Raw genomic sequence first — 42,553 nt, 5'->3', positions numbered from 1 at the left:
TGCCGCGTTCGTAGCCCAGGCTGCCCCAGGTGGAGCGGATGCCGCCCCAGGTGGCCTTGGCGCCGGTGGCCGGGGACCAGTGGATGGTGCCGCCCTGGAATGACTGGTAGCAGCCGCCATTGAGCAGTCCGCAGACTTCCCTGCCGGACGGGTAGCCGAGTTTGCCGCGTTCGTAGCCCAAGCTGCCCCAAGTGGAGCGGATGCCGCCCCAGGTGGCGTAGGCGCCGGTAGCCGGAGACCAGTGAATGTCGCCACCCTGGAACTGCTGGTAGCAGCCGCCGTTTGGCAGACCGCAGGTTTCATTGCCCCGGGGGTAGCCGAGCTTGCCGCGCTCGGCGCCCAGCGAGGTCCAGGTGGACCGGATGCCTCCCCAGGTGGCGCGGGCGCCGGTGCCGGGGGACCAATGGATGGTGCCGCCCTGGAACCTCTGGGAGCAGCCGCCGCTAGCCAGTCCGCAGACCTCGTTGGCTACGGGGTAGCCGAGCTTGCCCCGCGCGGAGCCCAAGCCGGCCCAGGCGGTGCCGATTGGCCCCATGGTGGCAATAGCCCCCGATGAAGCGGTCCAGTGGATGGCGCCGCCCTGGAAGTTCTGGTCACAACTGTCCGTTTGCGCACAGACGACGTTGCTGGTGGGGTAGCGGAGCTTCCCGGTTTCGTACCCGCGGGCGCCCCAGGCGGCCCGGATCGGCCCCCAGGTGCCGAAGGCCCCGACCCCGGGGGCGTAGTGGATCGCGCCGCCCTGGAACTTTTGCGAGCAGCCGCCATTGACCAGTCCGCACGTTTCGTTCGCGGTGGGGTAGCCGAGTTTTCCGTTTTCGTAGCCAAGCTTTCCCCAGCTGCTGCGGATGGCGCCCAAGGTGGCGACGGCGCCCGTGCCCGACGTCCAGTGGATGGTGCCGCCTTGGAAGGACTGGTAGCAGCCGCCGCCGGCCAGTCCGCAGGTTTCCTTGCCTGCCGGGTAGCCCAGTTTGCCCCGTTCATAGCCCAGTGCCGCCCAGGTGGCGCGGATGGCGCCCCAGGTGGGGACGGCTCCGGTGGCCTGCGACCAGTGAATGGTGCCGCCCTGGAATTTCTGGTAGCAGCCGCCATTGATCAGGCCGCAGGTTTCGTTACTCAGGGGGTAGCCGAGCTTGCCGTTTTCGTAACCCGTGCCTCCCCAGGCGGTGCGGATGCCGCCCAGGAGTGCGAAGGCCCCGGTGCGGCTGGTCCAGTAGATGGCGCCGTTTTGGAAGGACTGGGTGCAGCCGCTGCCGGCCAGCCCGCAGCGCTGGACGCCGGTCGGGTAGCCAAGCTTGCCCCGCTCGTAGCCCAGCGCGCCCCAGGCTGCCTTGATGGCACCGAGGGTTGCGACCGCGCCGGTGCGGGGGCTCCAGTGCACGGAGCCGCCCTGGAAGTTCCGGTAGCAGCCGCCGCCGGTGAGGCCGCAGCCGACGGCGGTCGTCGGGTTCCCGAGGGCAGGCGTGGCTGCCGCCGCTGCGGCGATGGCCTTGCCGACAATCGAGGCCAGTGACTCGACGGTGACGGAGGCGGAGGTAGAGCCGATTCCGTCGATCCGCACGCGCGTGCCGGCGTGGGTGGTGAACGTCTGACCGGCCTGCCAGGCCTGGCGGGAGTTGTAGTAGCCGTCGAAGGGCCGGGAGTCGGGCAGCAGGATCAGCGAGCCCGCCCCGAGCTGCTGGACAATCTTGACGCCGCTGTTGAGGTAGACGGCCTTGGCGGTGTCGTAGCTGACCGGCAGCCGCAGTTCGAGGTAATACACTTCGCCGCTGACGGCATCCCGGAACTTCACGGCCCGCCTTGCGGCGGTGCCGGCCCAGGCCGTCAGGGAAATCTTCTTCACGTCGGTAACGGTCCCGGCGTCGATGATTTCATCGCCGCGGCCGAAGCCGCCGTAGGCCCACAGGGTGGAGCTGATCGTGGGCTGGGATGTCTGGGAGACGCCCATCAGGTCCAGGCTGTCTCCGTATTCACGGATGTAGCAGCTGCCGTCAGCGAACGTTCCGTCCGCGTTCGTCGCGACGTCCTGGGCGCCGCTGCCGCACTGCAGGGCGTTGGCGTGCATCAGGCCGAGCACGTGGCCGAATTCGTGCGTCAGGACGCTGTTGGTCAGTGACGCCGGGAGCGGCATGATGACCCGGCCGCTGGTGCCCTGGTAGCTCCAGCCGGCACCGTACGCGCCGTCCGAGAGCGTGGGGCTGGAGACGAAGACGACGAGGGCCGTGTAGGGGTTGGGCGTCCAGCCGAGCTCATTGGAGATCGTGTTCATCATGTCCGGGTAGCTCTGGCCGGAGGTGGCCTTGCTGTTGCGGTTCTCAACCTTGGTCACGGTCATCGACAACCGGCCGTTGGACATGGTCTTCCAGTAGTTGCTGCTGGTGCTGATGGCGGCTTTAGCCGCGTCCAGCGGGATGGTCGCCTTACGGTCCGCCAGCTGGACCAGGACCAGGCGTACCTTGATGTCGCCGGAGCGGGCCAGCGAGTACGACTCCGTGCTGAGCCGGGCGGCCCCGGCGGGTGCACCCTTCTTGCCGGTCGGGGGCGGGTTTTCGAACGTGTGCGCGATGATCGGCTCCTCGCCGCCCTGCACCGGGAGTGACTCAATCGTCGTCAGCGGCGACCCGGCCGTGGCGGAGGGACTGGGGCTCGGCTGGACCGTGGCCGGCTGGACCGTCGTCGGCTGGACCGTCGTCGCGGCGGGAGCCGGGGCGGCAGTGGTGGGGGCCGGCGTTGGAGTTGCCGCCGGAGCCACTGGCGCGGTGGTGGCTGTGCCCGTCGCGGCCGGCGTCGGCGCCAGCTCGGCGAAGGCGGGCGCCGTTCCGACAGCCGGGACCGAGGCCAAGGCAAGGACAAGCGCGGCAAGCAACGCAGTCTTCATCCGTAAAGAGTTCACGTTTTAGCTTTCATGAGACCGCCGCCCGGCCGACGGGTCAGCTGGGCGGCCGCAAGTGACCAGAGTGACGCCAGTCTACGGATGGGATAGCGCAATATCACTAAACCTGCGGGAAACTTTCGAGTTGGGTAGTCAATCGTTGCCGAATCTTGAGCTACTCCTCGTGGGTAAAACGGCGCCCCGCGGACGGGTCAGCCGGCCAGTTCCAGTTCCAGCGCGTTGGCTTCGACGAAATCCAGGGCGTGCCGGATGGCGCCGACCGTCACAATCCGGTCGCCCAGCGGCGAGACGGTCACCCGCGGGGGAGTGGCGGTGAAACGCGGCAGCGCGGCGCTGATGCCGGGCAGCAGCGCCGCGGCCGAATCTGCGACGGCGCCGCCGATCACCACCTGCTCGGGGTTGATCAGGCTGGCAATCGCGGCGATCACACGGGCCATCCGCTCCGAGAGTCGCTCCAGGATGTCGAGGGCGGCGGGATCCCCGGCCGCAGCATCCTCGAACACACGCCGGGCGCTGGCTGCGCCGCCGGCCGCCGGTCCGCCGGCCGCGGCCTGCCATTGCCGGGCCAGGCTGGCGATGCCGTCGCTGGAGCCAACGCCCTCCACCATGTCCAGGAAGCCCATCTCGCCGGCGCCGCCGCCGCCGTGCAGTAGCCGGCCGGACTCCAGCATGCCCGCGCCGAGGCGCTCGCCGGCCAGGAGCACCACGAGGTCGTCCACGCCGGCGCCGGATCCGCGCCAGCGTTCGCCGAGCGCGGCCAGGTTGGCGTCGTTCTCCAGCAGCACGGTCCAGCCGTGCAGGTCCAGCAGTGCCGAGCGGAGCCCGACGTCGAACAGGCTCCAGAAGTGCTGGGCGGAGAGCACGTTGCCGCGGCGGTCCACCGGCGCGGCAATCCCCGCTCCGACGGCCAGGACCTTGTCCGGGGTTTCGCCGGCTGCCTCCAGCGCCTGCCGGCAGGCCCGGTCCACCACGCTGATCCGCTCCGCGGCGGGGATGTCCGCGGTGCGGAAGCTGCCGCTGGCGCGGCCCAGGACCGTGCCCCGCAGGTCGGCGACGGCCGCGGTGGTGGTCGCGGCGCCGATGTCGAGGCCAAGGACGACGCCGGCCCGCGCCCGGAGTTCGAACCGCCGCGCGGGCCGGCCCTTCTGCGGGCTGCCGGTGGCGGGTGCGTCCTTCCGGGGGGCGTCCAGTTCGCGGATCCAGCCGCGCCGGATCAGGTCCTCGCAGACGGCAATTACCGACGCCCGGGTGAGGCCGGTCCATGCCATCAGGTCCGTGCCGGTGGCCACCTCGGTGCCGCGGACGGCGGCCAGCACGGCCTGGGCGTTGACCCGGCGCAGCAGCTGGGGCGTGGCGGCGGCTTGCGGCTTCGGAATCTTGACCTCCCCGTGAAGACGGACCCATAATTGAACCGGCAATAGATTTAGCTTGTATCTAAAGTATCAGACGCGGGGTTTCCAAGCACCGCGTCCCTCAGACACCGCACCCCAGCCCCGAAGGATTCACCTTGTCGAACACCGCCACGCTGGCCACCCTGTCCGGTTCCGACCTCGCCGCCGACCCCAACTGGTGGCGCCAGGCATCCGTGTACCAGATCTACCCGCGCAGCTTCGCCGACTCGAACGGCGACGGCCTCGGCGACATCAAGGGCATCACCGCCAAGGTCCCGTACCTGAAGGAACTCGGCATCGACGCCGTCTGGCTCTCCCCGTTCTACCCCTCCGCCCTCGCCGACGGCGGCTACGACGTCGACGACTACCGCGACGTCGACCCCAAGCTCGGCACGCTGGAGGACTTCGACGAGATGTCCGCCGCCCTGCACGCCGCCGGCATCAAGCTGATCGCGGACATCGTCCCGAACCACTCCTCCAACCGCCACGTGTGGTTCCAGGAAGCCCTCGCCTCCCCCCGCGGTTCGGCTGCCCGTGATCGCTACATCTTCCGCGACGGCAAGGGGGACAACGGCGAGATCCCGCCGTCGGACTGGGAATCCGTCTTCGGTGGCCCGGCCTGGGAGCGCATCACCGAGCCGGACGGCACCCCCGGCCAGTGGTACATGCACATCTTCGCCAAGGAGCAGCCGGACCTGAACTGGTCCAACCGCGAGATCCGCGACGACTTCCTCAAGACCCTGCGCTTCTGGTCCGACCGCGGCGTGGACGGTTTCCGCGTCGACGTTGCCCACGCCCTGACCAAGGACCTCACCGAGCCGCTGCTGTCCAGGGTTGAGCTGAGCGAGGCGGGAACCGGTGCTGACGGGCACATCGACGGCTCGCACCCGTTCTGGGACCGCGATGAGGTGCACGAGATCTACGTCGAATGGCGCGAGGTCTTCAACGAGTACAACCCGCCGCGCACCGCCGTCGCCGAGGCCTGGGTGCACGCATCCCGCCGCGCCCGTTACGCCAGCCCGGAGGGGCTGGGCCAGGCGTTCAACTTCGACCTGCTGCAGGCTGACTTCGACGCCGACGAGTTCCGCGAAATCATCACCCGCAACCTCGCCGAGGCCACCGAGTCCGGGGCCTCCTCCACCTGGGTCTTCTCCAACCACGACGTCGTCCGGCACGCCACCCGCTACGGCCTGCCCAAGGGCGGCGGTCGGCACGCCAAGGGCCAGGACGGCAAGGGCTGGCTGCTGGCCGGCGCCCCTGCCGAGGAGCTCGACGTCGAACTGGGCCTGCGCCGCGCCCGCGCCGCGACCCTGCTGATGCTCGCGCTGCCCGGCTCTGCCTACCTGTACCAGGGCGAGGAACTGGGCCTGCAGGAGGTCGCCGAGATTCCCGACGCCGAACGCCAGGACCCCACCTTCTTCCGCAACAAGGGCGTCGAGATCGGCCGCGACGGCTGCCGGGTGCCGCTGCCCTGGGCCCCGGAAGGTTCCTCCTTCGGCTTCGGCGACGGCGGCGCACACCTGCCGCAGCCGGCCTGGTTCAGCCGCTACGCCGTTGCCGCCCAGGACGGGGTGGAGGGCTCCACCCTGGAGTTCTACCGCCAGGCCCTGAAGCTGCGCCGCGAGCTGCAGACCTCGGAGGAGCTGGAATGGCTGGAGACCGGCCACGCTGATGTGCTGCACTTCCGCCGCCACGGCGGCTGGCAGTCTGTGACCAACTTCGGGGACGACGCCGTTGAGCTCCCGGCCGGTGAGGTGCTGGTCAGCAGCGGCCCGCTGGACGGGCAGATGCTCCCGGGCAACACCACCGTCTGGCTGCGGTGACCACCCCCTCCGCCGGGACCCTCTCGGCCGGGCCCGCCGGCCTGCCGGGGGACCCGGAGCCGGCCGGGCAGGAGCCGAACGCAACCCAGGAGCCGAACGCGACCCAGGAGCTGATCCCCACCCAGGAGCTGATTTATGGCTGCATGGGCCTGGGCGGCAGCTGGTCGGCGGAGCCGTACTCGTCCGCGCACGTGGACGAGGCGGCCGCTGCCGTCCAGGCCGCCCTGGACGCCGGCATCACCCTGTTCGACCACGCCGACATTTACCGCAGCGGCAAGGCCGAGGCGGTGTTCGGCGAGGTCCTGGCGCGGACGCCCGGCCTGCGGGAGCGGATCCGGCTGCAGACCAAGTGCGGCATCCGCCTCGGCGAGCAGGGCCTTGAGGCGTTCTACGACCTGAGCCGGGACGGCATCCTGGACCGGGTCAACGAGAGCCTGGCCCGGCTGCGGACGGACTACCTGGACGTGCTGATGCTGCACCGCCCGGACCCGCTGCTGGACCCGGCCGAGGTGGCCTCCGCCGTCGGGCAGCTCATGGCCGAAGGCAAGGTCCGCGCAGTGGGCGTCTCCAACATGTCGGCGCCGCAGATCGAACTGCTGCAGGACCGGCTCGAGGTGCCCGTGGTGGCCAACCAGCTGGAAATGAGCCTGTCCGCGCGGGCATGGCTGGAGAGCACCGTGCTGGTCAACCACGCCGAGGGCACGGACTACAGCTTCCCGCACGGCACCGTGGAGCACTGCGTCCGGCGCGGCATCACGCTGCAGGCCTACGGGGCGCTGGCCCGCGGCCTGTACACGGGCGCGCCGGCGGCGGACCCGAGTGCCGCGGAGACGGCCACCGCGGCACTCGTGGCCGAAATGGCGGCGGCGAAGGGCACCACGGGCGAGGCCGTAGTCCTGGGCTGGCTGATGAAGCACCCGGCCGGCATCGCCCCCGTGATCGGAACCGCAAAGCCGGAACGGATCCGGGCCTGCGCCGGCGCTGCCGAGGTCGCCGCGGCGATGACCCGGGCCGAGTGGTACCGGCTCTGGATCACCGCCCGGGGCAGTAACATCCCCTAAGCCGGACGCGCCCGCACGCCTCCATCTCACTGGCCCGCAGTTCTTGTCATTTCAGACAACTACTGCGGGCCAGTCGGGTCCGGGGATGATTTTGGTCGTATTGGTCGGCCCAAACAGGGGTCTTACTTGGCGGCGGGCGGCCCCGGGCGGTTAGCGTAGAGACATGACCTCTACCACCACCGCCGGGATTGTCCGGCCCCAGCGCAACGTTCCGGCCGAAATCGCCCGCTCCTGGCTGCTGGTCAACGCCATGAAGCCGGAACTCTTCGGACCGTCCGCGGAGTCCCGCGCGGACGCCATCATCCTGGACATCGAAGACGCGGTGGACCCGTCGCAGAAGGACGCAGCCCGCGAGCACGTTGTGGACTGGCTGACCGCCGGCGGCAACGCCTGGGTCCGGATCAACGACGCCACCAGCCCGTTCTGGGCCGATGACCTGGCAGGCCTGCGCGGCACCCCGGGGCTGCTGGGCGTGATGCTCGCCAAGACCGAGTCCGCGGACCAGGTCACCGAGAGCTACCACCGCATGGATGGCAAGACCCCGGTCATCCCGCTGGTCGAGTCCGCCGTCGGCATCGAGGAAGCCAACCACATCGCCAAGGCCCAGGGCGCGTTCCGGTTGGCCTTCGGTTCCGGTGACTTCCGCCGCGACACCGGCATGGCGGCCACCCCGGAAGCGATGGCCTACCCGCGGGCCAAGCTCGTCGTCGCCAGCCGCGTCGGCAACCTGCCCGGCCCCATTGACGGCCCCACGGTGGGCACCAACCACCCGATCCTGCGCGAGCAGACCGGCATCACGGTGATGATGGGCATGACCGGCAAGCTCTGCCTCGCGACCGACCAGACCAGCGTCATCAACGAGGTCATCAGCCCCACGCCGTCCGACGTTGCCTGGGCCACCGACTTCATGGCCGACTTCGAGGCCAGCGGCCGCGTCATCCGCGACGGCTCCGACCTGCCCCGCCTGGGCCGTGCCGAGAAGATCATGAAGCTCGCGGTAGCCTTTGGGGTGCAGCCGGCCCTGTAGCCGGCCCCGGCCAGCAAGGAGACCCCGTGACCGATACCCGTTATCTGGTCCACGGGGTCTTTTGGCATGGTCCGGCGCCGGCTGATCCGGTTGTTGGTCAGCCCGGTGCCGGCGGCGCGGCGCTGCGCCTGCAGGACAGTTCGGGCGCCTTTACCGAGCTGGCGCTCGACGCCGGGACGCGGCTTGGCTTCCGGCTCACCGCCCGGGATAAGCGGTGCCTGGGCCACCACAAGGTGCACGGCCCCACGGACCGCGACTACGTCAGCTGCCCGGACCGGGCCCAGGCGGCGCGGGGAAACCAGTGCGGACCGTGCTTCGCCGTGGACGATTCACGACTGATCCATGACTTCCACCGCGGCGGCTACGTCCCGCCGGGGCTCCGCAGTTACCTGATGCAGCCGCATTGGCTCTACGTCGCCACGTTCGCCAACGGCGCCAGCAAGGTGGGCACCGCGGCGAACCTGCGGAAATGGCACCGGCTCGCGGAGCAGGGAGCCGTGGCCGCCCGCTACGTCGCCCGCGCCGACGACGGGCGGGTGGTCAGGATCCTGGAGGACCTCGTCACGCGTGACGCCGGGCTGCCGCAGCAGGTCCGCTCGGCAGCGAAGGCCGCCGGGCTCACGGCCCCGCGGCCCGCCGCCGCCCTGGACGAGCTGAACAGCCGGCTCGCGGCCGGGGTGCGGGTGCTGCTGCGCGGAGCCGGCCTGGAGGGTTTCGAGGTCGTGGACGAACGGTGGCTGCGGCCCGGGCTGGCCGACGCAGCCTGCACGCCCGCTGCCCGGCACGCCTATCCGCATGACCTGGGCTCGGCGGAACATGGCTTCCGGATCGCGGCGCTGAGCGGCGGCGTGGCACTGGCCCGCCTCGACGGCTCCGACCTTGACTTCATCGTCAACCTCGGCGAGCTGAAGGCGCGGACCATCGAGCTGGGAGACCACCGCTCCGAGATCCCCGCCGTCCAGGAAGCCCTGTTCTGATCCCCGTAGACTGGCCTGGTGCTGAACGAATTCTGGGCCACCGCGTCAACCACCTACAAGGTGCTCGTTTTCAGCGCCATGGGACTGATCGCCGTCGGCATCGTGCTCAACCTGGTCGGCAACACCACCGGCAACCAGGGCCTGGCCTTCGGCTCGCTGGCCGTCATCGGCGTGGGCCTCATCCTGCACATCGCCGGCATCGTGGTCCGCGGCCAGACCATCCGGAAAAACCTCAGGCGCTAGCGGCGGCGTTCCGCAGTACATGGCTGCGGGCGTGCTCCACGGCCTCGGGCAGGCTGGCGAACAAATGTTTGTGGTGCCGCAGGGACCGGATCACGCCCACATTGGTCACCAGGTCCAGGTGCTGCGGCTGGATGCCCTTGAGCAGCACCGTGACGCCGCGCAACTCCAGCGCCGAGACGACGTCCACCAGCGTGTGGGCGCCGGTCGCGTCGAGCATCCGCACCTGCGAGAGCCGGATAATCGCCACCTGGATGTCCTTGACCTGGCTGATTTCCTGCAGCACCCGCTCCGCGGCGCCGAAGAACATGGCCCCGTCCAGCCGGAGAATGGCGATGTGCCTGTCCCCGGGCGCGGGCGGGCCCGGGATCTCCTCGCGCTGCACCCCGCTGAGCGAGGCGAACTTGCGCAGCGTGAACAGCGCGGCCGCCACCAGCCCGATCTCAATCGCCACGATCAGGTCGAACGCCACGGTGATCAGCGCGGTCAGGACAAAAACGAACGCATCGGCCCGGGTGGAGCGCAACACCGCCACCACGGTCTGCCGCGAGACCATCCTCGTGGCCGTGACCATCAGGATCCCGGCCAGCACCGCCAATGGAATCCTGCCCACCAGCCCTGCCGCCAGGTAAATGATGGCCAGCAGCACCAAAGCGTGCACGATCGCCGCCAGCCGCGTTTTCGCCCCGGAACGGACGTTGACGGCGGTCCGGGCGATCGCCCCCGTCGCCGGCATGCCGCCGAAGAACCCCGCCGCCACTGACGCCAGGCCCTGGCCGGTAAGTTCGCGGTCCGGGCTGTAGGTTCCGGTAGGCCGGCCGTCGGGACCGACCATGCCGGCGGCCACCCGCGCGGACAGCAGCGACTCGATGGCCGCGAGTGTGGCGATGGACACCGCGGGCATGAACAACCCGCCCAGGGACGCCGGGTCCAGTGACGGCAGGGACGGCGCGGCCAGAGAATGCGGCAACGCGCCGATCCGTGGGATCTGCAGGTCCAGCAGTTCGGCGGCCACGGTGGCCAGCAGCACGGCGGCCAGGCTGGCCGGGACGGCCTTGGTGAACCGGGGCAGCAGGAACATCACGGCGGCGACGCCAGCCACCACGGCGAGGGTCTGCAGCACGGCGGGCGCGGTGGCCGTGGCTGCGCTCTCGACGGCGGCCAGCAGGGTGTTGTGGCCCGGCACGCCCTCGGTGCCGATGGCCATCGGCACCTGCTGCAGGAAGATGATGGCGGCGATGCCCAGGGTGAACCCCTCCACCACGGGCCACGGGATGAACGCCACGGCCCGGCCCAGGCCGCTGACGCCGAGGAGGATGACCAGCAGCCCGGCCATCACGGAGACCAGGGCAATGCTGCCGGCGCCGTGTGTGGCGACCACGGGGGCAAGGACCACCACCATGGCCCCGGTGGGCCCGGATACCTGGACGTGGGAACCACCCATCACGGCGGCCACCAATCCGGCCACCACCGCCGTGATCAGCCCGGCCTCGGCGCCCACCCCGGAGCTCACCCCGAACGCAAGGGCCAGCGGGAGGGCCACGATGCCCACGGTGACGCCGGAGAGCAGATCCGTCCGCCAGGACCGGCGCAGCCCGTCGTAGTCGCGGCGGGAGGGCAGGAACCGGGTCAGGTAGCCCCGGGCGCCGCGGACCGCCCTGGTTGCTGTCCCGGCGGTCATGAGCCGGCCGCCTGGCGGGGCGTGGCCGGGAGTTCCTGCGCCAGCCGCAGTTGTTCGCCCGATTCGGCGAGGCTGTCCAGCAGGAAGATCCTGGCAATGGCCAGCAGCTCGGCGATCTTCGGGTGGGCCAGCCGGTAGGTCACGGCGTTGGCGGTCCGCACCGAAGTCACCACCCGGTGCCGGCGGAGGGTGGCCAGATGCTGTGACAGATGCGAGGCCTCCAGGCCCGTCTCGGCCAGCAGGTAGCTGACCGGCGCCGCGGTGTCCGGTGCCGCCGCCAGCAGTTCCAGCACCCGGATCCGCGCCGGGTGCGCGAGGGCCTTGAACAGGTTGGCCTTGATCTCGTACAAGGGTGTCTGCGCTGCGGGAATCATCGCGGTCCTGCGCTTTCTCGGCCCGCAGCCGGATCACTCTCCGCCGCGGATTGCTGGATTGATGTTTCCATCATATCGCTGCTGCGCAAGGCCCGCCGTCGGAGGTAACGGAAAAGGCGCCCGGAGGCAGGGCGCTAGGCTGGAACCATGACTATCAATCCGGATCTGCAGGGCCGCAGTTACCCTGCCGCAGAGGTGTACGACGTCGGCCGCGAGACCATCCGCGCGTTCGCGCGCGCGGTAAAGGCCTCCCACCCCGCCCACTTCGACGTGGACGCCGCGCGGGCCCTGGGCCACGGCGACCTCGTGGCCCCGCCGACGTTCGCGATCATCGTCGCGCAGCGGGCAGACGCGCAGCTGATCGAGGATCCTGATTCCGGCATCGACTTCTCCCGCGTGGTGCACGCCGACCAGCGCTTCGTCCACCACCGCCCGATCGTCGCCGGCGACCGGCTGGTCGCCGAACTGCACGTCGACGGCGTCCGCGCGATGGGGGGCGGCGCCATGATCACCACCCGCTCCGAAATTTTCGCCCTCGCCGGCGAGGAGCCCGGCGTCGGGAAGCGCGACGCCGTCGCCACCACCACCTCGTCCATCCTGGTCCGCGGAGAGGGACAGTAGCCATGACACCCACATTTTCAGAACTGACGGTCGGCCAGGACCTCGGCAGCCGCAGCATCGAGGTCACCCGCACCGACCTCGTCAAGTACGCGGGCGCCTCCGGTGACTTCAACCCGATCCACTGGAACGAGGCCTTCGCCACCGGCGTCGGCCTGCCCGGCGTGATTGCGCACGGCATGTTCACCATGGGCGCCGCCGTCCAGCACGTGACCGACTGGGCCGGCGATCCGGCCGCCGTCGTCGACTTCCAGACCCGTTTCAGCAAGCCGGTCCCGGTCGCCGACACCACGGGCACCCCGGAGGCCGGGGCGGTGATCGAGGTCAGTGCTGCCATTGGGGCGCTCGACGCCGACGCGGGCACCGCCCGCGTGGACCTCACCGTCGTCGCGGGCGGGCAGAAGGTCCTCATGAAGGCCCAGGCCGTCGTCAGGCTGGCCTGACGCATGATGCTGCCGTGAGGGTGCGTGCCGCCCCGTCCGCCGAGGTGACCCGCTGGCGCAACGCCGTCGTCGCCGCCTACGCCTTCAGCGGCATAGCCTTCGCCAGCTGGGTGTCCCGGCTGCCGGCCATCCGTGACGGACTCGACCTCACGCCCGGCAACGTCGGCCTGCTGCTGCTGTGCATGACCCTGGGCTCCTTCGTCTCCGTCTCCGCGTCCGGGCTGATCGTGCTGCGTTTCGGCTCCAAGCAGACCATCCGGATCGGCAGCATCATGGTGGGCACGGGCCTGGTCCTTGCCGGGTTCGGGACCTCGATCCTGGTCAACCCGCTGGCCGTCGCCGCAGGGCTGGTTGTGGTGGGACTTGGCACGGCCAGCTGGAACACGGCCTCCAACGTGGAGGGCGCCGCCGTCGAACGCGCCGTCCGGCGGCACATCATGCCGCGGCTGCACGGCGCGTTCAGCCTGGGCACCGTCGCCGGTGCCGGCGCAGGGGCCTGGGCTGCCGGCACCGGCGTGCCGGTCTTCTGGCACCTGGCCGCCGTCGGCCTGCTGGTCGCCGGCTCCGTGGCCACGGCCGCGCGCTGGTTCCGCGCCGACATCACCCCGGTGGAGGACACGAAAGACTTCACCCCGGCCGGGACGGACACCTTCGAGGATCCCTCCACCGGTCCGCTGCCGATTATCAGCCAGGCCACGCAGGGCCCGGACGAGCCGCTGGACAACAAGCGGCAGATCGCGCAGGCCTGGCGGGACCGCCGGACCCTGCTGCTCGGCGTCCTGGTCCTGGGCCTGGCCCTGGCCGAGGGGGCGGCGGGGGACTGGGTGGCCCTGGCGCTCGCCGACGGCCACGGCCAGTCCGACGCCGCCGGAGCCGCCGGGTACGGTCTCTTCGTCACTTTCATGACCGTGGGCCGCTTTGCCGGCACCCTGGTGCTGGACCGTTACGGCCGGGTCCCGGTGATGCGCTGGTGCGCGGCGCTGGCCGTGGCCGGACTGGGCCTGTTCGTCTTCGCGCCGGTTCCCTGGCTGGCCTATGTCGCCCTGGCCATCTGGGGGCTGGGCGCCTCGCTGGGCTTCCCGGTGGGCATGTCCGCCGCCGCGGACGACCCCGTCAAGGCAGCCGCGCGCGTCTCGGTGGTCTCCACCATCGGCTACGGCGCATTCCTCTGCGGGCCGCCCCTGCTAGGACTGCTGGCCGAGCACGTCGGCATCCTGCACTCGCTGCTGGCCGTCATGGTGATGCTCGTGGTCAGTTTCCTGCTCTCCCCGGTGGCGCGCAAGGCCGCCTAGGCCCGGCCCTGCCGCCTTTCCGGGGACACGCCGAACCCGGCTAGGCTGGTGGGGTGACCCAGACTCTGCTTTCCGCCCTGACCACGGCCGGCGTCGGCGGCCCGGCCGCCACCTACGTCGAAGCCCGCACCGAGGCGGAGATCATCGACGCCGTCCGCACGGCCGACGCCGCCGGCGAGCCGTTGCTGATCATCGGCGGCGGCTCCAACCTGCTGGTCGCGGACGACGGGTTCCCCGGCACGGTGCTGAAAATCGCGTCCGAGGGCTTCAGCGTCAACGCCGAGGACTCGTGCGGCGGCGTCGCCGTCGTGGTCCAGGCCGGCCATAACTGGGACGCCCTGGTGGAGCACGCCGTCAGGCATGCCTGGTCCGGCCTGGAGGCCCTGTCCGGGATCCCCGGCGCCACCGGCGCGACCCCGGTACAGAACGTCGGCGCCTACGGAGCGGACGTCTCGCAAACCATTGCCGCGGTGCGCACCTGGGACCGCGAACGCGGTGCCGTGCAGACGTTCACGAACTCGGAGCTGAAGTTCGGCTACCGCGACTCCCTTCTGAAGAAGACCACCTCCGGCGGGTCCCCGCGGTACGTGGTGCTGACAGTGGAATTCCAGCTGCCGCTGGGCCGGATGAGCGCCCCGGTCCGCTACGCCGAGCTGGCCCGGGCCCTCGGCGTCGACACCGGCCAGCGGGCCTACGCCAACGACGTCCGGCGCGAGGTGCTCCGGCTCAGGGCTTCCAAGGGCATGGTCCTGGACCCCGCGGACCGGGACACCTACTCCACCGGCTCCTTCTTCACGAACCCCATCGTCCCGGCCGAGGTCGCCGCGGGCCTGCCCGCGGACGCTCCCCGCTACCCGGGCGGCGCCGACGGGCTGACCAAGCTCTCCGCGGCGTGGCTGATCGACCAGGCCGGCTACGGGAAGGGATTCGGGCTTGACCCGGGCAGCGTGTCCGGCGGGCGCGCCGCCCTGTCCACCAAGCACACCCTGGCGATCACGAACCGGGGCGGCGCCAGCGCTGCGGACCTGCTGGCGGTCGCCCGGGAGGTGCGCCGCGGCGTCGTCGAACGTTTCGGCATTGAACTGCACCCCGAACCGCTGCTGATCGGCGTCGAGCTCTAGGACGCCGCAGCAGGCGGTGCTAGTTCCTGCCGCGGCGCGGGGTCACCTTACTGAAGAGCATAAAAGTGAAACCGGAGGCCGCAGCGCCGAGCAGAAAGACCTGGCAGAACGCCACGGACTGGGCGCTGGGCCCGCTGCGCAGCAGCAGACCGGCGCAGGCGAAGGCCACCGCGCCGGCCAGCAGCGCGAGCGAGCCGAGCAGGAAGCTCTGCACCGTGGCGGGAAATTCCGCACCGGGATCGAGCTCAAGCTCGCGCCGGTCTCCGTCCGGCAGTGCCGGGGTCCGCGGCTGGAGCGTCGCCGCGGTCACGAAGCTGGCCACCGCGATCACCATGCACACGGCGGAGACGGTCTGGAACGTTGTCATCATGGGGGAGAGGCGGGTGCCGCTGGCGATGGCGACGGCGAGGCCAGCCGCCATGCCGGCCGCGCTGGAGGCCCAGCCCAGCAGGGCCAGCCTCCTGCACGCGGGCCGCAGCCGCGGCCACACATCAGCCAAAGTCATGCATCCACTTTAAGTAATCCGGCTGGGCGCAGGCTGGGAGGGTGACGGGCGGCAACCGGGCACTACCGTGGCCCCACGGACCGTCGTGCCCCGGCCCTAGGATGTTGTCATGGCAGCAGTGGTGCGCACGCGTCTGAGCCGGAGCGTTATGGGCCGGCTCCGTCTGGCCGCGCAGGGGCTGTCCGGCCCGGGTTTCGGCTCCGTGCCGGCCGCGGTCCGGGGCATGACGGCCATGCAGGCGCAGGACCTGCAGGCCTCGCTGTGGGCGGTGGGACAGCGCGTCAGGGACTCCCGCGTGGCCGATGTCCGCGCGGCGCTGGACCGCGGCGAGGTGGTCCGCTCCTGGCCGATGCGCGGCACGCTGCATCTGCTCGCGCCGGAGGACCTGAGGTGGGTGTTGGATATCACCTCCGGCCGACTGATCAAAGGCCTCGCCGGGCGGCACCGGGAACTTGGCATCTCCGCTGCGGACATCGACGCCGCCACCGAGGCGGCGCTGCTGCGGGTCTCCGGCGGGTCGGCGGCCAGCCGGGCGGAGCTGTTCCGGGCGTTCGAACAATCCGGCCAGTCCACCGCCGGCCAGCGCGGCATTCATCTGCTCGGCGTGCTGTGCCAGCAGGGGCTGCTGGTGCAGGGTCCGCTGGCCGGGAACCAGCAGCTGGTGGTCGCCTTTGATGACTGGATTACCACCTCGCGGCGGCTGGGCCGTCAGGAAGGGATCGCCGAATGGCTGCTGCGCTACCTGTTCAGCCACGGCCCTGCCACCGAGCGGGACTTTGCGTGGTGGTCCGGCATTCCGGTGACGGAGACCCGCGCGGCGCTGGCCGCAGTGCGGGAGAAGCTGGTGGAGCTGGAGTTCGAGGGGACGTCCTACTGGCTCTCGCCGCAGACGGCGGCCCTGCTCGACGGCGGCGTCCCCGGCCAGCGCAGCGTGCTGGCACTGCCGGCCTTCGACGAATACCTCCTGGGCTACACCGACCGGTCCATCGCCCTGCCCGCGCACCACGCGGACAAAATCGTCCCGGGCGGCAACGGGGTGTTCAAGAAAACCATCGTGGCCGGCGGCGAGGTGATCGGTACCTGGTCCGCGGCCGCGAAGGGGCGGCGCGGCGCCGTCGTGCCGGAGCCCTTCGACGACGTTAACGGACTGCGGCCTGCCGCTCGGAAATCCTTTGAGCTGCAGGCCGCGAAGTACCGGAGGTTCCTCGGGCTGGAGGACACCGGCGGTGCTTAGAGCGTGCCGGTGGCGATCTTCAGCATGCGGCGCAGCGGCTCCGCTGCGCCCCAGAGCAGCTGGTCGCCGACGGTGAAGGCGCTGATGTACTCCGGGCCCATTTCGAGCTTGCGGATGCGGCCTACCGGGATGTCCAGCGTGCCGGAGGCCGCCACCGGGGTGAGGTCCGCCATCGAGGCTTCCTTCGTGTTGGGCACCACGGTGGCCCATTCGTTGTCCGCGTCGAGGAGCTTCTCGATCTCGGCGACGGAGAGGTCCTCGCGCAGCTTGAGCGTGAGAGCCTGGGAGTGCGAGCGCATGGCGCCGATCCGGACGCACAGGCCATCCATGATGACGCGGTTTTCGCCGGCGGTGCCGAGGATCTTGTTCGTCTCCACCCCGGCTTTCCACTCTTCCTTGGACTGGCCGTTGCCGAGGTCCGCGTCGATCCAGGGGATCAGCGAGCCGGCCAGCGGCACGCCGAACTGGGTCGCATCGATGTCGGTGCGCTGGTGCGCCAAGACCTTGCGGTCGATCTCCAGGATGGCCGACGCCGGGTCGTCCAGTTCACTGCTGACCTCGGCGTTGAGCGTGCCGAACTGGCTCAGCAGCTCGCGCATGTGCCGGGCGCCGCCGCCGGACGCTGCCTGGTAGGTCATCGAGGTGCCCCACTCGACCAGGCCGTTTTTGAACAGCCCGCCGAGGCCCATCAGCATGCAGGAGACCGTGCAGTTGCCGCCGATGTAGTCCTTGACGCCGCCGGAGAGGCCGGCGTCGATGACGTCGCGGTTGATCGGGTCCAGCACGATGATCGAGTCGTCGTTCATCCGCAGGGTGGAGGCGGCGTCGATCCAGAGGCCGTCCCAGCCGCGGCTGCGCAGCTCGCCGTGGACGCGCTTGGTGTAGTCGCCGCCCTGGGCGGTGACAATGATCGGCAGCTTCGCCAGCGTCTCGACGTCGAACGCGTCCTCGAGCTTGCCGGCCGCGCCGGCCGCCGCGCCGGCCACGGCCGGAGCGGCACCTCCGGCGTTCGAGGTGGAGAAGAAGACCGGGTTGATGTTGGCGAAGTCGCCCTCGTCCTGCATGCGCTGCATCAGGACGGAGCCAACCATGCCACGCCAACCGACCAGTCCGACGGACGGGGTAGCTGCTGTAGTCATTGGGCCAGTTTAGACTTTGCGGCGGCCCGGCCGCAGTCGGTTACGTCACGCGGGGGCCCGCCGGGGGCGGCAGTGGCTACTCGACCGGCCGCGGCATGTTGCGGGCCTTGCGCAGCTTCGCCGCCTTGCGTTCCTTGACGTAGTTGTACCAGGCGGCGATGAAAGGGAAGATGCAGGCGGGAAAGACCCACCACACCTCGCCGGCGATGTGCCAGGCGCTTTGCCTGATGACCTGGACGACGAAGTAGACCAGCCCTCCCATGCCGATCGTCAGGAGGATGGCAAGGAAGAGAATGCCGTTGGCGCTGTTGAGCGGTTTGATGATGCCCAGCCCGTCGTCCTTCCGCACGCCGTACTCGTCCTCGGTGTAGGCGACTATCTCGCCGTTCTCTCCTAGGCGGTGCATCACCCGCTGTTCTGGAGGCTGGTAAGGCACGTAGCCAGATTCCTGGGGCACGTCCCGGTTACGCTTGGCCACGGCACTCCTCGATTGCGCGCACGCTACTCGACCGGCCGCGGCAGGTTGCGTTCCTTGCGCAGCTTCTCCGCCTTGCGTTCCTTGACGTAGCCGGCCCAGCCGGCGAAGAGCGGAAAGAGGACCAGCACGTACATCCACCAGATCTCGCCCATGATGTTCCATTGGTCGGTCAAAGCCATCTGGACAACGCCGTAAAGCATCAGTCCGAACAGGGCGGTCATCAGTAGGGACAGGACCAGCAGGCCGCCTGAGGAGTTGACCGGCTTGATGATGCCCAGCCCGTCGTCCTTCCGCACGCCGTACTCCTCCTCGGTGTAGGCGACCATTTCGCCGTTCTCTCCTAGGCGGTGCATCACCCGCGCTTCCGGAGGCTGGTACGGCAGGTAGCCAGGTTCCTGGGGCACGTCCCGGTTACGCTTGGCCATCGCGCTCCTCGATTGCGCGCACGCTACTCGACCGGCCGCGGCAGGTTGCGGGCCTTGCGCAGCTTCTCCGCCTTGCGTTCCTTGAGGTAGCCCGCCCAGCCGGCGATCAGCGGTATTTGGATCACCAGAAACATCCACCAGGTGCGTCCAAGAATGTCCCACTGACCGGTGATGGCGATTTGCGCCAGGCCGTAGAGCATTCCGCCGAAGGCGAGGGTGATCAGGATTGCCAGGAACAGTAGGCCTCGCGACGAGTTCACGGGTTTGATGATGCCGTGGCCGTCATCTTTCCGGACACCGTATTCCTCGTCCGTGTAGGCGATCAGTTCGCCGTCCTCGGAGAGGCGGTGACGTACGCGTTCCTCCGGGGGAGGGCCGGGCACGTAGCCCGGATCCTGGGGCACGTCGCGGCTACGCCTGGCCACGCGACTCCTCGATGGCGCGCAGCAGTCCGGCGTCGTCCAGGCCGTCGGTTTCGGCCACTTCGTCCGTGGCGAAGTCGGGGATGCCGGTGGCCCACGCATCCTCTCCGCGGCGGACCAGCAGGTGCTTGTCCGTGTCGAGGGTCTTGAAGACCAGGTAAGCCGTGCCCCCGGGATTCTGCTCGACATGCTGGCGGACCACGCGGAGGGTGGCCTCGGCCGAACTGATGGCCGCGTCTTGGGCGAACACGAACCAGGTTCCCAGCACACGGGGCTGCAGCATCAAAGCAACCTCCGGCGCTTCGACCAGCACGACGTTGTCCATGCTGTCCTGGGTGAGCAGGGAGATCTCAGTCCAGCGCGTCGCGTGTCCGAGGGCGGTTGCGACAGCGGCCGCCACCCCCTTCACGCCAAGGTCGCCGTCGTCATCGACGGTCGCCAGGTCCCTGGCGATCAAAGATGACGCCCCGGCTGTGGACAGCGTGTCGTCCTGCACCAGTTCCTCCGCGCGGAAAACACTGACCGACCGATCGCGGGCCGGACCTTCGAAAACATTCAGCAGGTAGGCGAATTCGCCCACCCCGAAGCCGATGACGTCGACCCCGAGCCGGGGCTCCTGGGTCGTCTCGTCCTGAACGGTCATATGAGTCTCCTAATCCCCGAAGCTAAAGAACTTAGCCACGGACTCGCCGGCATCTTTGATGTTGCTGGCCGTGTCGCTGACAAATTTGCCGGGATCCTTGACGGCGTTGACGATGCCTTCACCGACGTCCTTGCCGACCCTGCTGATCGTGTCCCAGTTCTCGTAGACGGCGATGCCCACACTGGCAACCTGGCAGACGGTGCCGGCCGGAGGCGGCAGGAAGGAGCCGACGCCAAGGCCGGCCTTGAAGGCGCTGCCGAGGCCCCCTTCGATGTCCCCCTTCGCAAAGCTTTGGACCGAGTCGTAGGCGCTGAAGCCCACCCCGGCCCAGCCCAGGCCGCGCGCCAGCCCGGCCTTTCCGAGCCATTCGTACTTCGTGCCTGCGCCAACCAAGGATCTTTCGGCAGTAAGACTGGCGACCTTGTTCAGCGGACCGAGGAACTTGTCCAGCGGTCCCTTGATGTCTTGCAGGTTCTTCAAAGAAGCGACATCAGACGCTTGATCGATCAGCTTCAGGGTCCTGCTGTTCTTGGTGGACTCCTTGAGCAGTCCCTCGAGGGTTTTGTTGCCCTGGGTGTTCTGCCACAAGTGCCGCGTGTCGAAGCCCGGGCCGCCGAGCCGGTGCCGGCCCTTCGTGAGCATGCTCTTCACGAATTCGGCGCGTTGATTTTTCCAAACCCAGCCGTACTGGCCAAGATGCTTTGCCAGGGTGAGCGGGGCCTTGACGTTCTTCTGGATCCCCATGAAGTTCCGAAGGACGCCGATCCCGGCAGCGCCGCCCAGGAGGGCCCAGTTTCCTGGCGAACCCGGCGCACCCGGAACTCCCGGGCCGCCGCCGGCGCCTGGAGCGGCGTTGCTTGCTTTCTCCTGCTCGTCAGCCTGGGTCATCAGCCGCTTGGACTGCTCTTTCAGGGCGTGCGCGGTCTGAAGAATCTGGGTGCGGTGGTTCGAGTTCCACTCGGATTTGAAGCGGGCACCGTCGGCGCCCTTCCATGACGTGTTGTTGTTGATGGCCGACGTCAGGGAGGTCGACTGCTGCAGGAGCGTCTCGGACGTTTTGCCGAAATTCTGCGCGAGCATGCGCAGCTGGGCGACGTCGGCGCCCCACAAGTTTCCTGCCATGATGGCATCCCCCCTTTACGGGCAACAGCCTAAGGGGCCGCTGCCAAGACCAAGTGCATTCCGGCTCAATACCGCCGGGCCAAAGAATCTGACCCGCCCCAATCTAGCGGGGGAGCCGGGATCCCGCGATGGGTTGATCTCCCCATCACCCCGCCCCGGTGGCCCGGCGGCGGGTGCCCTAGTCGCCGTCGGGCTCGGCCAGCAGGGCGCTCTTGCGCCGGCGCAGGGCCAGCACCGCACCGAAGGCGAAGACCTGGGTGACGACGACGAGCACGATAGCCCCTGTGATCTTGTTGCCGCCCAGGATCATGGTCAGTCCCACGATCGCGGACAGCAGCGCGAGCAGGGGCAGCAGCATGTAGCCAAGGACAAAAAGGGTTTCAGGCTTGCGCAGCACTATTTGGCCTCCGTCCGGCGCCACAGCGTAATCCGGTACCGGGTGCCGTTCGCTGCCGTCAGCCAGCCGTCGGCCGGGAGGCTGGCCTCCGCGGTCCAGTCGTAACCCAGCTCCGGAGCGAAGGTGTCGCCCTCGGTGGCGGTGTCGATCGTGGTGACCACGGCGACGTCGGCAAGGTCCAGGGACTGGGTAAAGATCTCCCCGCCGCCGATGATCCAGACCATCTGCTGGCCCGGTGCGAACTGGGACTCCAACAGGGCGTCGTCAAGCGACTTGACGGCCAGGGCGCCGTCCGCTTCCGGCGTCCCGCCCCAGTCTTCCTGCCGGGTGACGACGATGTTTGTGCGGCCGGGCAGGGGCCGGTACTTGTCCGGGAAGGATTCCCAGGTCTTGCGGCCCATGATGACGGGGTGCCCCGTGGTGAGCCGGCTGAAGTGCAGCATGTCCTCGGGCAGGCGCCAGGGCATGGAGCCGGCCTGGCCGATCACCCCGGTGCTGGTCTGCGCCCAGACCAGGCCCAGGCCCGTGACGGTGCCGCGGAGACGTTCGGTGAACTCGGCGGGTTCGGTGGGGTTGCTGGTCTCGTTGCTCATACGGCGATCGGTGCCTTAATCGTGGGATGGTGCTGGTAGCCGACCACCTCGAAGTCCTCGAGGGTGTAGTCGAAGATGGATTCCGGCTTGCGGGTGATCTTCAGCTGCGGATATTCGTAAGGTTCCCGGCGCAGCTGCGTGAGGACCTGGTCCAGATGGTTCTCGTAGATGTGGACGTCGCCGCCGGTCCAGACGAATTCGCCCGGTTCCAGCCCGGTCTGCTGGGCCAGCATGCACGTCAGCAGGGCGTAGGAGGCGATGTTGAAGGGAACACCCAGGAAGGTGTCCGCGGAACGCTGGTAGAGCTGGCAGGAGAGCTTGCCGTCCGCGACGTAAAACTGGAAGAAGGCGTGGCACGGCGGCAGGGCCATGTTCTTGAGCTCGGCCACGTTCCAGGCCGAGACGATGTGGCGGCGCGAATCGGGGTTGGCTTTGAGGTTCTCCACCAGCTCGGCGATCTGGTCGATGTGGCCGCCGTCGGGCGTGGGCCAGGAGCGCCACTGTACGCCGTAGACCGGGCCGAGTTCGCCGTCGGCGTCGGCCCATTCGTTCCAGATGGTGACGCCCTGGTCCTGCATCCACTTCACGTTGCTGTCCCCGCGCAGGAACCACAGCAGTTCCACCGCGACGGACTTGAAGTGCACCCGTTTGGTGGTGATCAGCGGGAAGCTCTTGGCCAGGTCGAAGCGGAGCTGGCGGCCGAAAACGCTGCGGGTGCCAGTGCCGGTGCGGTCCGATTTGTGCGTGCCGTGCTCGAAGACATCGCGCAGCAGGTCTTCATAGGGCGTTGGGATGCTCACGCTCCCAGTCTACTGAGAAGTCTCTTGCTCGCCGTATTCGTGGCGTTGGCCGAGCCGGGCGCGCATCACGGCGAGCAGCGCGCCGTCATCGAGGCCTGCCGCGCGGCCCGCGGCAATGAAGCGGTCGACGGCGGCGATGACCGCGGCGTTCGGTCCGGCCGACGGCCGCGCCGGGACAGCATCACCGAGGGCGCCACCCGGGCCGTCCCCGCCGACCGGGCCGGCGACGACGGTTCCGTTGCGGCGCCCGGTCTGGATCAGCCCGGCTTGTTCGAGTTCCTTGTAGGCACGTGCGACGGTTCCGGCCGCAATGCCGAGGTCTGCGGCGAGGCGCCGGACGGTCGGCAACCGGGTTCCCGGCGGCAGCGCCCCGATGACGATCAGCGAGGCGATCTGCGCCCGGATCTGCTCGTACGGCGGTGTGGCCGAGCGGAGGTCGATGGAGATTCCCGCGGTCACGCGGCGGGCTCCTTGTCCCGCCGCGGCACGGGTCCGGCCGGGCTGCGCGCGGGGCCGGCGACGGGGATAACGGCGATGATGGTGGCAAGGGTGCCGAGGACCGCTCCGGCCAGGGTCGCCGGCCACCACGTGTTGGCGTCGGGATTGAATGGTCCCCCGAAGGATTCGGCTGCAAACACGGCAGCCCACGCGGGCCCCTGGGTCAGCAGCAACACGGCGGCCTGGGCGGTGAACAGGGCCGCGAGGGTCCGCACGGTCCGGTGGATCGTGACGGCGCGCAGCGCGGCGTCCATGCCGCCGGCAAGACCGGGGACCCCCTGCCGGTGCCTGGCGGCGAGGAAAGCCGGCACCGAGGCAAGCGCGCCGCCGGCCGCGAGGAGGGCCGGCGGAACCCAGTACGGCTCTCCATAGAGCCGTTCCTGACCGACCGCCGTGACTGCCAGGGCCAGCAGGAACGACAGCAGGGCCAGGACGGCGGTGGTCAGCATTGCCGGGCTAACCGGCTGCCGCGGCCAGTTGCGCGGGGCTCCCGGGTCGCCGTAGTTGCGCTGCAGGAGCAGTTCGCCGGCCGCAATGACCGCCAGCACCGCGGCCGCCATCAGGGTAGCAAAGCCCGCCATTCCGAAGCCCGCCGCGGCGGCGGTCAGTCCGGGGACGATGAAGACCCCCGCCAGCAGGGGCACCACCGCCGCGAGTCCCAGCAGCGGACCCAGCGACGAGACCAGCCGGGCCGCGGGGTGCTGGCCGCCGGCCTGCAGTCCTGAAGGCGGCCGGTTGCGCGCGCCCAGCCCGGCGGCCGCGAGCCGCGGCGGCCCCCAAAACCCCATCATCAAGAGGACTCCCATGCCCGCCAGGCCGGCCGCATTCGTCCAAGACGAGACGCCGGTTGACGGGTCCGGCCGCGCTGCGAAGTTGCCTGCGATCACGCCCAGCCCCGCAGCCACTATGGAAGCGGTCCGTAGCAGGCGGTTCATTGCGATGGTGCGCAGCACCGCATTGTCGCCGGCGTCGAGGGCCTCCAACTGGCGGCGGCTGGCAATCAGCCACAGCACCAGCATCGTCCCGGCGGCCAGGACGGCCAGGGCTCCGCCCAGCCAGGCGGCCAGCTCAACCCCGGGAATACGGCCGTCAACGCCCAGCGTCTGCCGGGTGTACGGGCCGTCCGCCACGGTTGTGGGCGGCACGGGTGCGAACCCCGGGAGCGTGGCGGTCCACACAATGAGCGCGCCGGCGGCGGCAAAGACGGCCGCCGTGACCGCGGCCAGCCGGTGCGGCAGGAAGTCGCGGATCCGCCGGACCGACAGGACGGTCTGCCGCCGCATTCGCCGCGGCCCCGGATAGCTGACTTGGCCGAGCGCGTGTACGCCCAGGCAGCCCAGGATCGGCCAGGTAAGGGCCGGCAAAATCGTCGCGGGGGTCGTCATGGCGCCGCCGGCGGAAGGGTCGGCCGGAATGATGCCCAGATTCATGGCGCCCTGCAGCGAGCTCGCCAGCCAGCCGATGACCCCCACCCACAATGCGTGTTCCGACACCGATGCCGGGGAGGTGCCTGTATCCGGCGCCCAGATTACCCAGCGCAGCACGGCGTAGACCAGCACGGCGGCAATGATCGGGCCGAGCAGCAGCATCGATGGAAAGTAGAACTCGCCCGGCATGAAATCCCCCAAAGATCCCGCAGTTATGTGCCAAGTACTTGATACAAACTAGGGCCGGCGGGCGCCGGGGTCAAGGACCCTAGTCATCGAAGGGGCGGAACTGCTCCACGGCCACGACCTTGCCCTTGCTGTGCGTAACGTGACAGACGATGATTTCGCCGGGTGAGAGGAAGGGGTCCGCGGACGGCAGCAGGGCCCGCAGCCGGGAGTTCATGTGCTTGCCCAGCTGCGCGAAGACCGTCGGCAGCGCGGGGCGGTGCGTGCACAGGGCCACGGCGCGTCCCTTGTCGAACAAGGACTCCACGACGTTGGCTGTCTTGTGCGGGCTCCTGCCGTGCAGGTGCTCGGTCAGCGATTCGTGCAGCTTCACCTTGGCGTCGACGGCCTTGGCGTAGGGCGCAACCGTGGCCACGCAGCGCAACCACGGGCTCGTCACCACCCGCGGCGGGCTCCAGGCCTGGAGGAGCCGGCCCACGGCCTGGGCTTGGCGCGTCCCGGTGGCAGCCAGCGGACGGTCGCCCTCGGCCTTGGACCAGGAGGAGCGCGGCTTGGCTTTGGCGTGGCGCAACACCAGCAGCGGCCAGGTGTCCAGTTCGCCGCGGGAGTGCGCCGCCGCGAGGTGCTCCAGCGGGGCACGGTCGCTGGGGTTGCTGAGCAGGCCGGCGGCCTTCTCCGGCGAACACCACATGACGCTGTCCACCTCCTTGCCATCCGGGCGGAGCGGGGCGCCGTCGACGTCGACCGCCCAGTAATGCACCACCTTCAAGCCCGCCGCCACGTGGTAGTGGATGGGCGGGAGCGGGATGCCTAGGGGAGCCTTGAGGCCGATTTCCTCTTCCACCTCGCGGGCGGCGCACTCCGGAACGGTCTCGCCCGGATCAAGCTTGCCCTTGGGCCAGGACCAGTCGTCGTAGCGGGGGCGGTGGATCAGCAGGACCTCAAGCTTGTCCTTGTTGACGCGCCACGGCAGGGCGCCGGCCGCGACGACGGCTATCGCCTCGCCCGGATGGTCGGTCTGGTCCGCAACCAGGGAATCGCTGCTCACAACCGGCGGCCCTAGCGCAGGCTCGCCGAGCGCTGCCGCGAACGCGACGCGAGCAGCCACGACTGGACGTCCTGCAGAGGGGTGCCGTCCTCGGCAAGGTGGTGGCGCACCCATTCGCCGCTGTTGTCCAGATGCCAGCTGGCCGTCCCCGGATCCATGTAGCGGCGAAGCATGTCCAGCACGTAGCTGGTATCGTCCCCGCTGCTGAGCTGCACGAGCGCCTCGACGCGGCGGTCCAGATTGCGATGCATCATGTCGGCCGAGCCGATGTAAACCACCGGGTCTCCGGCGTTGGCGAAGGCGAAGACGCGGGAGTGTTCCAGGAAGCGGCCCAGGACGGAGCGGACGGTGATGTTCTCGCTGAGTCCGGGGACGCCGGGGCGCAGCGAGCAGATGCCGCGGACAATGACGTCCACCTGCACCCCGGCCTGGGAGGCCCGGTAGAGGGAGTCGATGATGGCTTCGTCCACCATCGAGTTCACCTTGATCTGGACGCGGGCGGCGATTCCCGCCCGGGCGTTGCGGATTTCGGTTTCAATCCGGTCAATCAGCCCGGAGCGCACCGACCGTGGAGCAACCAGCAGCCGCTTGAAGGTGGACTTGGGCGCGTAGCCGGACAGCTGGTTGAAGAGCTTGGACAGATCTTCGCCCACCTGCTCGTTGGCGGTCAGCAGGCCGAGGTCCTCGTAGTAGCGGGCGGTGCGCGGGTGGTAGTTGCCGGTGCCGATGTGGCAGTAGCGGCGCAGCCCGTCGACTTCCTGGCGGACCACGAGGGAGAGCTTGCAGTGGGTCTTGAGGCCCACGATGCCGTACACCACATGTACCCCGGCCTGTTCCAGCTTCCGGGCCCAGGAGATGTTGGCCTGTTCGTCGAAGCGGGCCTTGATCTCCACCAGGGCGAGCACCTGCTTGCCGGCCTCGGCGGCGTCGATCAGGGCGTCAACGATGGGCGAGTCGCCGGAGGTGCGGTACAGGGTCTGCTTGATGGCCTGCACCTTGGGGTCCGCGGCGGCCTGCTCGAGGAAGGCCTGCACGGAGGTGGAGAAGGAATCGTACGGGTGGTGCAGGAGGATGTCCCGGCGGCGCATGGCCGCGAAAACATTCGCTGCCTTGGAGGTTTCCGACTCGTTGAGGTACCGGGACGTGTGCGGCACGTGCTTGGGGTAGTGCAGGTCCGCGCGGTCGATCCCCGCGATCACGGAGAGCCCGCGAAGGTCCAGCGGGGCCGGGACGGAGTAGACCTCGGATTCCTCCACGCCGAGCTCGCGGATCAGCAGCGCACGGATGTTGGGGTTGATGTCGTTCGTGACCTCGAGCCGGACCGGCGGCCCGAAGCGGCGGCGCAGCAGTTCCTTCTCCAGGGCCTGCAGCAGGTTCTCGGCATCGTCCTCTTCGACCTCGACGTCCTCGTTGCGGGTGACCCGGAAGGTATGGTGCTCCAGCACCTCCATCCCGGCGAAGAGCTGGTCCAGGTGGACGGCGATGACTTCTTCAAGCGCGATGAAGCGCGCCACCCGCCCGGGCACGGAGCCGGCGCGCGGGCCGTCGATCGAGATCAGCCGCGGCAGCTGGTCCGGGACCTTGACGCGGGCAAAGAGCTCCTTGTCGCTGACCGGGTTGCGGACGACGACGGCCAGGTTCAGCGAGAGCCCGGAAATGTAGGGGAACGGGTGGGCGGGATCCACGGCCAGCGGGGTCAGGATCGGGAAGACCTTTTCCGCGAACATGGCGCTGAGTTGGTCCTTGGCCTGGTCGTCCAGCTCGTCCCAGTGCATCAGGTGGATGTGTTCGTAGGCCAGTGCGGGGCGGATCTGTTCGGCGTAGACGCGGGCGTGGCGCTGCTGGAGCCGGTGGGCGGCCTCGCCGATCTGTTCCAGGACCTGCATGGGGCTCAGCCCGGCGGGGGAAGGCACGGCGAGGCCGGTGGCGATGCGGCGCTTGAGCCCGGCAACCCGGACCATAAAGAACTCATCCAGGTTGGAGGCGAAGATGGACAGGAAGCTGACGCGTTCCAGCAGGTAGAGGTTGGGATCTTCGGCGAGCTCCAGGACGCGTGAGTTGAACGCCAGCCAGCTCAGCTCCCGGTCCAGGAAACGGTCCGGGCTGATGTCGCCTTCCGGTTCCAGGTTGGGGGCGAACTCGGGGATGTCGATCCGGTCCTGGGTGGCGCGCGAGGCGGGCACTTCGGAGGAGCCGAACCGTGCCCGCGCGGGACGCGCGGCCTTGTCCGGCGTAGCGGCTTCAGACGTGGCGGTCCGGGCAGATTCCCGTTGCATGGTCTCTCCTAATGCTGGCGCGATTTAGCTTCAACCTTACAAGGATTCAGATCCGGACGAGCCCAGGTTTCGGCCGCCGTCGGGCGCCCGGCCGCCGGCGTGGTTACCGGCCTTCCCGCGGCGCGTACATGACGTCCACGTCCCAGCGCGAAAAGCCGAGCCTCCGGTACAGGGCGACGGCGGGGATGTTGTCTGCGTCGACGTAGAGCATGACGGCGTGCAGGCCCTGCTGCTGCAGGTGCTTGATGCCGGCGATGGTCAGGGCCTTGCCCAGCCCGGTGCCCTGCGCGGCGGGTGCGACGCCGACGACGTATACCTCGCCGATCGCCGGATGCTCCCCGTGCCGGGGGTGGACCTTGGTCCAGTGGAAACCAAGGATCCGGCCGGCGGCGTCGACGGCGAGCAGGAAACCGGCGGGATCGAACCACGGCTCGGCCATCCGGGCCTGCAGGTCGTCCAGGCTCATGTTCCCTTGTTCGGGGTGATGGGCGAACGCCGCCCGGTTGACCGCCAGCCAGGCCTCCTCGTCCTGCCCCGGCACGAAGCTGCGCAGCGAGATGCCCTCCGGCAGCGCAGCGTCGGGCAGCTCCGAGGCCGCGGTCGCGAGCCGCATCTTCCACAGTTCGCGCACCGGCGCGTACCCGTAGCGCGCGGCAAGGTCCGCGGCGGCTTCATGGTTGCCGTGCGACCAGGCCTTCAGCCCCGCGAAGCCGCGCACCTTCTGGAGCTCGGCCACCAGCCGGTCCGCCACGCCTTGGTTGCGGTAGCTGGGATGAACGGCCACCTCCAGCACCCCGGTGCCATCGGCATCCTCGACGACGACGGCGAACCCCGCCAGGTCGTTGCCCCGGGCGTGGCCGGAAGCGGCGCCGGAGGTGCCGGAGTCGTCGCGGGTGTAGTCGGGGGAGTAGAGGGCCAGGGCCAGCACGCTGTGCGGGCCGGTTCCCGCGGCGCGCAGGGTCACCAGGGTCTGTTCGGACAACGGCGGGTTGCCGTCGGATTCCTCGGCGGCGGCCACCAGGGTCTTGACATCCTGCAGCAGCCGTTCATCGACGGCTCCCTGCAGGGTGAGTACGGGCCAGTTCTCCGGATGCGCAGGACTCATGGTGCAAGGCTATACGTCCGCTGCCCGCCGGCGCGTGGAAAACCCGTGGATTTGATGCATCCGCCCGAGGCACGTATAGTCAATATCTCATCCGGCTGAACGGTGCGAAACCGTTGAGTGGATGTGAGGGGGATCCACCACTGGGGTGGCCTCGATACGTTCGACCCGTATGTCCTCCACTGCAACGCCAGGCGGCGCACGAAAGCCCCGGACTCCTGAGTCCGGGGCTTTTTCGTGCAGTGCTGGAGGGGCTGTACCCGGGGGACTGTCCCCGGGGCGGGGCGGGGCCGGTCAGGCCTCGGTGAGTTCCTCGTCGGGCTGCCGGACCAGGGTGAGGCGGTACCCGACGTTGCGCACGGTGCTGATCAGGTTTTCGTGGTCGGCGCCGAGCTTGGCCCGGAGCCGGCGGACGTGGACGTCCACGGTCCGGGTGCCGCCGTAGTAGTCGTAGCCCCAGACCTCGGTGAGGAGCTGCTGGCGGGTGAAGACGCGGCCGGGGTGCTGGGCCAGGTACTTGAGCAGTTCAAATTCCTTGAAGGTCAGGTTGAGTGCTGCCCCGTTGACCCGGGCCGTGTAGCTCGCCTCATCGATCACGACGCCGGCCGCCCGGATCTCCGTGGGGGTGTCGTCCGCATCCGGCAGGGCGCGGGCGACGCCGAGGCGGATACGAGCCTCCACCTCGGCGGGACCGGCGGATTCCAGGAGGATGTCGTCCACGGCCCACGCAGAGGAAACGGCGGCCATGCCGCCTTCCGTGAGGATCAGCATGAGCGGCGCGCTCAGCCCGGTCGCTTTGAGCAGCTGGGTGAGGGAGCGGGCGCCGACCAGGTCCTTGCGGGCGTCCAGCAGCACGATGTCGCACGGATCGGTTTCGAGCAGCGCCGTGGGCTCGGCGGGAAGAATGTGGACGCGGTGGTTGAGCAGTTCCAGCGCAGGAAGGACATCCACCGATGAGCCGGTGCTGTTCGTCAGTAGCAGGATGTGCGACATGGTTCCTCCAAGGGGTGTCCGCGCATCATTGGGCGTCTGAACCGGGCTTCCACCGGCCGGTACTGGGCTTCCGGACGGTGCCTGCCTGCGGCTGCCGGAGGAAGCGTAGCTGAACTTTGAGTATACCCAAATGCCCCTCGGCAGACACTGTTCCGCCGCTCCAGCGTCCCTCTTTTGCGACACAAAACGTTCACATAGGGCAGGATTGATCCGTCAGGGCCTGCCGCTCCGGCGGAGTCGAGCAGGCCGAGTGGGTCCGCAGTGAGCGAAGGTGCCGGTTGATCGTGGCTATGTTGATCGTGGGGGACCGCGTTGGGGGTCCCCGGCTGGGGTACGCCCCGGGGGGAATGCAGTGAGGTCACGGAGTGTAGGTGTCATCGGGCTGGCCGGCCTGGCCGCAATCGTTGCCGGGGCTTACTCCACGCCGGAGGCCCTGCTGGCCGTCGCCGCCGTCACGGCCGCGTTCGTCGGCATCGGCTGGCCGCACTTCCTGGGCATCCCGGCCAAGAAAACCCTGGCCGCCCTGATCGGCCTGCCCGGAATCGGTTCGGCGGTGGCGGCCACCTACCTGCCCGCGCCGGGTTTCCTGAACTGGACGCCCGCGTTTGTGGCAGCCGGGGTGATGGCCATCTTCGTGATGCAGCTGATCCGCGGTACAGGTCAGGCCCAGCGGCTGGAATCCACTCTGGGGTCCAGCGCCGGAGTCCTGTTGTCCTGCCTCGGCGCCGGCTGGATCGCCTGCTCGCGCTTCAACGGGGTCAAGGAAATGCTGCTCATCGCGGCCATCAGTGCCGCGATCGCCCTGATGGCGGGCCTGATCCGCTGGCCGGACCGGATCGTCGCGCCGCTGGGTATCGTCGGGGCGGGCCTCGCCGGTCCGCTGGCCGGCCTGGTGTTCTCCGACATCGCCGTGCTGCCGGCCGCCCTGGTGGGGATCGCCGTCGGCGCCGTCCTGGTCAGCTTCCGCCGGCTGGTGATCATCCGCGGCACCTCCTTGAACCTGCCGGCGGTGCTGGGCATGGGCCTGGGGCCCGTCTCCGCGGTCGGTTCGCTGGCCTACTTCATAGACAAACTACTCCTTCACTAAAGCGTTAGGATGGCATCATGTCCGTACTTGCATTTGAGATCTTCTTCCTTGTCCTGCTCGGCGTGGCCAGCCTTTCGATGGCCTGGTTTGCCGGTTTTGTCGTCTACCGGCTCTTCAAGGGCCAGAAGTAGACAGCCCTACCCTGTACCCGTCCAGAACCCGTAGTTTCCAGAGGTAGCTGCTGTGCCGATTGAAATTCCTACAGATCTGACGCCCGAAATCGTTCCGCTGTCCTGGCTCATTGGTGAGTGGGAGGGCCGGGGCCGGCTGGGCGCCGGGGAAGAGGACTCGGAACACTTCCTCCAACACGTCTCCTTCACCCACAACGGCCTCCCGTACCTGCAGTACCGGGCCGAGTCGTGGCTGACGGACGACGAGGGAACCAAGCTCCGCCCGCTCACCGTGGAGACCGGTTTCTGGGCCCTGGAGCGCAAGCAGCGTGAGGAAGACGGCGGCCCTGGGCTCATCCCGGCCGACATCGTCCCGGTGCTCAAGAGCGCCGACGAGGTCGAGGAACTGCGCAACAGCGACGGCGGCTTCGACATCTCTGTCTCCATCTCGCATCCGGGCGGGATTTCCGAGTTGTACTACGGCCAGATCAAGGGCCCGCAGATCCAGCTCAGCACCGACATGGTGATGCGCGGCAGCCACTCCAAGGAGTACACCGCGGCGACGCGGATCTTCGGCCTGGTCGACGGCAAGCTGCTCTGGCGCTGGGACGTTGCCGCCGGCAACGGGTCGACGCCGGGCGGCGGCCTGGAGGCGCATGCCTCCGCGATCCTCAGCAAAGTCGGCTGAACCGCGCGTCCGGCAGGAAGCCGCGGTCTCACTGAATTTCCGTTGTCCGCAGCGAACGCAGGGAGCACCACAGTGAACGACTCAGCAAGCGGCGCAGGCAGCGCGGCAAACGGCGCCGCGGCACGCGGCAATTACAGCGACCTCAAGGCCGTGTTCTTCAACGGAACGCTGAAGAAGTCACCGGAGACCTCCAACACGCAGGGCCTGATCGAGATCAGCCGCCGGATCATGGAAAAGCAGGGCGTTGCCACCAGCGTCATCCGGACGGTGGACCACGACATTGCCAGCGGCGTCTACCCGGACATGCGCGAGCACGGCTGGGCCAGCGACGAATGGCCGGCCCTGTACCCGGCCGTGCAGGAAGCGGACATTGTGGTGGTCGCCGGACCGATCTGGCTCGGTGACAACTCATCCCAGACCAAGAAGCTGATCGAGCGGCTCTACGCCCACTCCGGCGAACTGAACTCCCAGGGGCAGTGGGCGTTCTACCCGAAGGTGGGCGGCTGCCTGATCACGGGCAACGAAGACGGCATCAAGCACTGCGCCATGAACGTGCTCTACAGCCTCCAGCACATCGGCTTCACTATCCCGCCGCAGGCCGACGCGGGCTGGATCGGCGCCGTGGGCCCCGGGCCCAGCTACCTGGACGAGGGCTCCGGCGGACCGGAAAGTGATTTCACCAACCGCAACACGACCTTTATGACCTGGAACCTGCTGCACCTGGCGCGGATGCTCAAGGACGCCGGCGGCATCCCCGCGTACGGCAACCTGCCCGAAGGCTGGGAGGCCGGCACCCGATTCGACTTCGAAAATCCGGAATACCGCTGAGCGCTGAGGACTTCTACTTCATATGACTATCAAGAGCCCACTGCTGTCGCGCCCGGGCGCCGTCGAGGCGGCCGGTGCGGACGCCGGCGTCGCCGCCCACTATGGCGAGCCGCTGCGTGAGCAGCGCGCGCTGGCCGCCGGCACCGCCGTCGTCGATTTGTCCCAGCGCGGAGTGGTTACGGTGACGGGTCCGGACCGGCTGAGCTGGCTCAATACCCTGTCCTCCCAGCAGCTCACCGCTCTGGCCCCCGGCCAATCCACCGAACTGTTGCTGCTCAGCGTGCAAGGCCGGATCGAATTCGACGCGCGGGTGCTGGACGACGGCGCCACCACCTGGCTGATCGTGGAAGCGGCGGAGGCCGCGCCGCTGGCCGAATGGCTCACCAGGATGAAGTTCATGCTCCGGGTCGAGGTCGCCGACGTGTCCGCGGACTGGGCCGTGCTCGGCAGCACCCGGCCGGTTCCGGACTGGGCCGGGCTCCAGGTCTGGGAGGACCCCTGGCCGCACGTGGGCGCCGGCGGGTACTCCTACGCCGTGGTCGGTGAGGACGCCCACCCGGGCCTGGAGCGGCCCTGGTTCGAATACCTCGTTCCGGCCGCCGAACTCGAGGCCACCGTCGGGGAACGCCCGCTGGCCGGGGTCCTGGCAGCCGAAGCGCTCCGGATCGCCGCGTGGCGCCCCCGCTGGGGCGCCGAGACCGACGACAAGACGATCCCGCACGAACTGGACCTGCTGCGCACCGCCGTGCACCTGGCCAAGGGGTGCTACAAGGGGCAGGAAACCATCGCCCGGGTGCACAACCTGGGCCACCCGCCGCGGCGGCTGGTCTTCCTCCAGCTGGACGGCTCGCAGCACACGCTGCCCACTGTCGGCAGCGAAGTGCGGGCCGGCGAACGGAAGGTCGGCACGGTGACGTCCGTGGCGCAGCACTTCGAGATGGGGCCGGTAGCCCTGGCCGTGATCAAGCGCTCCGTCGCCCCGGACGAGGTGCTGACCGTGATGGACGGCGAGGAACCCTACACCGCGGCGCAGGAACCCATTGTGGCGCCGGACGCAGGCCAGGTCGTGGGACGGCAGACCGGATTCCTCCGGGGGACCCGGTGAACGCGGACTCTGCCAGCGGCGGCCCGGAAGCGGCTGCCCCCGACGACGAGACCCTCGCTCTGGCGCACACCCTCTTCGACGCCGCCCGCGAGGGCAACTCCGCGCTCCTCGGCGGCTATCTCGCGGCGGGCGCGCCGGCCACGCTGACCAACGCGGCAGGGGATTCGCTGCTCATGCTGGCCGCCTACCACGGCCACGCGGACACCGTCCGGCTGATCCTGGCGCACGGCGCCGACGCCAACACGGCCAACGACCGCGGCCAGACACCGCTCGCCGGGGCTGTGTTCAAGGGCTACCCCGACGTCGTCCGGGTCCTCGTGGACGCCGGTGCCGACCCCGACGCCGGACACCCCTCCGCCCGGGCCGCGGCGCAGATGTTCGCCCGGACCGAAATCCTGGCGCTCCTGCGCTGACAACGGCCACCGCCGCGCCGGCCCGAGCCGGAACCAGCACCACCGGATAGACACCAGTTCCACCAAAAATATCAGCCCGGCAACAGCACCCTAAGGAACCTCATGGAAAACGTAGCGAGGCCCTGGGCCGCCCTGTGGTCGCTGGTGATCGGATTTTTCATGATCCTGATCGACACCACCATCGTCTCGGTGGCCAACCCGCGGATCATGGAAGGCCTGAACGCCGACATCAATTCGGTGATCTGGGTGACCAGCGCCTACTTGCTCGCCTACGCTGTCCCGCTGCTCATCACGGGCCGGCTGGGTGACCGCTTCGGCCCGAAGAAGCTCTACCTGTCCGGACTGGTCGTCTTCACCTTGGCCTCGCTGTGGTGCGGGCTCTCCGGCGACGTCCACACGCTGATCGAAGCCCGGGTGCTGCAGGGCCTCGGCGCCGCGATGATGACGCCCCAGACGATGGCGGTCATTACCCGGATCTTCCCGCCGGACCGCCGCGGCGCCGCGATGGGCATCTGGGGTGCCACGGCCGGCGTCGCCACCCTGGTGGGACCGATCCTGGGCGGTGTCCTGGTGGACGGGCTGGGCTGGGAGTGGATCTTCTTCATCAACATTCCGGTGGGTATTGCCGGCTTCATCCTGGCTTTGCGCTTCGTTCCGTCGCTGAGCACCCACCCGCACAAGTTCGACATCCCCGGCGTGCTGCTCAGCGCCGTCGGCCTGTTCCTGCTGGTGTTCGGCATCCAGGAGGGCGAGACCTACAACTGGGGCACCATCACCGGCCCCATCACCGTGTGGGGCCTGATCATCGGCGGCATCGTTGTCCTGGTCGCGTTCGTGGCCTGGCAGCGGGTCAACAAGGGTGAGCCGCTGCTGCCGCTGGGACTGTTCAAGGACCGCAACTTCTCGCTGGCCAACGTGGGCATCACCACGGTCGGGTTCACCGTCACCGCCTTCAGCCTCCCGCTGATCTTCTACTACCAGGTGGTCCGCGGCCTGACCCCGACGCAGTCCGCGCTCATGATGGTCCCCATGGCGGTCATCTCCGGCGGCCTGGCACCGGTCGTGGGCAAGATCATCGACCGGGTCAACCCGAAATTCATCACGGCAGCCGGCCTGACCCTGATGTCCGTGGCGCTGTTCTGGAACGCCTCGCTGATGCACCCGGACACCCCCATCTGGCTCTTCCTGCTCCCCAGTGCGGTGTTGGGATTCGCGAACGCCGGCATCTGGGCGCCGCTGAGCTCCACCGCCACCCGGAACCTGCCGCCCCGGCAGGCCGGGGCAGGTTCCGGCGTCTACAACACCACCCGCCAGATCGGCGCGGTCCTGGGCAGCGCTGCCATCGCGGTGCTGATCCAGGCCCGGCTCGCCGCGGAGCTGCCGGCGGTGCCGGGAACCGCGGGGGAGTCCAACCGGATGGCATTCGGCGGCCAGCTCCCCGAGGCGCTGCACCAAGGATTCTCGACCGCTATGGGCCAGTCCATCCTGCTGCCCGCCGCGGTGATCCTGCTGGGCGCAGCCGTAGCGCTGTTCTTCGCCAAGCCCCAGCCGCAGCAGGGCTGGGGACCGCCGGGCACGATCCCGGCGACGGGCGCGGACAGCCGGCATGCCGCCGCGGACGGCGCCGGGGCCACGCGGGGTTAGCCCAGCAGCACGCTGGTCTGGATGCCGCCGGCGGTGAAGCCCAGGCTCCGGGCCAGCGCCAGGGACCCCTTGTTGCTGACATCGGAGCGCCATTGCAGCGTCAGGCCCGAGGCCAGTGCCTCGTGGGCGGCAATCGAAGCGGCCAGCGTCCCGACGCCGCGGCGCCGCCACTCGGGTGCCACCAGCACGCCGAGCTGCGCCAGGATGCCTTCCCACTCGGTGTAGGCGCCGCACGCCACGGGCGTCCGGCCGCCGTCGTCGACGTGCATGATCGTAAAACGGTGCTCAAGGTCCGCCAGGCCCACCTCGTTCACGTCGTCCGGCGGGCAGAGCGTCTCGAGTTCGATCGCTTCCGGGTTCCCGTGCGAGACGGTCAGCTCCTCGGCGGGCTGCTGCAGCGGCAGGTCGTCGGCGAAGAACAGGGCGGCGGCGCCCAGCCCATGGCCGCCGTGCCCGCGGGTGATGGTCAGCAGCGTTACGTGCTGCGCCAGCTCCTCGTCGCTGTACCCGGCCGCGGCGTCAAGGGCCCATTCCGGCCCGACCAGCGCGGAACTGCCGAACAGCCGGACAAACTGCAGGGAGCGGGCAGCGTCGTCGGCCCGGGTGAGGCGGCGGCCCCGGGCGGTGGCGAAAGCGCCGTCGTCGAGCCCCAGCCGGCGTGCCCACGCGAGCTGGATGATTTCAGCGGAACCGGGGGCGAGAGTCATGCCTCAACCCTACCCAGCGGCGGCCCCCAGTCGGAGAGTGCCGGCCGGGAAGCCCGGCCGGAGGAGGCCTCAGCCGAAGAGAACCGCAGCTTCCTCGTAGCGGTGCTGCGGCACACTCTTGAGGTTGCCGAGGGCGGCATCGAAGCCGACGTGGACGATGTCGGTTCCGTTGAGGGACACCATGGTTCCCCAGCGCTGCTCCACCACCGAATCGATCGCGGCCATGCCCAGGCGGGTTGCCAGCACCCGGTCGAAGGCGGTGGGGACGCCGCCGCGCTGGATGTGGCCCAGCACCGTGGCGCGGGTCTCGATCCCGGTCCGGGCCTCCAGTTCGGGGGCCAGGAGTTCGGCGATGCCGCCCAGGCGCGGGCGGCCGAAGGTGTCCAGTCCGCGCTCGGAGTGCGGGGATTCCTGGCCTTCGGGGACAAAACCTTCCGCGACCACTACCAGCGGGGCTCGGCCGCGGTCGCGGGCCGAGATGACCCATTCGGTGATCTGTTCCATCGAGGCCTTTTGCTCGGGGATCAGGATGGCGTGGGCGCCGGAGGCCATGCCGGCGTGCAGCGCGATCCAGCCGACGTGGCGGCCCATGACCTCGGCGATCATGGTCCGGTGGTGGGACTCCCCGGTGGTGCGCAGGCGGTCAATGGCCTCCGTGGCGATCTCGACGGCGGTGTCGAACCCGAAGGTGTAGTCGGTGGCGTCGAGGTCGTTGTCGACGGTCTTGGGCACGCCGACGATCTTCAGGCCGGCGTCGGTCAGGCGCTTCGCGGCGGCGAGGGTGCCTTCGCCGCCGATGGCGATGATGGCGTCGATGCCGAGCCGGTCCATGTTGGCCTTGATGACCTCGGGGCCGCCGTTGTTCTCGAACGGGTTGGTCCGGGACGTGCCCAGGATGGTCCCGCCCTGCTTCGCGATGCCGCGGACCAGGGCACGCGGGATATCGATGACGTCGCCCTCCACCACGCCGCGCCAGCCGTCCAGGAACCCCACGAATTCGTGGCCGTGCACGGCGATGCCCTTCAGGACGGCGCCGCGGATCACGGCGTTCAGTCCGGGGCAGTCTCCGCCGCTGGTGAGGATTCCAATTTTCATGTCTCGGCTCAAATCCTGGTTCGAAGGGGTACAGGCAGAGCGCCACGCTGAGCTCACCTAGAAGTCTACTGGCGCATGTGGGGCAGGACACAAACCGTGTCCGACGCACAGTGCCCCCGCCGGCGGAGGCGGGGGCACTGTGCGTCGGTGGTGCAGTTGGGGTGGTGCGGTTGGGGACCTGCGGGGCGGCTCAGGGACGGCCGGCGCGCTTCTCGAGGAAGGACTCGAGGATGATCGCGTTCCGCTGGTCCGGGAGGATCAGCCAGGCCGCCAGGTAGAACACGAAGGCGGGGCCCGGGATCAAGGCGAACAGCAGGTACCCGATCCGGACGTACGCGACGTCGACGTTCAGCTTGGCGGCAATCCCGCCGCAGACGCCGCCCAGCCAGCGCTGCGGACCGCGTTTCAGGCCGAGGCCCCGGACGATGCTGAAGAACTTATCCATGGTTCAAGACTTCCCTGTTGTAGTTTCTTTGTCACGTCCGCGGGCGGACAGCAGGCCGCCGATGACCAGCGCGGCGCCGGCTCCGATCATCAGGCCGATCAGCACGTAGGTGCCGTTCAGGGCGACGAGGCCGAGCCGGGAGATGATGATCAGTGCGGCCAGGGCCAGCACGATCAGTCCCCAGACCACCGTCCCCACCCGGGCCCGGGGGGCGCCGGCCGTCGCCGGCAGCGCGGTGGATTCCGGCGTTTCCGCCGGGTCGTAGCTGCTCATGTCAGTTGCCTTCCTTCACGGTGATGTTGCTCAGGGTCCCGGAGATCTTCACGATCAGGCGGCTGCCTGGCCTATCCGTGTTGTAGTCGCTCTGCTGGGTCGTCACGCCGCTGTGGTTGCCGCGGCCGTCGTTGAGGTTGCCCATGGTCATGTCCGCCTGGACCTGGACCGGGATATTGGTGGGGATGGCCACCGTGACGTTGCTCGCCGTGGCATCCAGCCGGACCACGACGTCGGATCCCAGGGGCGGGGTCAGGTTCAGCTTGGTCAGGTCAACCGTGCCGGTGCCGCCGGTGATGTCGAAGCCGTCCCGGGCCTGCTCGATACTCACCGGGGCCCAGTCGATGTTCTGGAAGCGCGCCCGGTCGGCATTGGGGACCAGGTTGAAGATCCCGCCAATGACCAGCGCCACGACGGCGAAGAAGCCCAGGATTCCGGCGGTGCGGCCCCGGAGCCCGGACACCAGGATCCCAAGCCCCAGCACGGCTGCGCCGCTGGCCCACACCACCGCGTTGCCCGCGGTGCCGAGGTTGATGGCGTGCGCGGCATCGAGTGCCTTGATGCCGCCGCCCACCAGGAGGGCGATGCCGGCGGTCACGGCCACGGCAGGGGCGCCGGGGCCGAGGTTGCGGGGCTTCGGAGCCGGCACCGGGGGCGGCACGTAGCCGTATCCGCCGCCGTAGGGCGGGGCGGGAGCCAGCGAAGGCGGCGCGGCCCAGCCGGGAGGCGCTGCGGGTTGATCCTCGCCGTAGCGTCCCGGGAGTCCTTCCAGCGGGAGGGTTTGGTTGGAGAGGGGCTGGCTGGAGAGGGGCTGGTTGGTAGCCGCGGCCGCGGTGCCGGCGCTGCCGTAGGCGCTGCCGGCGTCGTCGCCTGGCGTGGCGGAACTTCCGGTGCTTGTGCCTGCTGCGCTGCCGCTGGCACCCGCCGCACTCCAGCCAGTGCCGCCCGGCCCTTGGCCTGGCCCCTGGCCCGGGGACATAGGGGTCCCTGCGGCACGGGCCTTGTTGCGCTGGGTCAGATAGTAAATGACGTAGATGGCACCGCCCACCCAGAACACCGTCCAGACGAAGGCGCCGAAGCCGTAGCGGTCCCAGCCCCAGACACCGCTGCCCAGGCTGGGGAAGCCGATGATGGTGGTGATCAGGGCGCCGGTCATACCTGAGCTCCAGCGGCCCGCGGCTGCCTCCTGGACATGGATCCGTCCGTCCGGCTCGGGCAGCAACGCCCACGCCAGGCCGTAGAACAGGACGCCCACGCCGGCAAACACCGTCAGGACAATCAGGATGCCGCGCACGATCAGAGGGTCGACACCAAGCCGCTGGGCTATGCCGCTGGCGACGCCGCCGATCCAGCGCTCGCGGCCCCGGTAGATGCCGTGGCTGCGAACCCAGTCAAAGAAGTTCTGCGGCTGCGGGCCTCGGCCCGGCGCGCCGATGTAAGGCGGCGGGGTGGGCCCGGAATACGAACCGGCACAGGAGGGGTACTGGCCGCCCGGCGGATAGAGGGGCGGTGCTTCCCCGGCAGGTTCGCCGGGTGCCGGGGGAGTGGCCCCGGAGCTGTCTGCGGGGCCGGTGGAAGAGTCGCCCGGGGTGCCTTCCGGCCGGCCCGGAGCGTTCGGGTCCTCGTCGGGGTGCGGAGTATGCGGATTCATACCTCGATCCTCCCGCCAGCAGGGTCCCGCGCTCTACTGGGGAAGACCCTGAACGATCCCTGAGCGGCCCCCGGTTCAGCCCGAAAACGGCTCCGGGGAACCCCGGTCCGTGTTTGGATTGACCCATGACGACAGCCGTTTCCCGCCCGCCGCTGGCCCGCAGCAGCGACCGCGTCATCGCCGGTGTCTGCGCGGGCCTGGCCCACCACCTGGGCTGGCCGGTGCAGATGATCCGGATCGGTATGGTGGTGGCGGCGCTCGCCGGCGGGGCCGGCGTCGCCTTCTACGCCTGGCTCTGGATCATGGTCCCCACCGCGGACGAGAGCGCCAAGCGCAACGCCCGCCAGCCGGCGTCGCCGATCGCCCCGGCGGTGAGCGGGCGCCCTGTCAGCGGGCCCCCGCCCGGCGCTCCGGCCGGGTCCTGGCGGACCCGGTTGCCCGGCATGCCCTATGGCAAGGAAATCCTGCTCGGCGCCGGGCTGCTGCTGGCCGCCGGAATCCTGATCGCGCGGCTCTTTGGCCTGGACGTCCCGCTGGGCACCCTGATCCCTGTTGCCGCGATCCTTGGCGGCGCCGCCATTGCCTGGATGCAACTGGACGAAACCCGGCGCGCGGGCATTGTAGACAAAACCAAAGCCGACCAGGCCGGCGGCTGGGCCAGGCTCGCGGCCGGACTCGCGCTGGTGGTGGCCGGGGTGCTGCTGATGGTCTCCGGGTCCGGCTCCTGGGAACAGACCTGGCTCGCCCTCCTGGCCTCAGTGGCCGTTCTGGGCGGCGTCGCGCTGGTGCTGCTGCCCTGGGGGTTGAAGTTCTGGCGCGATCTGGAGGCCGAACGCGCCGGCCGCGTGCGGGCCACCGAACGCGCCGAGATCGCCGCCCACCTGCACGACTCCGTGCTCCAGACCCTGGCGCTGATCCAGCGGCGGGCCGGCAATGAGCACGACGTCGTCCGCCTCGCCCGCGCCCAGGAACGCGAACTGCGGGGCTGGCTCTACCGGGACCCGGGCCGCGACGCAGGCCAGCTTTCCGACGCGATCAAGGCGGCTGCCGCGGAGGTGGAGGACTCGCTGGGGCACGCCGTGGAAGTCGTGACCGTGGGCGACTGCGCCATGACCGAACGCCTCGAGGCCATGGTCCAGGCGGCCCGGGAAGCCATGGTCAACGCCGCCCGACACGGCGGCGGCGCCGTGTCGGTGTACCTGGAAGCCACCGACGCCGCCGCCGAGGTGTTCGTCAAGGACCGCGGGCCGGGGTTCGACCCGGGGGCCATCCCGGCGGACCGCCTGGGCGTGCGGGAGTCCGTGATCGGACGGATGCGGCGCCACGGCGGCACCGCCGTTATCGCCAGCAGCCCCGACGGCACCGAGGTGCGGCTCCGGCTGCCATTCGCGGCCGCCGCAGGGACCAACGGGGCAGGAACCAACGGAACCGGGATCAACGGAGAGGAAACACAGTGAGCAGCCAACCAGAGGGCACCGGCGGGGCAGGGACTCCGCCCGGGGCCACGCGTGTGGTGATCGTCGATGACCACGCCATCTTCCGTTCCGGCCTGAAGGCCGACCTGGATCCCGGCATCGTCGTCGTCGGGGAGGCGGGAACCGTGGAGGAAGCGGTCGCCGTCATCGCCAAGGTGCGTCCCGACGTCGTACTGCTGGATGTCCACCTCCCCGGCGGACTGGGCGGCGGCGGACGCGACGTGCTGGCCGGCTCCGCGGCACTGCTGGGCAGCACCAAGTTCCTTGCGCTGAGCGTTTCGGATGCCGCCGAGGACGTCGTCTCCGTGATCCGCGCCGGCGCGCGGGGCTACGTCACAAAGACCATTTCCGGGGCCGAGATCAGCGACGCGGTGCGCCGTGTGGCGGGCGGCGACGCCGTCTTCTCACCCCGGCTGGCGGGCTTTGTCCTCGACGCCTTCGGCACCGCGCCCGCGGAGATCGCCGACGACGAACTGGACCGGCTGTCCGCCCGCGAACTGGAGGTTATGCGGCTGATCGCCCGCGGCTACAGCTACAAGGAAGTCGCCAAGGAGCTGTTCATCTCGATCAAGACGGTCGAAACCCACGTCTCGGCGGTGCTGCGCAAACTCCAACTGTCCAGCCGACACGAGCTGACGCGCTGGGCCGCGGAGCGCCGCCTCCTCTGAGGACGCTCCCTCAGGTCCGGCGGCTTCCCACCCGACGCTCCCTCAGGTCCGGCGGCTTCCCACCCGACGCTCCCTCAGGTCTTGCGGCTTCCCACCCGACGCTCCCTCACGTCTGGCGGCTTCCCACCCGACGCTCCC

The 42,553-nt window shown here is 69.4% G+C and carries 43 protein-coding genes; 18 read left to right on the top strand and 25 right to left on the bottom strand.

Translation table 11 applies throughout. The features are described 5' to 3' along the window. Positions 1 to 2,875: M43 family zinc metalloprotease (locus ABIN76_RS16065; protein WP_346960674.1), on the bottom strand; the 2,875-nt coding region annotated here is incomplete at its 3' end. A 206-nt stretch (positions 2,876 to 3,081) separates the two neighbouring features. Further along, positions 3,082 to 4,308 (bottom strand): ROK family protein, encoded by a 1,227-nt coding sequence (locus ABIN76_RS16060; RefSeq protein ID WP_346960673.1) that lies wholly within the window; start codon positions 4,306 to 4,308, stop codon positions 3,082 to 3,084. 89 nt (positions 4,309 to 4,397) lie between these two features. Between ABIN76_RS16060 and ABIN76_RS16055 the strand changes: the two genes are divergently transcribed. The 5 genes from ABIN76_RS16055 (at position 4,398) to ABIN76_RS16035 (ending at position 9,412) form a co-directional block, all read left to right on the top strand. Then, positions 4,398 to 6,104: a glycoside hydrolase family 13 protein gene (locus ABIN76_RS16055; protein WP_346960672.1), complete on the top strand. Its 1,707-nt coding sequence runs from the start codon at positions 4,398 to 4,400 to the stop codon at positions 6,102 to 6,104. A gap of 113 nt (positions 6,105 to 6,217) precedes the next feature. Then, the gene (locus tag ABIN76_RS16050) at positions 6,218 to 7,165 is read left to right on the top strand and encodes an aldo/keto reductase (RefSeq protein ID WP_346960676.1); all 948 of its coding nucleotides are present in this window, start codon (positions 6,218 to 6,220) and stop codon (positions 7,163 to 7,165) included. 163 nt (positions 7,166 to 7,328) lie between these two features. Then, on the top strand, positions 7,329 to 8,192 hold the full coding sequence (locus ABIN76_RS16045) for a CoA ester lyase (protein WP_346960671.1): 864 nt from the start codon (positions 7,329 to 7,331) through the stop codon (positions 8,190 to 8,192). A 26-nt stretch (positions 8,193 to 8,218) separates the two neighbouring features. Continuing rightward, complete coding sequence (locus ABIN76_RS16040; protein WP_346960670.1) at positions 8,219 to 9,169, top strand: DUF2797 domain-containing protein; 951 nt, start codon at positions 8,219 to 8,221, stop codon at positions 9,167 to 9,169. A gap of 18 nt (positions 9,170 to 9,187) precedes the next feature. Beyond that, positions 9,188 to 9,412: a DUF3188 domain-containing protein gene (locus ABIN76_RS16035; protein ID WP_346960669.1), complete on the top strand. Its 225-nt coding sequence runs from the start codon at positions 9,188 to 9,190 to the stop codon at positions 9,410 to 9,412. Here ABIN76_RS16035 and ABIN76_RS16030 read toward each other — a convergent pair. Next, entirely contained in the window at positions 9,402 to 11,090 is a 1,689-nt protein-coding gene (locus ABIN76_RS16030; protein WP_346960668.1) for a SulP family inorganic anion transporter, read from the bottom strand. The two genes, ABIN76_RS16035 and ABIN76_RS16030, sit on opposite strands and share 11 nt — an antisense overlap. Further along, positions 11,087 to 11,464: a metalloregulator ArsR/SmtB family transcription factor gene (locus ABIN76_RS16025; protein ID WP_346960667.1), complete on the bottom strand. Its 378-nt coding sequence runs from the start codon at positions 11,462 to 11,464 to the stop codon at positions 11,087 to 11,089. Before ABIN76_RS16025 ends, ABIN76_RS16030 begins: the two co-directional genes overlap by 4 nt. Positions 11,465 to 11,611: 147 nt before the next feature. Here ABIN76_RS16025 and ABIN76_RS16020 point away from each other — a divergent pair, with 147 nt between their 5' ends. The 4 genes from ABIN76_RS16020 to ABIN76_RS16005 are packed head-to-tail and all read left to right on the top strand — an operon-like array spanning position 11,612 to position 14,938. Next, the gene (locus tag ABIN76_RS16020; RefSeq protein WP_346960666.1) at positions 11,612 to 12,085 is read left to right on the top strand and encodes a MaoC family dehydratase N-terminal domain-containing protein; all 474 of its coding nucleotides are present in this window, start codon (positions 11,612 to 11,614) and stop codon (positions 12,083 to 12,085) included. Between the two features lie 2 nt (positions 12,086 to 12,087). Then, a complete protein-coding gene (locus ABIN76_RS16015; protein ID WP_346960665.1) occupies positions 12,088 to 12,525 on the top strand; it encodes a MaoC family dehydratase in 438 nt (145 codons plus the stop codon). A 14-nt stretch (positions 12,526 to 12,539) separates the two neighbouring features. Then, on the top strand, positions 12,540 to 13,817 hold the full coding sequence (locus ABIN76_RS16010) for an MFS transporter (protein ID WP_346960664.1): 1,278 nt from the start codon (positions 12,540 to 12,542) through the stop codon (positions 13,815 to 13,817). Positions 13,818 to 13,870: 53 nt separating this feature from the next. Continuing rightward, positions 13,871 to 14,938 (top strand): UDP-N-acetylmuramate dehydrogenase, encoded by a 1,068-nt coding sequence (locus ABIN76_RS16005; protein ID WP_346960663.1) that lies wholly within the window; start codon positions 13,871 to 13,873, stop codon positions 14,936 to 14,938. A gap of 19 nt (positions 14,939 to 14,957) precedes the next feature. Here ABIN76_RS16005 and ABIN76_RS16000 read toward each other — a convergent pair whose 3' ends face one another. After that, positions 14,958 to 15,443, bottom strand: coding sequence for a hypothetical protein (locus ABIN76_RS16000; protein WP_346960662.1), 486 nt, complete (start codon positions 15,441 to 15,443; stop codon positions 14,958 to 14,960). 109 nt (positions 15,444 to 15,552) lie between these two features. On the opposite strand from ABIN76_RS16000, the gene ABIN76_RS15995 reads away from it, so the two are divergent. Beyond that, positions 15,553 to 16,677: a winged helix DNA-binding domain-containing protein gene (locus ABIN76_RS15995; protein WP_346960661.1), complete on the top strand. Its 1,125-nt coding sequence runs from the start codon at positions 15,553 to 15,555 to the stop codon at positions 16,675 to 16,677. Here ABIN76_RS15995 and asd read toward each other — a convergent pair. The 15 genes from asd to ABIN76_RS15920 form a co-directional block, all read right to left on the bottom strand. Continuing rightward, positions 16,674 to 17,816 carry an aspartate-semialdehyde dehydrogenase gene (gene asd, locus ABIN76_RS15990; protein WP_346960660.1) on the bottom strand — a complete coding sequence of 381 codons (1,143 nt, stop codon included), beginning with the start codon at positions 17,814 to 17,816 and terminating at the stop codon, positions 16,674 to 16,676. The genes ABIN76_RS15995 and asd overlap by 4 nt on opposite strands. A 76-nt stretch (positions 17,817 to 17,892) precedes the next feature. Continuing rightward, complete coding sequence (locus tag ABIN76_RS15985) at positions 17,893 to 18,222, bottom strand: hypothetical protein (protein ID WP_346960659.1); 330 nt, start codon at positions 18,220 to 18,222, stop codon at positions 17,893 to 17,895. A 95-nt stretch (positions 18,223 to 18,317) separates the two neighbouring features. Continuing rightward, positions 18,318 to 18,719, bottom strand: a complete 402-nt coding sequence (locus tag ABIN76_RS15980; RefSeq protein WP_346960658.1) for a hypothetical protein — start codon at positions 18,717 to 18,719, stop codon at positions 18,318 to 18,320. A gap of 23 nt (positions 18,720 to 18,742) precedes the next feature. After that, positions 18,743 to 19,144, bottom strand: coding sequence for a hypothetical protein (locus ABIN76_RS15975; protein WP_346960657.1), 402 nt, complete (start codon positions 19,142 to 19,144; stop codon positions 18,743 to 18,745). After that, positions 19,131 to 19,784 carry a hypothetical protein gene (locus ABIN76_RS15970; protein ID WP_346960656.1) on the bottom strand — a complete coding sequence of 218 codons (654 nt, stop codon included), beginning with the start codon at positions 19,782 to 19,784 and terminating at the stop codon, positions 19,131 to 19,133. Before ABIN76_RS15970 ends, ABIN76_RS15975 begins: the two co-directional genes overlap by 14 nt. 9 nt (positions 19,785 to 19,793) lie before the next feature. Beyond that, positions 19,794 to 20,906, bottom strand: a complete 1,113-nt coding sequence (locus tag ABIN76_RS15965) for a WXG100 family type VII secretion target (RefSeq protein WP_346960655.1) — start codon at positions 20,904 to 20,906, stop codon at positions 19,794 to 19,796. A gap of 178 nt (positions 20,907 to 21,084) precedes the next feature. Continuing rightward, positions 21,085 to 21,303 carry an NF038396 family protein gene (locus ABIN76_RS15960; RefSeq protein ID WP_346960654.1) on the bottom strand — a complete coding sequence of 73 codons (219 nt, stop codon included), beginning with the start codon at positions 21,301 to 21,303 and terminating at the stop codon, positions 21,085 to 21,087. Further along, positions 21,303 to 21,896 carry a dihydrofolate reductase gene (locus ABIN76_RS15955; protein WP_346960653.1) on the bottom strand — a complete coding sequence of 198 codons (594 nt, stop codon included), beginning with the start codon at positions 21,894 to 21,896 and terminating at the stop codon, positions 21,303 to 21,305. The genes ABIN76_RS15960 and ABIN76_RS15955 overlap by 1 nt, the downstream gene beginning before the upstream one ends. Continuing rightward, positions 21,893 to 22,696 carry a thymidylate synthase gene (locus tag ABIN76_RS15950; RefSeq protein ID WP_346960652.1) on the bottom strand — a complete coding sequence of 268 codons (804 nt, stop codon included), beginning with the start codon at positions 22,694 to 22,696 and terminating at the stop codon, positions 21,893 to 21,895. The genes ABIN76_RS15955 and ABIN76_RS15950 overlap by 4 nt, the downstream gene beginning before the upstream one ends. A 9-nt stretch (positions 22,697 to 22,705) precedes the next feature. Continuing rightward, positions 22,706 to 23,155, bottom strand: a complete 450-nt coding sequence (locus tag ABIN76_RS15945; RefSeq protein ID WP_346960651.1) for a GntR family transcriptional regulator — start codon at positions 23,153 to 23,155, stop codon at positions 22,706 to 22,708. Continuing rightward, complete coding sequence (locus ABIN76_RS15940) at positions 23,152 to 24,783, bottom strand: hypothetical protein (protein WP_346960650.1); 1,632 nt, start codon at positions 24,781 to 24,783, stop codon at positions 23,152 to 23,154. Before ABIN76_RS15940 ends, ABIN76_RS15945 begins: the two co-directional genes overlap by 4 nt. A 106-nt stretch (positions 24,784 to 24,889) precedes the next feature. Next, positions 24,890 to 25,855: an NUDIX domain-containing protein gene (locus tag ABIN76_RS15935; protein ID WP_346960649.1), complete on the bottom strand. Its 966-nt coding sequence runs from the start codon at positions 25,853 to 25,855 to the stop codon at positions 24,890 to 24,892. 11 nt (positions 25,856 to 25,866) lie between these two features. Beyond that, positions 25,867 to 28,131 carry an RNA degradosome polyphosphate kinase gene (locus ABIN76_RS15930; RefSeq protein ID WP_346960648.1) on the bottom strand — a complete coding sequence of 755 codons (2,265 nt, stop codon included), beginning with the start codon at positions 28,129 to 28,131 and terminating at the stop codon, positions 25,867 to 25,869. Positions 28,132 to 28,234: 103 nt separating this feature from the next. Continuing rightward, positions 28,235 to 29,236, bottom strand: coding sequence for a mycothiol synthase (gene mshD / locus ABIN76_RS15925; RefSeq protein ID WP_346960647.1), 1,002 nt, complete (start codon positions 29,234 to 29,236; stop codon positions 28,235 to 28,237). 291 nt (positions 29,237 to 29,527) lie between these two features. Next, positions 29,528 to 30,226 (bottom strand): response regulator transcription factor, encoded by a 699-nt coding sequence (locus ABIN76_RS15920; RefSeq protein ID WP_146336841.1) that lies wholly within the window; start codon positions 30,224 to 30,226, stop codon positions 29,528 to 29,530. A gap of 352 nt (positions 30,227 to 30,578) precedes the next feature. Between ABIN76_RS15920 and ABIN76_RS15915 the strand changes: the two genes are divergently transcribed. The 6 genes from ABIN76_RS15915 (at position 30,579) to ABIN76_RS15890 (ending at position 36,101) form a co-directional block, all read left to right on the top strand. Then, the gene (locus tag ABIN76_RS15915; protein ID WP_346960646.1) at positions 30,579 to 31,313 is read left to right on the top strand and encodes a permease; all 735 of its coding nucleotides are present in this window, start codon (positions 30,579 to 30,581) and stop codon (positions 31,311 to 31,313) included. 183 nt (positions 31,314 to 31,496) lie between these two features. Beyond that, positions 31,497 to 32,111 (top strand): FABP family protein, encoded by a 615-nt coding sequence (locus tag ABIN76_RS15910; RefSeq protein WP_346960645.1) that lies wholly within the window; start codon positions 31,497 to 31,499, stop codon positions 32,109 to 32,111. Between the two features lie 72 nt (positions 32,112 to 32,183). Then, a complete protein-coding gene (locus tag ABIN76_RS15905) occupies positions 32,184 to 32,939 on the top strand; it encodes a flavodoxin family protein (protein WP_346960644.1) in 756 nt (251 codons plus the stop codon). A gap of 22 nt (positions 32,940 to 32,961) precedes the next feature. Further along, positions 32,962 to 34,044 carry a folate-binding protein gene (locus tag ABIN76_RS15900; protein ID WP_346960643.1) on the top strand — a complete coding sequence of 361 codons (1,083 nt, stop codon included), beginning with the start codon at positions 32,962 to 32,964 and terminating at the stop codon, positions 34,042 to 34,044. Continuing rightward, positions 34,041 to 34,457 (top strand): ankyrin repeat domain-containing protein, encoded by a 417-nt coding sequence (locus ABIN76_RS15895; RefSeq protein WP_346960642.1) that lies wholly within the window; start codon positions 34,041 to 34,043, stop codon positions 34,455 to 34,457. The genes ABIN76_RS15900 and ABIN76_RS15895 overlap by 4 nt, the downstream gene beginning before the upstream one ends. Before the next feature lie 102 nt (positions 34,458 to 34,559). Further along, positions 34,560 to 36,101, top strand: coding sequence for a DHA2 family efflux MFS transporter permease subunit (locus ABIN76_RS15890; protein WP_346960641.1), 1,542 nt, complete (start codon positions 34,560 to 34,562; stop codon positions 36,099 to 36,101). Here ABIN76_RS15890 and ABIN76_RS15885 read toward each other — a convergent pair. From ABIN76_RS15885 to ABIN76_RS15865, 5 genes are all read right to left on the bottom strand, one after another. After that, on the bottom strand, positions 36,098 to 36,808 hold the full coding sequence (locus ABIN76_RS15885; protein WP_346960640.1) for a GNAT family N-acetyltransferase: 711 nt from the start codon (positions 36,806 to 36,808) through the stop codon (positions 36,098 to 36,100). The two genes, ABIN76_RS15890 and ABIN76_RS15885, sit on opposite strands and share 4 nt — an antisense overlap. 69 nt (positions 36,809 to 36,877) lie before the next feature. After that, positions 36,878 to 37,903, bottom strand: coding sequence for a 6-phosphofructokinase (locus ABIN76_RS15880; protein ID WP_346960639.1), 1,026 nt, complete (start codon positions 37,901 to 37,903; stop codon positions 36,878 to 36,880). A gap of 190 nt (positions 37,904 to 38,093) precedes the next feature. After that, positions 38,094 to 38,348 (bottom strand): PspC domain-containing protein, encoded by a 255-nt coding sequence (locus tag ABIN76_RS15875; protein ID WP_175321158.1) that lies wholly within the window; start codon positions 38,346 to 38,348, stop codon positions 38,094 to 38,096. Between the two features lie 3 nt (positions 38,349 to 38,351). After that, positions 38,352 to 38,621 (bottom strand): hypothetical protein, encoded by a 270-nt coding sequence (locus ABIN76_RS15870; RefSeq protein WP_346960638.1) that lies wholly within the window; start codon positions 38,619 to 38,621, stop codon positions 38,352 to 38,354. Position 38,622: 1 nt separating this feature from the next. Beyond that, complete coding sequence (locus tag ABIN76_RS15865; protein WP_346960637.1) at positions 38,623 to 40,272, bottom strand: PspC domain-containing protein; 1,650 nt, start codon at positions 40,270 to 40,272, stop codon at positions 38,623 to 38,625. A 125-nt stretch (positions 40,273 to 40,397) separates the two neighbouring features. Here ABIN76_RS15865 and ABIN76_RS15860 point away from each other — a divergent pair, with 125 nt between their 5' ends. Further along, a complete protein-coding gene (locus tag ABIN76_RS15860; RefSeq protein ID WP_346960636.1) occupies positions 40,398 to 41,729 on the top strand; it encodes a PspC domain-containing protein in 1,332 nt (443 codons plus the stop codon). Positions 41,730 to 41,782: 53 nt separating this feature from the next. Next, positions 41,783 to 42,415: a response regulator transcription factor gene (locus ABIN76_RS15855; RefSeq protein WP_346960675.1), complete on the top strand. Its 633-nt coding sequence runs from the start codon at positions 41,783 to 41,785 to the stop codon at positions 42,413 to 42,415. Positions 42,416 to 42,553: the final 138 nt, after the last annotated feature.

The sequence above is a fragment of the uncultured Arthrobacter sp. genome (genome assembly GCF_964021775.1).
GTDB lineage: Bacteria > Actinomycetota > Actinomycetes > Actinomycetales > Micrococcaceae > Arthrobacter.
Note: the sequence above shows the minus strand (reverse complement) of the source record. Positions and strands in the feature narration are given on the sequence as shown.

Coding starts and splice junctions, on each gene's coding strand:
- ABIN76_RS16045 (WP_346960671.1), top strand. CDS start 7,329: ATGACCTCTACCACCACCGCCGGGATTGTCCGGCCCCAGCGCAACGTT.
- ABIN76_RS16030 (WP_346960668.1), bottom strand. CDS start 11,090: ATGACCGCCGGGACAGCAACCAGGGCGGTCCGCGGCGCCCGGGGCTAC.
- ABIN76_RS16025 (WP_346960667.1), bottom strand. CDS start 11,464: ATGATTCCCGCAGCGCAGACACCCTTGTACGAGATCAAGGCCAACCTG.
- ABIN76_RS16020 (WP_346960666.1), top strand. CDS start 11,612: ATGACTATCAATCCGGATCTGCAGGGCCGCAGTTACCCTGCCGCAGAG.
- ABIN76_RS16015 (WP_346960665.1), top strand. CDS start 12,088: ATGACACCCACATTTTCAGAACTGACGGTCGGCCAGGACCTCGGCAGC.
- ABIN76_RS16000 (WP_346960662.1), bottom strand. CDS start 15,443: ATGACTTTGGCTGATGTGTGGCCGCGGCTGCGGCCCGCGTGCAGGAGG.
- ABIN76_RS15995 (WP_346960661.1), top strand. CDS start 15,553: ATGGCAGCAGTGGTGCGCACGCGTCTGAGCCGGAGCGTTATGGGCCGG.
- asd (WP_346960660.1), bottom strand. CDS start 17,816: ATGACTACAGCAGCTACCCCGTCCGTCGGACTGGTCGGTTGGCGTGGC.
- ABIN76_RS15985 (WP_346960659.1), bottom strand. CDS start 18,222: ATGCACCGCCTAGGAGAGAACGGCGAGATAGTCGCCTACACCGAGGAC.
- ABIN76_RS15980 (WP_346960658.1), bottom strand. CDS start 18,719: ATGGCCAAGCGTAACCGGGACGTGCCCCAGGAACCTGGCTACCTGCCG.
- ABIN76_RS15970 (WP_346960656.1), bottom strand. CDS start 19,784: ATGACCGTTCAGGACGAGACGACCCAGGAGCCCCGGCTCGGGGTCGAC.
- ABIN76_RS15965 (WP_346960655.1), bottom strand. CDS start 20,906: ATGGCAGGAAACTTGTGGGGCGCCGACGTCGCCCAGCTGCGCATGCTC.
- ABIN76_RS15955 (WP_346960653.1), bottom strand. CDS start 21,896: ATGAGCAACGAGACCAGCAACCCCACCGAACCCGCCGAGTTCACCGAA.
- ABIN76_RS15940 (WP_346960650.1), bottom strand. CDS start 24,783: ATGCTGCTGCTCGGCCCGATCATTGCCGCCGTGCTGGTCTACGCCGTG.
- ABIN76_RS15930 (WP_346960648.1), bottom strand. CDS start 28,131: ATGCAACGGGAATCTGCCCGGACCGCCACGTCTGAAGCCGCTACGCCG.
- mshD (WP_346960647.1), bottom strand. CDS start 29,236: ATGAGTCCTGCGCATCCGGAGAACTGGCCCGTACTCACCCTGCAGGGA.
- ABIN76_RS15920 (WP_146336841.1), bottom strand. CDS start 30,226: ATGTCGCACATCCTGCTACTGACGAACAGCACCGGCTCATCGGTGGAT.
- ABIN76_RS15900 (WP_346960643.1), top strand. CDS start 32,962: ATGACTATCAAGAGCCCACTGCTGTCGCGCCCGGGCGCCGTCGAGGCG.
- ABIN76_RS15890 (WP_346960641.1), top strand. CDS start 34,560: ATGGAAAACGTAGCGAGGCCCTGGGCCGCCCTGTGGTCGCTGGTGATC.
- ABIN76_RS15885 (WP_346960640.1), bottom strand. CDS start 36,808: ATGACTCTCGCCCCCGGTTCCGCTGAAATCATCCAGCTCGCGTGGGCA.
- ABIN76_RS15880 (WP_346960639.1), bottom strand. CDS start 37,903: ATGAAAATTGGAATCCTCACCAGCGGCGGAGACTGCCCCGGACTGAAC.
- ABIN76_RS15875 (WP_175321158.1), bottom strand. CDS start 38,348: ATGGATAAGTTCTTCAGCATCGTCCGGGGCCTCGGCCTGAAACGCGGT.
- ABIN76_RS15870 (WP_346960638.1), bottom strand. CDS start 38,621: ATGAGCAGCTACGACCCGGCGGAAACGCCGGAATCCACCGCGCTGCCG.
- ABIN76_RS15865 (WP_346960637.1), bottom strand. CDS start 40,272: ATGAATCCGCATACTCCGCACCCCGACGAGGACCCGAACGCTCCGGGC.
- ABIN76_RS15860 (WP_346960636.1), top strand. CDS start 40,398: ATGACGACAGCCGTTTCCCGCCCGCCGCTGGCCCGCAGCAGCGACCGC.